The sequence below is a fragment of the Vibrio sp. D401a genome (assembly GCF_030248515.1).
In the GTDB taxonomy this organism is placed as follows: domain Bacteria; phylum Pseudomonadota; class Gammaproteobacteria; order Enterobacterales; family Vibrionaceae; genus Vibrio; species Vibrio rotiferianus.
In genome coordinates this window covers 115344-173014 of record NZ_JAHGAI010000046.1, presented here as the reverse complement: position 1 = coordinate 173014, position 57671 = coordinate 115344, and the positions used below count along the sequence as shown (strand labels likewise).

At 45.0% G+C, this 57671-nt stretch carries 53 protein-coding genes (2 of these 53 cut by a window edge); 21 read left to right on the top strand and 32 right to left on the bottom strand.

The genetic code is table 11. The features are described 5' to 3' along the window. On the top strand, positions 1–935 hold the 3' portion of the coding sequence (locus KIV41_RS20205) for a hypothetical protein (protein WP_285337563.1). The gene continues 532 nt to the left of window position 1, outside the view; the window shows 935 of its 1467 coding nt (coding positions 533–1467); the start codon falls outside the window, past its left edge; the stop codon is at positions 933–935. Continuing rightward, entirely contained in the window at positions 936–2519 is a 1584-nt protein-coding gene (locus tag KIV41_RS20200; RefSeq protein WP_045391071.1) for a diguanylate cyclase, read from the top strand. It abuts the gene before it with no gap. 96 nt (positions 2520–2615) lie between these two features. Here KIV41_RS20200 and KIV41_RS20195 read toward each other — a convergent pair whose 3' ends face one another. Further along, positions 2616–3506: a DMT family transporter gene (locus tag KIV41_RS20195; protein ID WP_285337562.1), complete on the bottom strand. Its 891-nt coding sequence runs from the start codon at positions 3504–3506 to the stop codon at positions 2616–2618. Between the two features lie 146 nt (positions 3507–3652). On the opposite strand from KIV41_RS20195, the gene KIV41_RS20190 reads away from it, so the two are divergent. The 5 genes from KIV41_RS20190 to KIV41_RS20170 all read left to right on the top strand — a co-directional run bounded on the left by KIV41_RS20190 (position 3653) and on the right by KIV41_RS20170 (position 8652). Then, positions 3653–4039, top strand: coding sequence for a DUF3302 domain-containing protein (locus KIV41_RS20190; protein WP_005432206.1), 387 nt, complete (start codon positions 3653–3655; stop codon positions 4037–4039). Then, entirely contained in the window at positions 4039–5169 is a 1131-nt protein-coding gene (locus KIV41_RS20185; protein WP_285337561.1) for an HlyD family secretion protein, read from the top strand. Before KIV41_RS20190 ends, KIV41_RS20185 begins: the two co-directional genes overlap by 1 nt. Positions 5170–5479: 310 nt before the next feature. Further along, complete coding sequence (locus KIV41_RS20180) at positions 5480–6028, top strand: ECF-type riboflavin transporter substrate-binding protein (protein WP_005432209.1); 549 nt, start codon at positions 5480–5482, stop codon at positions 6026–6028. Positions 6029–6034: 6 nt separating this feature from the next. Beyond that, on the top strand, positions 6035–7816 hold the full coding sequence (locus tag KIV41_RS20175; protein ID WP_285337560.1) for an ABC transporter ATP-binding protein: 1782 nt from the start codon (positions 6035–6037) through the stop codon (positions 7814–7816). Further along, on the top strand, positions 7813–8652 hold the full coding sequence (locus KIV41_RS20170) for an energy-coupling factor transporter transmembrane protein EcfT (protein WP_285337559.1): 840 nt from the start codon (positions 7813–7815) through the stop codon (positions 8650–8652). The genes KIV41_RS20175 and KIV41_RS20170 overlap by 4 nt, the downstream gene beginning before the upstream one ends. A 104-nt stretch (positions 8653–8756) precedes the next feature. Here the strand turns inward: KIV41_RS20170 and KIV41_RS20165 are convergent, their stop codons facing one another. The 3 genes from KIV41_RS20165 to napG all read right to left on the bottom strand — a co-directional run bounded on the left by KIV41_RS20165 (position 8757) and on the right by napG (position 11728). Next, on the bottom strand, positions 8757–9938 hold the full coding sequence (locus tag KIV41_RS20165) for an MFS transporter (RefSeq protein WP_285337558.1): 1182 nt from the start codon (positions 9936–9938) through the stop codon (positions 8757–8759). 165 nt (positions 9939–10103) lie between these two features. After that, positions 10104–10958, bottom strand: a complete 855-nt coding sequence (napH, locus tag KIV41_RS20160) for a quinol dehydrogenase ferredoxin subunit NapH (RefSeq protein WP_143693737.1) — start codon at positions 10956–10958, stop codon at positions 10104–10106. Continuing rightward, positions 10958–11728, bottom strand: a complete 771-nt coding sequence (napG, locus tag KIV41_RS20155; protein ID WP_010451011.1) for a ferredoxin-type protein NapG — start codon at positions 11726–11728, stop codon at positions 10958–10960. Before napG ends, napH begins: the two co-directional genes overlap by 1 nt. A 405-nt stretch (positions 11729–12133) precedes the next feature. On the opposite strand from napG, the gene KIV41_RS20150 reads away from it, so the two are divergent. Continuing rightward, positions 12134–12634, top strand: coding sequence for a GNAT family N-acetyltransferase (locus tag KIV41_RS20150; protein ID WP_071234176.1), 501 nt, complete (start codon positions 12134–12136; stop codon positions 12632–12634). Between the two features lie 59 nt (positions 12635–12693). Here the strand turns inward: KIV41_RS20150 and KIV41_RS20145 are convergent, their stop codons facing one another. Then, positions 12694–13677 carry a phosphotransferase gene (locus tag KIV41_RS20145; protein ID WP_285337575.1) on the bottom strand — a complete coding sequence of 328 codons (984 nt, stop codon included), beginning with the start codon at positions 13675–13677 and terminating at the stop codon, positions 12694–12696. Beyond that, positions 13677–13952, bottom strand: coding sequence for a GNAT family N-acetyltransferase (locus KIV41_RS20140; protein ID WP_038887457.1), 276 nt, complete (start codon positions 13950–13952; stop codon positions 13677–13679). The genes KIV41_RS20145 and KIV41_RS20140 overlap by 1 nt, the downstream gene beginning before the upstream one ends. Positions 13953–14079: 127 nt before the next feature. On the opposite strand from KIV41_RS20140, the gene KIV41_RS20135 reads away from it, so the two are divergent. Next, entirely contained in the window at positions 14080–14823 is a 744-nt protein-coding gene (locus KIV41_RS20135) for a flagellar brake protein (RefSeq protein WP_010451002.1), read from the top strand. A gap of 47 nt (positions 14824–14870) precedes the next feature. On the opposite strand, the gene KIV41_RS20130 is transcribed toward KIV41_RS20135, so the two are convergent. The 3 genes from KIV41_RS20130 to KIV41_RS20120 form a co-directional block, all read right to left on the bottom strand. After that, the gene (locus KIV41_RS20130; protein WP_138941680.1) at positions 14871–16499 is read right to left on the bottom strand and encodes a methyl-accepting chemotaxis protein; all 1629 of its coding nucleotides are present in this window, start codon (positions 16497–16499) and stop codon (positions 14871–14873) included. Between the two features lie 240 nt (positions 16500–16739). Then, positions 16740–18368, bottom strand: a complete 1629-nt coding sequence (locus KIV41_RS20125; protein ID WP_045391040.1) for a methyl-accepting chemotaxis protein — start codon at positions 18366–18368, stop codon at positions 16740–16742. Positions 18369–18593: 225 nt separating this feature from the next. After that, a complete protein-coding gene (locus tag KIV41_RS20120) occupies positions 18594–20954 on the bottom strand; it encodes a Lon protease family protein (RefSeq protein WP_010450984.1) in 2361 nt (786 codons plus the stop codon). A gap of 197 nt (positions 20955–21151) precedes the next feature. Between KIV41_RS20120 and KIV41_RS20115 the strand changes: the two genes are divergently transcribed. Continuing rightward, a complete protein-coding gene (locus KIV41_RS20115; protein WP_285337557.1) occupies positions 21152–21649 on the top strand; it encodes a hypothetical protein in 498 nt (165 codons plus the stop codon). A 79-nt stretch (positions 21650–21728) separates the two neighbouring features. Further along, entirely contained in the window at positions 21729–23360 is a 1632-nt protein-coding gene (locus tag KIV41_RS20110) for an ABC transporter ATP-binding protein (RefSeq protein WP_285337556.1), read from the top strand. A 245-nt stretch (positions 23361–23605) separates the two neighbouring features. Here KIV41_RS20110 and KIV41_RS20105 read toward each other — a convergent pair whose 3' ends face one another. After that, a complete protein-coding gene (locus KIV41_RS20105; protein WP_285337555.1) occupies positions 23606–25645 on the bottom strand; it encodes a prolyl oligopeptidase family protein in 2040 nt (679 codons plus the stop codon). Positions 25646–25783: 138 nt separating this feature from the next. Further along, positions 25784–26683 (bottom strand): LysR family transcriptional regulator, encoded by a 900-nt coding sequence (locus tag KIV41_RS20100; RefSeq protein WP_285337554.1) that lies wholly within the window; start codon positions 26681–26683, stop codon positions 25784–25786. A 156-nt stretch (positions 26684–26839) separates the two neighbouring features. On the opposite strand from KIV41_RS20100, the gene KIV41_RS20095 reads away from it, so the two are divergent. Both KIV41_RS20095 and lldD read left to right on the top strand, forming a co-directional pair. Further along, on the top strand, positions 26840–28531 hold the full coding sequence (locus KIV41_RS20095) for an L-lactate permease (protein WP_045457497.1): 1692 nt from the start codon (positions 26840–26842) through the stop codon (positions 28529–28531). A gap of 290 nt (positions 28532–28821) precedes the next feature. Beyond that, positions 28822–29961 carry an FMN-dependent L-lactate dehydrogenase LldD gene (gene lldD, locus KIV41_RS20090; RefSeq protein ID WP_045391029.1) on the top strand — a complete coding sequence of 380 codons (1140 nt, stop codon included), beginning with the start codon at positions 28822–28824 and terminating at the stop codon, positions 29959–29961. Positions 29962–30022: 61 nt separating this feature from the next. On the opposite strand, the gene KIV41_RS20085 is transcribed toward lldD, so the two are convergent. Beyond that, entirely contained in the window at positions 30023–31078 is a 1056-nt protein-coding gene (locus tag KIV41_RS20085; protein ID WP_138941674.1) for a glycosyltransferase family 9 protein, read from the bottom strand. A gap of 92 nt (positions 31079–31170) precedes the next feature. Next, positions 31171–31518, bottom strand: coding sequence for a helix-turn-helix transcriptional regulator (locus KIV41_RS20080; protein ID WP_010450966.1), 348 nt, complete (start codon positions 31516–31518; stop codon positions 31171–31173). A 349-nt stretch (positions 31519–31867) separates the two neighbouring features. On the opposite strand from KIV41_RS20080, the gene KIV41_RS20075 reads away from it, so the two are divergent. Further along, positions 31868–32971 (top strand): mechanosensitive ion channel family protein, encoded by a 1104-nt coding sequence (locus KIV41_RS20075; protein ID WP_285337553.1) that lies wholly within the window; start codon positions 31868–31870, stop codon positions 32969–32971. 64 nt (positions 32972–33035) lie between these two features. On the opposite strand, the gene KIV41_RS20070 is transcribed toward KIV41_RS20075, so the two are convergent. The 9 genes from KIV41_RS20070 to KIV41_RS20030 form a co-directional block, all read right to left on the bottom strand. Beyond that, entirely contained in the window at positions 33036–33755 is a 720-nt protein-coding gene (locus KIV41_RS20070; RefSeq protein ID WP_071234164.1) for a carbonic anhydrase, read from the bottom strand. A 221-nt stretch (positions 33756–33976) separates the two neighbouring features. Next, positions 33977–34249 (bottom strand): hypothetical protein, encoded by a 273-nt coding sequence (locus KIV41_RS20065; protein WP_038882899.1) that lies wholly within the window; start codon positions 34247–34249, stop codon positions 33977–33979. 136 nt (positions 34250–34385) lie between these two features. Further along, on the bottom strand, positions 34386–34904 hold the full coding sequence (hcp-2, locus tag KIV41_RS20060; RefSeq protein WP_010450959.1) for a type VI secretion system effector Hcp-2: 519 nt from the start codon (positions 34902–34904) through the stop codon (positions 34386–34388). Between the two features lie 341 nt (positions 34905–35245). Further along, a complete protein-coding gene (gene tdh, locus KIV41_RS20055) occupies positions 35246–36277 on the bottom strand; it encodes an L-threonine 3-dehydrogenase (protein ID WP_138955276.1) in 1032 nt (343 codons plus the stop codon). A 140-nt stretch (positions 36278–36417) separates the two neighbouring features. Beyond that, on the bottom strand, positions 36418–37611 hold the full coding sequence (locus KIV41_RS20050) for a glycine C-acetyltransferase (RefSeq protein ID WP_282066497.1): 1194 nt from the start codon (positions 37609–37611) through the stop codon (positions 36418–36420). Between the two features lie 294 nt (positions 37612–37905). Next, positions 37906–39285: a sensor histidine kinase KdpD gene (locus KIV41_RS20045; protein ID WP_045391011.1), complete on the bottom strand. Its 1380-nt coding sequence runs from the start codon at positions 39283–39285 to the stop codon at positions 37906–37908. 40 nt (positions 39286–39325) lie between these two features. Continuing rightward, positions 39326–40057 carry a response regulator transcription factor gene (locus KIV41_RS20040; protein ID WP_285337552.1) on the bottom strand — a complete coding sequence of 244 codons (732 nt, stop codon included), beginning with the start codon at positions 40055–40057 and terminating at the stop codon, positions 39326–39328. A 146-nt stretch (positions 40058–40203) separates the two neighbouring features. Then, complete coding sequence (locus tag KIV41_RS20035; protein WP_045391005.1) at positions 40204–40899, bottom strand: spondin domain-containing protein; 696 nt, start codon at positions 40897–40899, stop codon at positions 40204–40206. Between the two features lie 9 nt (positions 40900–40908). Next, a complete protein-coding gene (locus tag KIV41_RS20030) occupies positions 40909–41592 on the bottom strand; it encodes a spondin domain-containing protein (RefSeq protein ID WP_252043120.1) in 684 nt (227 codons plus the stop codon). Positions 41593–41879: 287 nt separating this feature from the next. On the opposite strand from KIV41_RS20030, the gene KIV41_RS20025 reads away from it, so the two are divergent. The 3 genes from KIV41_RS20025 (at position 41880) to KIV41_RS20015 (ending at position 43736) form a co-directional block, all read left to right on the top strand. After that, the gene (locus KIV41_RS20025) at positions 41880–42353 is read left to right on the top strand and encodes a hypothetical protein (RefSeq protein WP_252043121.1); all 474 of its coding nucleotides are present in this window, start codon (positions 41880–41882) and stop codon (positions 42351–42353) included. A 77-nt stretch (positions 42354–42430) separates the two neighbouring features. Then, on the top strand, positions 42431–43360 hold the full coding sequence (locus KIV41_RS20020; protein ID WP_252043122.1) for a LysR family transcriptional regulator: 930 nt from the start codon (positions 42431–42433) through the stop codon (positions 43358–43360). Continuing rightward, positions 43353–43736: a VOC family protein gene (locus KIV41_RS20015; RefSeq protein ID WP_045390993.1), complete on the top strand. Its 384-nt coding sequence runs from the start codon at positions 43353–43355 to the stop codon at positions 43734–43736. Before KIV41_RS20020 ends, KIV41_RS20015 begins: the two co-directional genes overlap by 8 nt. Here KIV41_RS20015 and KIV41_RS20010 read toward each other — a convergent pair. Together KIV41_RS20010 and KIV41_RS20005 are read right to left on the bottom strand one after the other, a co-directional pair. Continuing rightward, positions 43716–44081, bottom strand: a complete 366-nt coding sequence (locus tag KIV41_RS20010; protein WP_082038776.1) for a hypothetical protein — start codon at positions 44079–44081, stop codon at positions 43716–43718. The genes KIV41_RS20015 and KIV41_RS20010 overlap by 21 nt on opposite strands. A gap of 170 nt (positions 44082–44251) precedes the next feature. Beyond that, positions 44252–46270: an alkyl/aryl-sulfatase gene (locus KIV41_RS20005; RefSeq protein ID WP_252043123.1), complete on the bottom strand. Its 2019-nt coding sequence runs from the start codon at positions 46268–46270 to the stop codon at positions 44252–44254. Positions 46271–46390: 120 nt separating this feature from the next. On the opposite strand from KIV41_RS20005, the gene KIV41_RS20000 reads away from it, so the two are divergent. Beyond that, on the top strand, positions 46391–47296 hold the full coding sequence (locus tag KIV41_RS20000; protein ID WP_252043125.1) for a LysR family transcriptional regulator: 906 nt from the start codon (positions 46391–46393) through the stop codon (positions 47294–47296). A gap of 98 nt (positions 47297–47394) precedes the next feature. Here KIV41_RS20000 and KIV41_RS19995 read toward each other — a convergent pair whose 3' ends face one another. From KIV41_RS19995 to KIV41_RS19980, 4 genes are all read right to left on the bottom strand, one after another. Then, positions 47395–47784: a cytochrome b562 gene (locus KIV41_RS19995; RefSeq protein ID WP_285337551.1), complete on the bottom strand. Its 390-nt coding sequence runs from the start codon at positions 47782–47784 to the stop codon at positions 47395–47397. A gap of 100 nt (positions 47785–47884) precedes the next feature. Then, on the bottom strand, positions 47885–48637 hold the full coding sequence (locus KIV41_RS19990; protein WP_252043282.1) for a phosphatase: 753 nt from the start codon (positions 48635–48637) through the stop codon (positions 47885–47887). An 87-nt stretch (positions 48638–48724) separates the two neighbouring features. Beyond that, positions 48725–49165 carry an SRPBCC domain-containing protein gene (locus KIV41_RS19985; RefSeq protein WP_038882910.1) on the bottom strand — a complete coding sequence of 147 codons (441 nt, stop codon included), beginning with the start codon at positions 49163–49165 and terminating at the stop codon, positions 48725–48727. Between the two features lie 108 nt (positions 49166–49273). Further along, positions 49274–50197 carry a DMT family transporter gene (locus KIV41_RS19980; protein WP_252043126.1) on the bottom strand — a complete coding sequence of 308 codons (924 nt, stop codon included), beginning with the start codon at positions 50195–50197 and terminating at the stop codon, positions 49274–49276. A gap of 145 nt (positions 50198–50342) precedes the next feature. On the opposite strand from KIV41_RS19980, the gene KIV41_RS19975 reads away from it, so the two are divergent. The 3 genes from KIV41_RS19975 to KIV41_RS19965 all read left to right on the top strand — a co-directional run bounded on the left by KIV41_RS19975 (position 50343) and on the right by KIV41_RS19965 (position 54976). Next, complete coding sequence (locus tag KIV41_RS19975) at positions 50343–51239, top strand: LysR substrate-binding domain-containing protein (RefSeq protein WP_038882911.1); 897 nt, start codon at positions 50343–50345, stop codon at positions 51237–51239. Between the two features lie 367 nt (positions 51240–51606). After that, on the top strand, positions 51607–52662 hold the full coding sequence (locus tag KIV41_RS19970; RefSeq protein ID WP_285337550.1) for a trypsin-like serine protease: 1056 nt from the start codon (positions 51607–51609) through the stop codon (positions 52660–52662). Between the two features lie 115 nt (positions 52663–52777). Next, the gene (locus KIV41_RS19965; protein WP_252043128.1) at positions 52778–54976 is read left to right on the top strand and encodes an EAL domain-containing protein; all 2199 of its coding nucleotides are present in this window, start codon (positions 52778–52780) and stop codon (positions 54974–54976) included. 31 nt (positions 54977–55007) lie between these two features. On the opposite strand, the gene fliJ is transcribed toward KIV41_RS19965, so the two are convergent. The 4 genes in view from fliJ to KIV41_RS19945 are tightly spaced (at most 40 nt apart) and all read right to left on the bottom strand, a layout consistent with a single transcriptional unit that may run on beyond the window. Next, positions 55008–55448 carry a flagellar export protein FliJ gene (gene fliJ, locus KIV41_RS19960; protein WP_252043129.1) on the bottom strand — a complete coding sequence of 147 codons (441 nt, stop codon included), beginning with the start codon at positions 55446–55448 and terminating at the stop codon, positions 55008–55010. 10 nt (positions 55449–55458) lie between these two features. Further along, positions 55459–56793 carry a flagellar protein export ATPase FliI gene (fliI, locus tag KIV41_RS19955; RefSeq protein ID WP_373417617.1) on the bottom strand — a complete coding sequence of 445 codons (1335 nt, stop codon included), beginning with the start codon at positions 56791–56793 and terminating at the stop codon, positions 55459–55461. 4 nt (positions 56794–56797) lie between these two features. After that, positions 56798–57526: a flagellar assembly protein FliH gene (gene fliH, locus KIV41_RS19950; protein WP_033009374.1), complete on the bottom strand. Its 729-nt coding sequence runs from the start codon at positions 57524–57526 to the stop codon at positions 56798–56800. Between the two features lie 40 nt (positions 57527–57566). Then, a protein-coding gene (locus KIV41_RS19945) for a flagellar motor switch protein FliG (protein WP_010450918.1) crosses the window boundary here: on the bottom strand, positions 57567–57671 show its 3' end. It continues 915 nt past the right edge of the window; only the last 105 of its 1020 coding nucleotides appear in the window; its start codon lies off the right edge, out of view — the gene reads right to left on this strand; it ends in the stop codon at positions 57567–57569.

Here is a 57671-nt window from a genome sequence, read left to right as displayed (position 1 = left end):
ACCTTCTTAACCAATTTGTTGAGATGCTCACCGTTTTAGACGGGGCCTCTGAAGTCCTTAAAGATCACGACGACAAAACATGGCAGGCAGAGATATGGGACTTTAAAGGGCTAGCACTGTTAGGCCTAGAGAGACTCGATGCCGCAGAAGAAGCAACCCAACGCGCTCATACTCTCGCAATGGAGCATGATCTTGTCTGGATGAAAGCGCATTCTTGTATAAGCCAAGCGCGATTGCAGTTGCTACGCAAAAATACCTGTACTGCAAGCGAATTGCTTAAAGCTGCTGAGCAGTCAGCGCTCGCTTTTGATAACGGTGAGTTACTGAGCCAGATTTGTTTCCAACAGTCTCTTGTAGCAGAAGAACAAGGTGACCACCAAGCGGCATTTCTTGCATTCAAAAAATATCGCAAATACGCCTTAAAAATGCTTAAAGAACAAACTCACCGCCTCAGCATGGACAAAGCGCGCAGCTCAAAACGGCAATTGGAGCAACGGGCTCGCAAATTGATCAATCGAATTCAAGCTCAGTATGAATACAATCCTGAGAAGCAGTTTTCGAACGTGGTATCAGAGACTTACTGGTGGGAGAAGCTCGTTCTGTTTAAGACCGAGTTAGCACGTTCCAACCACGCCGTCATTATGATTGAACATGATGACCCCGTATACCTTGATATTTGCACCGAACTCGTTCATTCACTTACCACGACGAGCGACCTGATTTCTCGATTGAGCACCAATCGCTTAGCAATGTTAGTCGCGGACAAAGGTGATGCCGCTGAGCAAATATTCCATGTCATCCAATCAATGATAAAAATTTACCCTTGGGCAAGAAAAGGCCTAGCTGTAAAGCAACCAATTATGTATCTACAGGATATTCTTACTTTCCCGTTCACATTAGAACAACTTGAAGAAAATCGTGCAGAGGCATCATAGATGGAACAACTATTAAATAAAGTCACTGATGCTGGACTAGACCCAACTTCTGTCAATGGCGAAGAAGCTTTAATTCTCTGGTCTCACGTTCGTCAACACGTTGCATCAACAAATAGAGAAAAAGCTCACTGCTATATTATCAGTGCTGAATACCGAGCCGAAATAAAGCAAGTAACAGAGAGCATTCAGGAATTAAAACTTGCTTTAGACTTGTTGAGTCTGCCTGAAGATGCCGAAGACATCCTAACGATAAAATCCAGTTTGAGTAACAGAATGGTAGAAATCGGTGAGTATGCTCAAGCGCTCAATGAGTACACCACCACCACTACGATTGCGGTGGACTATGGATTTATTGATGAATACGTGAAAGCAGTCATCGGAATGGGCAACTTATGCGATGCGTATGGCGATCACAACCGAGCATTGCGGTACTACCAAAAGATCGACGCCATTGATCATGCTATTAGCAGTCGTTCATTGAGACTGAGATACAAGCTTTATATGCTCGCATGTTACATCAAGCTACGTAGGAGTAACGCAGCAGCCGAGCTTTTGGTTGAGTGTGAAGAGCTGAGTATTCTTGTTAGTGATAAAAACCTAACAGGACAAATTCGCTTGTATCAGGCCAAAATACACCGCTTGAACCAAGAATATGATAAAGCACTGCTCGCTCTCGCTAAAATCCAATACACTGTGGGCAACCTTCACACCCCATGGCTGTCTACAATGGTGAAAATGGAGGTCGCAAGTTGTTTGAGCCATTTTGGTCACAAACAACTTGCAAACATGTTGCTTTCATCGCTCGCTAAGCGTATTCCCACTCAATCGTCACCTATTTTGGCGAAGTATTTTTATAACGCTATGAGCAATGTGTGTGCATCTCAATCTTATTTCAAAGATGCCCTCACATATGAAAAAAAAGCATTCCAAATCGAATCCGATTTGGTCAAACATATTCCTATAAGTGAACTAGGCTCCGCACAACTAAGAAGGCTCTCACGTTTTGAGCTACAGCTTAAACTCATTTTATCTGAAATCGAGAACAAAGAGCTAAAAGAGACAACACAGCAACATAAAAATACCGTGGCTCAGCTTCAACAAGATGTGTTTACCGACCCACTCACATCACTACATAACCGTCGTTGGTTGGAGGTGAAGCTGAAGGATTTGTTGCTCCACGACACCCCTTTTGCACTTTTGGTTGTTGATATCGACCATTTTAAGTCGATCAATGACGAGCTAAGCCACTTAGTAGGCGACAAAGCGATTCAAAATGTATCAAAAGAACTAGCAAATTATTTCAAATTCCGGGGAGCCTCTTGTGTCCGATTCGGTGGTGAAGAGTTCTTGGTCATTCTTGAAAACCACGAACTCGAAATGGCTGAAATGCACGCCGAAAACTATCGAGAGCGTATTTATCAGTTTGGCTGGCACGAGATCTTGGGGGAACGGGGCTTAACTGTTTCTATTGGCATAACCACTCACCACGAAGGAGAGAATACTCAACGTACCTTCTACCGAGCGGATAAAGCACTCTACCGCGCCAAAGCGAATGGCCGAAACCAAGTGTGCACAGAGCTATAAGCCAAGTCCTCAGCGATAAAAATCTCTGAACAACAAAAACGCCCCAACCGTAACTGGGGCGTTTTTGCATCTTTCTTCAACTTACTAAAGAAAAGCTTAAAGGAAGAACAGCGAAATACCACCGAGCGCGACCAATGTTCCAATCACGCTCTTCGCTCCTACCTTTTCACCTTTCATAGCGTAAATCACCAAGATAAACAGCGGGCTAGTGGCGATTAAGGTTTGTGCTATCGCTGGGTTGGCGTATTTCAAAGCGATTTGTTGTAGCCAAAGCGCGAGGAAAGTACCGACGAAAATCGCTAATAACAGCCATCCCATTGCTTTATTGCCCATCTCTTGAATATGTTGCTTGATGCCTTTAAACGGTGCTGGCTCAACGACTTTAATCACCAAACAAACCGCAACCACACCAATGCTGAGTCTGATTAATGCCCCCAACAAAGGTGGAAGATCCCCTGCCACCAATGCATAGTGAGAAATCACCACACCCGTTGCTTGGCATACACTCGCCAACAGACCAAATCCGATACCACTCCAATTGGTCTCTTCACCTGTTGAAGAGGGCTGAAAGACAACAAAAGTGACTGCAGCGGTCGTCACTACCACACCAAGCCAACTTCGTAGCGTCAGCTCCGAGCCAAGAAACACCAACGCAAGCACGCCTGATAACGGTGGAGCAAGAGATTCCAACAATAACGTTTTATTTGGTCCGATACGTTTTAGCGCGGAAAAGTAAGCGCTATCACCAATGGCAATACCAATGACACCGGACACTGCTAATACAGCAAGGTGAATAGGTTCGATTTGGCTTGGCAGACCTTGGGGGAGAAAAGGAATCACGACCAACATCATCATCGAGGCGATCACCCCTTTGACAATGTTAAGTTGCATAGCAGAAAAACGATGGCTGAATTGACTGTATATCCAAGTCGCACATGCCCAAACAATTGCGGCGCTGATCGCTGCAATCTCACCAGAATATAGCACTGTTTACTCCTTCGTATTCCATGCCGTATCTCTCAATAACTGTGAATTGATCTATAAATAACTTGATTCACTTATTGTTCTATCAAATACTTAAACAGTTAATTTACGTAAGTTTTTCTATTTAGCAACAAGCACAGGGAAGTAAGATGTTTCTAGACTATTTTGCACTTGGGTTACTCATTTTCGTTGCTTTGGTTATCTTCTACGGAATTATCGTGATTCACGATATTCCTTATGAAATAGCAAAAGAGCGCGAGCACCCTCACCAAGATGCAATACACTACGCAGGCTGGGTTAGCCTTTTCACACTTCATGCACTTTGGCCATTCCTATGGATCTGGGCAACGTTGTGGCGCAAAGAGCGAGGCTGGGGCTTCAAGCAACTCGAACAAGAAACACATGATATCCATCATCGCCTTGAAGAGCTAATTGATGAAGTCAATGAATTGAAAAAAGAAGTCTCTACGCTGAAAGGCGAAAAGGCAGCATCGAGCACTCCAGCACAAAAAGAACAAGGTAAGGAGGAACAATAATGGATTTACTACTGGTTCTGACTTACGCCGCGCTATGTATCGCGATTTTCAAAATCTTTAATATCCCACTGAACAAGTGGACAGTGCCAACAGCCGTACTCGGTGGTGTAGTGTTGGTCGGTACACTTATCTTATTGATGAACTACAACCACCCGTTTACTCAAATTGGTAACCAAGTGTTCTCAACCACCCCTGTTGTTTCAGGCGTTCGTGGTCGAGTCATTGAAGTTCCGGTTCAACCAAACCAACCGCTACAAAAAGGTGATGTACTCTTCCGTATCGATCCGATTCCATTCCAAGCGGAAGTAGACAAGCTAAGAGCAAAAGTAAAAGAAGCAAGCCAAGGCGCACTTGGTCTTGAGTCTAGCGTTCAAGAAGCAGAAGCAGCGGTCATCAAAGCGCTTGCGGAACGTGATAAAGCACAACGCGAATTTGATCGTTACCAACGTGGTTTCGATCGTGGCGCCTTCACCGAGCAACAATTAGATACTCGTCGCCAAGCGTTCAAGGCCGCACAAGCAGCACTAGAAGTGGCACAATCAAAGCAAGAACAGGCGCAAATCGCGCTCGATTCTGAAGTGGGTGGCGAAAATACTCAAGTGGCATCTTTACTCGCCGAGTTACGCCAAGCAGAGTTCAACCTAGAGCAAACCGTCGTAACCGCACCAACGGATGGCTATGTAACGCAACTGGCACTGCGTCCAGGTGTGATGGCGGTACCTTTACCGCTCGCACCAGTAATGACCTTCGTCCATACCGAAGACAAGCTTTATACGGCAGCGTTTCGTCAGAACTCATTGCAACGTCTAGAGCCTGGGTTTGAAGCAGAGTTTATGTTCCGTGCATTACCGGGACAAGTGTTCAAAGGTAAGGTCATCGAAGTGCTACCAGCCATCGCGGAAAGCCAGTTCCAAGCACGTGGTGCACTACTGGGTACCGATGCGCTTCGCACCAGTGGTCGCGTGTTCGTTACTTTGCAAATCACTGATGACCTGACTGAGTATCACCTACCACTCGGTACGGCGGTTGAGGTCGCGGTTTATTCAGATAGCTTTACCCACGTTTCTATCATGCGAAAAGTGCTTATCCGCATGAAGAGCTGGCAAAACTACCTATACCTAGACCATTAATTTAATGACGAAAAACGCATCAAAAAGTGTAATCAGGGGCTGACAGTCAGCCCCTGTTTTCATTCTAGCCATCCAGACAGATAGCATTCCCACTTTTATCAATATTCTGTATAATGCGCGCCTTATTTTTGATGCTTGCTGAAAAACTAAGCCAGTCAATGGGATGCGTGAATCCAATCACACATTTCTTGAAGAAAAACAGAGCAAACAATAAGCAGCTTGGTTGTTTCCTAACTTTGTTACACAATCAGCGCTATAAAACAAAGCAAGTGAACGTTCTTTAAAATCGACAATTGAACTGAGGTTATCTATGAATCTTTCTGCTAAAACCGTAGTGGTTATTGCAATCGGTGCTGCGCTATACGGCATCGGCGGTTTGCCAATGTTTGGCATTCCTGTGTTTGCAAACACGACGCTGAAACCAGCAATGGCGGTATTGGCATTGTTCTCAGTGTTATTCGGCCCTCTTGTAGGCTTCTTGGTTGGCTTCATTGGCCACTGGGTTACTGACCTATTTGCAGGCTGGGGCGTATGGCTAACTTGGGTACTTGGTTCAGGTATTGTCGGTTTAATTATCGGTCTTTTCCCTTCTCTAACACGCAACCGCTTAGAGAAAGGTGACTTCAATATGAAAGATTTCGCGTTGTTCGTGGTGCTTGCTCTATTGGGTAACGTATTTGGTTACGGCTGCTCAGCCTTCCTAGACACCATCTTGTATGCAGAACCGTTCACTAAGGTATTTACACAGCTGTCGATCATCGCACTGGGTAACACCATTCTTATTGCTATTGTTGGCTTCTTCATTCTTAAGTCTGTCGCAAAACGTAACAAGCAAAGCCGCAACTTAACAGAGGCTTAATGTCGAATGACAATCGAATTTTCTAACTTCTCTTTTAGATATGAGTCGCTGGACAAACCGACGCTAAAAAATATCAATCTAAGGATAGAGAAAGGAGAGAAAATCGTCATTATCGGTCCAAGTGGTAGTGGTAAATCTACCCTTGGCCAATGTCTTAACGGACTGATCCCACACGCTATCAAAGGGGAAACCAGTGGCCAGCTGACCATCAATGGTCAAGATACTGCCCCTTTTGACATGCACCAATTCACCGAACAAGTTGGTACCGTATTGCAAGATACGGACAGCCAATTTGTTGGGCTGAGCATTGGTGAAGACATCGCATTCGCGCTGGAAAACCAATTGATGTCTAACATCGACATGTACCCATTGGTCAAAGCAACGGCCAAAATGGTCGATTTAGAACAGATGTTAGATCGCTCCCCTCACGATTTATCAGGCGGTCAGAAACAGCGAGTTTCTTTGGCGGGTATTTTAGTCGATGACGTCGACATCTTGTTGTTTGACGAACCACTTGCAGCCCTTGACCCAAAGACAGGCAAAAAGACCATCGAGATTATCGATGAGCTGCACCGTGAAACTGGCAAAACCATCATCATTATCGAGCACCGTCTTGAGGACGTACTGCATCGCTCTGTTGACCGTATCATTCTGATGGAAAGTGGTGAAATCATCGCAGATACCACACCAGATGAGATCTTAGCGTCCCCGCTTCTCGAGGAATACGGTATCCGTGAGCCTCTTTACCTTTCTGCTTTGAAAGAAGCAGGCTGCGCGATTGAAGGCGATGCAAAACCAGCGAGCTTAAGCACATTGCCATTGGCGCAATACCAATCCTCCGTCAGCGCATGGTTTGAAGCCTCAAAAGCAACCAACGTTGAAAAGCAAGCCGAGACTCTTCTGGCTGTTCGTAATCTTACCTATTCATACGATGGTGAGAAAAATGCACTTGAAGACGTTAGCTTCGATGTAAAACGCGGCGAATTCGTTTCGGTTTTGGGTAAAAACGGCTCTGGTAAATCCACCATCACTAAGCTTGTGATGGGCGTGATTGAACCAGACCAAGGTTCGATGATCTTGAACGGCCAAGACTTAAACGAGCTAACCATTTTCGAGCGCAGCCAAAAGGTTGGCGTGGTAATGCAAAACCCAAATCATATGATTTCGCATCACATGATTTTCGACGAGGTGGCTTTCGGCCTGCGTAACCGTGGTGTTGAAGAGAAACAAGTCGAAGCGAAGGTATTGGAAGTCCTTGAGCTGTGTGGTTTGAGCAAGTACCGTCATTGGCCAATTGAGGCATTAAGCTACGGTCAGAAGAAACGTGTGACGATTGCATCGATTCTTGCCCTAGAGCCTGAGCTTTTGATTCTGGACGAGCCTACTGCTGGTCAAGATTATCGTAACTACACATCAATGCTGAGCTTTATCGAGAAGCTTAATCGTGAACTTGGCATTACGGTGATGATCATCTCTCATGACATGCACTTGGTCTTGGAGTACACCACTCGTTCCATCGTGATTGCTGATAGCAAGTTGATTGCCGACGCACCAATGACCGAAGTGTTTAGTTCCCCAGCACTGTTGGACCAAGCGAACTTGGCGACAACTAGCTTGTATGAACTGGCTACTGAGTTAGGCATTAAGAACACGAACGACTTTATGCAGCACTTTATTGACGTTGAAAAAGCGCGTCGAGAGCGTGAAAACAACGCCGATGTACAAACTTCAGAAGCTCAAGATTCACAAAATAATGATGCTAAAAACATTGAGAAAGTAGTGGCATGAAAGACAACAAGATGAAGTTTGGTATCAACTACATCGATACCCAATCGCCACTGCACAAACTCAATGGCATTACCAAATTTTTGATGTTCATTGCGTGGGTAACGGTGGTACTTACGACCTTTGATTTGCGCATCATTGCTCTACTGATCGTTGTAGGTCTTGGTTTGTTAAAAATGACCAAGGTACCTTTCCATGTGTACAAGCCTTTACTGATCGGTACAGGCAGTGTTTTGTTGATTAATGCGCTGTTTATGTTTGCATTAGCGCCGCAGCAAGGCAGTGAATACATGGGGTCAACAACGGTATTGTTATCTTTACCGGGTAATTACTCACTCACCCAAGAGACCTTGTTTTATCTGGTCACCGTGACACTGAAATATTTCAGCATGTTCCCAATTGCCTTGGTGTTTGTATTTACTACGCATCCTACTGAGTTTGCAGCAAGTTTGAACCGCATGGGTGTGCCTTACAAAGTCGCTTATGCCGTCAGTTTGACCTTGCGTTACTTGCCAGAAGTGAAGAAAGACTTCGTGAACATCATGCACGCTCAACAAGCTCGTGGTGTTGAACTGAGTAAGAAAGCGCCGTTGTTTACCCGTATGAAGAACGTTTCTAAGATCTTAGGCCCTTTGATTTTCTCTAGCCTAGATCGCGCAGACCAAATCTCTAACGCGATGACATTGCGTGGTTTTGGTCGTCATTCTTCTCGTACTTGGTACAGCCTAAAGCCGCTGACCAAAGCCGATATGGTATGTATGGCTGGCATCGTCGTGATTGTTGCCGCAGCGATTAGCAAACGCGTTATAGACACTCAACTGTTTTGGTATCCGTTCTAAACGAACCAGTCTCACGTTAAAAACCGAATACAAAAATGGGATGCCTCTGCATCCCATTTTTATAACCAGCTTTCGCGTTAAGTCATTGATTAGTAAGCACTAACTTAGTTCCATCTCAACACACGTGTTTCGTTACCCTCTCCCGGTTTAGCTGGGATATTTAAGGACAGTAACAAGCTCACTGCGGCCATAGCGGCACCAATGTAAAACACGCTTGAAGGCGAAACCAACCAAATCACACCAAAGGTTACCGGAATCACGACCGCAGCAATGTGGTTGATGGTAAACGCCACACCAGCCGTTGATGCCATATCTGCCGGATCGGCAATCTTCTGGAAGTAAGTTTTGATTGCGAGTGCCAGCGCAAAGAACAAATGGTCAATCACGTACAATGCTGCCGCCCACTCAGCAGTTTGCACTAAACCGTAGCCGACGAAGACAAAAATCAGTCCCACATATTCAAACATCAATGCTTTGCGCTCACCAACGGCTCCGATAAAACGACCAATACGTTTAGCAAATAGGAAGTTGAACAAGTAGTTGATTAAGAAAAGCAGTGTGATGTCCGCAGCCGAATAGCCAAACTTCTCCACCATCAAGAAACCGGCGAAGACCGTGAAGATTTGACGGCGAGCACCGCTCATAAAGGTCAATGCATAGTAAAGCCAATAGCGCTTACGCAGCACCAACTTTTTGTTTTGTGGTACTTCCGTTTTGAATTCAGGGAACGCAAACGCCATCACCATAATCAGGATAAAGCCCGTACCGCCTGCCAATAAATAGACCGTCTTAAAATCCAACTTCAGCTGTTCTAGCAGTACCCAAATCGCACCATAGGTAATTAAAGATGCCAACGCCCCAACCGAGATAAACTTACCCAACATCTCTGGCGCTTCTTCTTTAGAAAGCCATTGCAAAGACAAAGATTGCTTTAACGTTTCGAAATAGTGGAAGCCAGTCGACATCAACAAGGTAGTAAAAAGAAGTCCAAACAAAGATGGGAAATAACCTGTGATTGCCGTACCCAGTGTCAGCATTGCAAGTGAGACCAACATAAATCGCTGCTCTCTAATAAATAACAATACAAACACTACTGTAAACGCCAGAAACCCAGGAATCTCACGAACACTTTGCAGCAGCCCGATATCTGCGCCATCAAAGTTGGCTTTTTCAATAACAAAGTTATTGAGCAACGCCATCCAAGTAGAGAAAGCAATCGGAACAATAATGGATATCAGTAGAAGAAAGTTTTGCGGCGTTCTCCAGTTTTTCGTTGGCGTGTTCATGGCGAGTCCTTAGAATATGAAGTCGCCATCATACTGCCAAATGTAACAAATTCGCAATATCATTATTACCTCTGCTAAAGAGCAAAAGTACGCAACAGTTTTGTAGCGTACTTCTTTAATCAGCAAAGCAGAAGAAGCTGAGTGCTATCTAGAAAAACCAATGCCTTAATCGATATTTTTCACATTCAATCGGTTGTGGAATTCAAATACTTTTTCAGGGCAAACATCTATGCAACGACCGCAACTTATACAAGTTTGGTCCATTACACGTCGATCCCCCTCTTTGAGTGGTTGACGCAAAATGTCTGGCTCAGGGCAAACGTAATAACAGTCCATACATTTAGTGCAGTCTTCTCGTCGAACAGCGGTGACACGCAATAAACTCTTGCTGCCAATGACACCATAGGTTGCACCTAATGGGCACAGGTGACCGCACCAGCCATGCTCTACCAACAATAAGTCCAATACAAATACGAGCAATATCAGTACCCAGCCCGCCCCCATTCCAAATACTAAACCACGGTGAAGAGCAGCAACAGGATCTAACCATGTCCACAGGACCGATCCAGAAATCGCACTACCTAGCATCAAGGCAGGGATCAACCAATAACGGATATTTGGCGACCAACGGTAGCTCGCTTTAAGGTTGAGTTTTCTCCTTAACCAAGCCGCTAAATCAGTCACCATATTCAATGGACACACCCAAGCACAGAAGGCTCGAGGAGCAAGAATTGCGTAAAACACCAACACAATCGCAACACCTAGCAAAGCGTTAAACTCAGGAACATGTCCTGTGGCCAGCGATTGAAGGACAATCAAAGGATCACTCAGCGGCACCGTATTAAGCAACATACTGGAAGACAAATTCCCTTGAAGAATGCCCCATGTCGGCCCGGCCATAAACAACACAATGATCATCAGCTGGCATAAACGACGCAGAATCAGGAAGCGATGCGCTCGCCACCAGCCCAATTTCTCGATAGCTTCTTTGCCTGCATCTTGCGCTAAGTTCTTGGCCATCATTGACCTCCTTTAAGCGACTCAAGCGCTCCACTTGGAACAGGGGTCTCTTCTGGCAACACGTTCTCTAACGGCTTATCGATTTCTTGCCAGCCAAAGTTGTAATGGCTACCGACTTTACCTTTTGCTAAATCAGTCGGCACCACTTTGATGGCAGCGACATCCAATACACAAGCTTGCTCGCACTTACCACAGCCAGTACACACTTCGGAGTTTACTGTCGGGATCAGTTTCGCGTGATAACCCGTACGGTCATTTCTAATGTTTTCTAATGTAATCGCTTCATCGATTAACGGACAAACACGGTAACAGACATCACAACGCAAACCTTGCCAGTTAAGGCACGTCTCATGGTCGATGAGAACAGCCGTTCCCATTCGCGCATCGTCGATGTCGGTCAAATCATGATCCAACGCGCCACTAGGACACGCCACGACACAAGGAATGTCTTCGCACATTTCGCATGGGATATCGCGAGCGGTAAAGTAAGGTGAACCTGTAGCAACTGGGGAAAGCAAACTGGCAAGTTTTAAGGTGTCGTAAGGACATGCCTGGACACACAAGCCACATCGAATACAGGCTGACTCGAAGTCACCTTCTGGTAACGCGCCTGGCGGACGAATGGGTACACCTTTGGTTTCGCGGGCTTGGCTCTGCAATGACTGCAATCCAAGAACACACGCTGCTGCACCCACACCAGCCGCAGTTCGGGCAGTGTCACGCAAGAATCGACGTCGACCTTGCGAGACTTTTGACTGAGAGGATTTCATTATAGTTTTCCTCAAACACGCTCTAATTGCTCTTAAATAAGTTAAGCATAAATAGCGCTAAAAAGGCGTACTCCCCATACCTCATAAGGGGTAACTCCAACCTGTCTTGATTAAAATCAACTCGTTGCAGATACCAACTTCACACTTTAATAAAAATGGCCTTATTTCTAAAAATCAAAATTCACCATTATTCTCCATAAAGGTGAAGTTCTTTAGTACAAAAATTCAACGAAAAATCACTCTCATTCGTATTTTCAATGATAATTCACTATAAAAAGTGAAAGTTAGAGATTCATAACATACTAATTTAAAAGCCATTTGAAGAGTAAAGGCAAAAAAATGCTGTTCAAAGTAACTTTCTCTGGTTAGATTGAAGTTAATTCCAATAAACCTAAGGAGAGAAGCATGGAAATTATCGTCCGTCCAACCACTGTTGAAGACGCCGCTGCGCTAGTCGAAATTTATTCGCAACCAAAAGCACAACGTGAAACCCTGCAACTCCCTAAGCCATCTCTCGCAATGTGGGTCGATCGATTATCAAACATACCTGCTGGCGTGTATAGCTATGTCGCAGAAATCGATGGCAAGGTAGTGGGTAATATTGGGTTTCATCATTCACAGCGCCCGAGAACATCTCACACTGCTTCATTTGGCATTGGTGTACATGACAACTTCCACGGCTTAGGCGTTGGAAGTGCGCTGATCAGCACGGTGACAGAACTCGCCGATAACTGGTTGAATGTAAGGCGTATACATCTTGAAGTGAATTCAGATAACGAGGCTGCAATAGGCTTGTATAAGAAACACGGCTTTGAGATTGAAGGTGAGCTTATCGATGCCTCTTTCCGAGACGGTGAGTTTATTAACACCTACAGTATGGCCCGCATCAGAAAACCGAAAAACTAACCGCTATCCACAAGAACAAACCTCCCGCTTATTCGCTATTGAAATCCAGCGGGAGTCTTTTATTGCTTCAAGTCTAAATAGTCTAACGCTCGCTTCGTTAACGATTCGGTATAAGGGTTTATTTTCCAGTGGCCAGGACTCCAACCTTTCACAAAGCGCTGAAAATCCGCCCATGCAACAGCAAACAACGGGCGCCATTCTTGCTCAACGGCTTCACCATCGAGTTGTGGTTGATAGTGATTCAGCGCATTCGTTAGTGCGGCAAAATAGGTATCCAGTACCCAAGATTCCATCTCCGCACACTCGCTCGGCTCTACTGCGCTACTCATAAACAAAGCAACGTCTTTCATTGCACAGCCATGACCCACGTACTGAAAATCTACCGCAGCGACCGCCGAACCGTCATCGTTAAAACAAAAGTTTGCCAGTTTTGCATCACCATGTACCAAGGTTTGAAACTGAGCTTGACGCAAAATGCGATCAATTAACTCAGCATATCGCTTAAGCCTATCATCTTGCAGTACTGCGAGTTCATCTGGTCGTGTATCCAAATGCCAATACGTACCCGTTTGCCATAACGTATCATGACGGCGACCAACATAGCGAGCGTGAAAGTTCGCCAGCCATTCTAAGCAGGCTTGCATCTGGATTTTGCTTGCTTTCTTAACTACGTTTGGAAAACCCACTTGAGAGAGGTCCTCCATTACAATCAACCACTCAGCTTCGTTTTGAAAACATTTAAGCCCTCGAGGGATCCGACAGCGCTCATCTACTGCTTGGCTAAAATCTTGATACCAACTGACTTCAACTTGGTAAGAATGCAACTTACGTTGATGTGACCGATCGGTGTTCCAACCTCGAGGATGCTCTGATGGTTTAGGAAGCTGGACATGTTTGACTACGACAGTTTGCTGAGGAAAAGTCAGTTTAACTAACTCACCGTAGCCACCCCATAGCGATTGGATCACAGTGACATGTTCAAGCTGGCCTAGCTCTAATTCGTTACCGATGTTTTGATAGAGAGGATTGATCACTAACTCCATTAAGCCAGTAAGTGTGCCCATTGAGGATGCGTTGCCATGTATTTAATCACATAAGGACAAACAGGCACAACGCGATAACCTAATTCTTCTATTTTCGGCAATATCGCTTCCATCATTACGTTGCCATAACCTTGTCCTCGCAGTACTTCAGGTACCAAGGTAGACGTAATATGCATCTCTTTAGCCTTAAGCTCATAAACCACTTTCGCTTTATGGTCTTTCACCAAATCAACCCAAAAGATGGAATTTTCAGTGTCATGTGTCACTTTATGCATCTTTTACCCCCTATTTTTGGCAAACGTTTTATTGATTCAAACTATATCACTGCATAGAATTATTGCTACGTTTCGGCTTTGTAGCAAAACTTGCCGAAGCGCGTTACACCTAGGGACGAATATAATAATGAGAAATACGACGGCTAGTGGAAGGGACAATCGATCAGCCCTTCATGAAAAGTCTGTACAACAGCGACAGGCAAGTACATTAAATAGTACCGATGCTATGGGGATGGTAGAACATGGTAGTGAAGTGACATTAAACGTCACCACACCAGTAGGAACTAAGTTTATTACTACTAGCCTTTTTATTGGTTGTCATTCCAACAATAGTGCATTGATAGAAATCCCCAATATCTCTGATGACGACCTTAAGTTCTATTTTCAAGAAGGTTTCTGGGTTAACGTGAAAGCACTATCGCATCGAGGCGAAGGTGCGATTATTCCTTTTAGAGCCCAAATAAAGCACCGTCTTGAAGAGCCATTTCCAGTATTAGTATTGACCTTGCCAAACACGATGCAGGTGTATCAACTTCGCAAAGAAGTCCGTTATGAAGTAAACCTGCAAGCCAAAGTGCATCTTAATGACTATAAAACTGATTGTGAAATACGAGACCTTTCCAAGAGCGGTTGCCGTTTTATAACCTCGCCTATGAGCAGGCAAATACAAGTTGGTGAAATGGTTTCTCTTAATATCGTTCTGGGTGAGCGAGGTCCGATGCTCGCGCCTTTGAAAGGAAAAGTGTGTAATTTACAAAAATCTACTCATTATGCTCGTTATGGCGTTCAATTTGACGACTTTGGTAAAGCCAACGCCAAAAATCTGCTGGGGCAACTGAAGTTTAACGGCACAAAACTTATGCTCAAATAGTGTCAAACTACCAATAAAAAATAAGGCGCCAATAGCGCCTTATTTTTTTATATTTTAAAGAAACTCAATTGCTCTTTTTGCTTCTCTGCCAAAAGGGAAAGCTCACTACTCGCGGCCGCACTTTGGCTGATTCCTGCCACATTTTGGTTGACCAGCTCAGACATGTTCACCACGTTTCGGTTAATGTCTTGAGTGACTTGTGACTGTTGCTCAGCAGCCGTTGCGACTTGAGTATTCGAGTCATTAATATCTGCTACTGATTCCGTAATACCGACAAGTGCATGATTTGCTTGTTGAGCAAGCTCATTGTTTTTTGAAAGCATGTCTAGACTCACTTGCATACTTTCATTCGCCAAACCAGACTGCGCTTGAAGCTCTTCAATGATAGATTGAATCTCTTCCGTTGATTTCTGAGTGCGCGCAGCAAGCATACGCACTTCATCCGCCACAACAGCAAATCCACGTCCAGATTCCCCTGCGCGTGCAGCTTCAATCGCCGCATTTAATGCTAGTAGGTTGGTCTGCTCAGAAACGCCTCGGATTACCTCAACCACATTGCTGATTTGCTCAGATTGCGATTGTAGACGCTGCACAACTTGGGCTGCATCTGTTAGCGCTTGTGACATGTGCTCACTGGCTTGCGCACTTTCTTTAAACACAGCAAGGCCTGACTTTGCTAACCCATCAGCTTCACGAGCTGTTGAATCAGCGGATGTTGCATTGCTACTAACATTATCTGCTGTGCTAGCCAATTCATTAACAGCCGACGCGACTTGCTCTATCTCGATTAATTCTTGCTGCGCATTGGCTTCTGCTTGAGTCATCACCGCTGCCAGCTCAGTAGAGGCCGATGCAACTTCTTCACTAATCCGCATAAGCTGGTCAACAGTGCTACGCAATTGTTCCGCAGTTTGGTTGACATCTTTACTCAACATTGCCAACTCATTTTTACCATCAGACTCTGCTCGAGCATTCAGATTCCCTTGAGCTAACTCACGCATAACTCGTTGTAAGCTGACGATCGGTGTGACAATTTTTCCTGACAAAGCCCAAGCGCATAACAGCGAGAATGCGAATACTGACAACACAATCATTGTCGCATTACTCTGTACGCGTTGGCTCTCGGCTTCTGTCTGCTTCATACTTGCAGCAGCAACTTCATTGACTCGTTTTGAGAGGGCATTCATTACTGCCACCATGTCATTGCCTGCTCGACGATAATTAGTGATTACAGCTTCTCGCTCAGCATTGGATAACAACCCTTGTTCAAAGCGCGACACCGTATCGATCACGTCGTGTGCATGCTTAATGTAAGCGTCCACTTTGTCCTTCATTACCATCGCTTGCTGGCGGTACGCTGGATTGGATGCAATTTGATTCAGCTCTTGATGGATGTCTTTAGATATAGATTTGAGCTCAGATACAAATGCCGATCTACGTTCTGGGATATACATGGCATAGATGCCACTAATTCGGAGGGGGTAAACCTGATTATCTATCGTTGCCAAAAGATCTTTGTAATGAATCACGGACTCGCTATTTTGAGTACTCTTCTCTAATTCAGCTTGTAAATCATTACGAGCAATACCTAGCGCAACCATTACTGCCAATGCGGTTGCCAAAACTGGCAGCAATACTTGCATTCTAACTGACAAGTTTTTTAATAAAGCCTGCATTTTCGCCTCAATATTAATGCATATTGTTTTATAAAAAGGGCAGGCATCGTATAGAAATGTACGTCAAGCGACTATCAAAATCCCACTATCGTCACGACAACAAAATTCTCTCACTAGCAAGAAGAAAGAAAATGGCTATGCCCAAATAACATTGAGGTGCTGGAGTATATTTTCCTAGGTTCAAAAAAAATCCCCAAGCCAATGCTCGGGGATTTTTATTATTGCTATCAACAATCGCTATTACAGTTTGAAGAAACTTAGTTGCTCTTTCTGCTTCTCAGCTAAGTGAGAGAGCTCTGTACTTGCACTCGCGCTCTGGCTAATACCAGCAACGTTTTGGTTTACTAGCTCCGACATATTCACCACATTACGGTTAATGTCTTGTGTTACTTGAGACTGTTCTTCAGCCGCTGTCGCTACTTGAGTGTTTGAGTCATTAATGTTTGCTACCGACTCAGTAATACCGACAAGTGCATCATTCGCTTGTTGCGTCAGCTCATTGTTTCGAGCCAGCATTTCTAGACTAACTTGCATGCTGTCATTCGCCAGACCCGACTGTGCTTGAAGCTCTTCGATAATCGATGAAATTTCTTGAGTTGAATCCTGAGTACGAGCTGCAAGCATACGCACTTCATCCGCAACAACAGCAAAGCCGCGACCTGATTCGCCAGCACGTGCTGCTTCAATCGCCGCGTTTAGTGCTAGCAGGTTCGTTTGCTCAGAAACGCCACGAATCACTTCTATCACATCGTTGATTTGCACTGACTGGTCTTTCAGGCGCATTACAACTTGTGCAGCGTCGTTTAGTGCTTGCGACATTTGCTCACTTGCTTGCGCGCTTTCTTGGAAGATTGCTAAGCCAGATTGTGCTAGGCCATCCGCTTCACGTGCTGTCGCGTCTGCTGAAGTCGCATTATCGCTTACGTTGTTTGCTGTGCTTGCCAACTCGTTAACAGCTGAAGCAACCTGCTCGATTTCTGCTAGTTCTTGTTGAGCATTCGCTTCAGCTTGAGTCATAACTGCCGCTAGTTCTGTTGAAGCAGACGCAACCTCTTCACTAATGCGAGTCAAGTGGTCAACCGTATCGTGCAGTTGAGAAGCTGTCTGGTTTACGTCTTTGCTCAACTGAGAAATCTCGTTATCACCGTCAACATCTGCACGCACTGAAAGGTCACCGCCTGCCAGCTTACGCATCACTTCTTGCAGTTTTTGAATTGGTGTAACGATCATTCCTGACAAGAACCAGGCACCGACAAGCGAGAATACAAATACTGATAGAACAGTGATCATCGCATTGTTTTGAACGCGAATGTTCTCACGGTTGCTACTTGCTGTCGCTTCAGTAGCAATTTCGTTAACGCGTTGAGATAACGCATTGATGGTTGATACCATCTCGTTACCTACGCGGCGGTATTGAGAGATAAAGTTACGGTATTCGCTATCCGATACTTGGCCGCGATCATGGCGATTAAAGAACTCTACAGCACGAGTTGAGTAATCAACGTAAGCTTCAATCCCTTTACGAACCTGAACGGCTTCTTTACGGAACGTCTCACGGGCTTCGATCTTGTCTAGATCAGACTCAATCTCTTTCATGCCTGCTTTTAACTCATTTAAGAAGCCATCTCGACGAGATACGTCATAGATCGCGTAAACGGCACTGATGCGCAATGGGTAAACTTGGTCATCAATATGAGCAAGAGTATCTTTATAAAAGACAAGAGAATCTGAGTTTGAAGCGACAACTTCTTGCTCAGCTTGAAGGTTATTTTTTGTGATCCACAGTGCAATAAACAATGCGAATGCGGTAAAGAGTACAGGGACAAGTACCTGCGTTCGTACTGACAGATTTTTCAATGAAAACTGCATGATTAGCCTCGGATAGATTAGTCTTTGCTTCCATGCCTGTGGGATTATTCCCACATGAATAAACAACGCGCCAATATTAGAGGTAGATCACAATTTTGTCTAGGTAAAAGGCACATAATTTCATAAAGTTAGCGACAATATCCCGACACTCCGTCGGAATATTGTCGTTATTTTTATTTATGAAGAATTATGTCTTTATCTCAAAAGATATAGGAATTAATGCAGCTATTTTCGTAGAGAGTTCAGTTTCGCTTGAGCCAAACCGAATATCGTATCAATTGGATATGACCCTTCATCTGTTGGCTCACCAGCGGCTTTCCCTGTAAATAGCTCGATCGCTTCAGTGACGTGATCAATCGCCCAGATGTGGAAGTCTCCCTTCTCTACTGCTTTCACAATGTCAGAACGAAGCATCAAGTTGTGCACATTCGAGCGTGGGATGATCACCCCTTGCCCAGCATGACGACCTTTGATTTCACACACATCATAGAAGCCTTCGATCTTCTCATTGACCCCACCGATAGGCTGCGCTTCTCCGAACTGGTTCATCGAACCTGTGATAGCGATGTCCTGACGGTTTGGTTGCTTCGAGAACGCCGATACCACAGCGCAGAACTCAGCCATGCTTGCACTATCACCATCAACGCCACCATATGATTGCTCAAAGGTAATTGTCGTTGTCAGTGGAACACGTGCCGTCTTCCCAAACACAGACGACAAATAAGCAGATAGGATCATGACCCCTTTCGAGTGAATGCTGCCACCCAAATCCACACTACGCTCAATATCAATCACATCACCGTCACCGTAACAGGTTGTCGCTGTGATTCGATTTGGCGCACCAAACATGTGATCGCTGGTACTCAACACCGATAGAGCGTTCACTTGCCCGATGGCAGAGCCATCAGTGTGAATCAAGGTCGTTCCATTAACGAAGGTTTCCATCACGCTATCTTGCAAGCGGCTCACTCGCATTTCCTGATTGCTCAGCGCTTCTTCCACGTGTCCAATGCGAATCATGTTGGAGTTCGCTTGGCGAGCGACGTAGTTCGATTCTCGCAATAAGTTGGCGATATTCGCAGAGTGAAGTGAAAGCTTGGTTTGGTCACCAGACAAGCGTGAGCTGTACTCGATAATACGTGCGATGGCTTTCTTATCGCAATGGAGCATGTTGTTATCGTTTACCACACTAGAAATAAAACGAGCATATTGCAGCTCTGAATCCGGTGTGCGTTTCATCTCGTCTTCGAAGTCAGCGGTAACTCGGAATAGCTCACCAAACTCCGGATCATAGTGCTGCAGCAATTGATAAGTACGATAATCACCGAACAAAATGATCTTGATATCCAGAGGAATTGGTTCTGGATCTAACGACACTGCACCCGTTAGTGTAACTTCCTTCTCTAGCGAGGTGAAACTTAGCTGGCGAGAGCGAATTGCTCGTTTTAATCCATCCCACACATAAGGCTGCTCAAGCACCTTCTGTGCATCCATCAGTAGCACACCACCGTTTGCCTTATGCAGGCTTCCAGCTCGAATCAAAGAAAAATCGGTAAACACTGTACCTTTAAAGGTCGCAGTTTCAATTGAACCAAACAATGAATGGTAGTTAGGGTTTTCTTCAACAACGATTGGAAATTCAGTGTTGTTACGGCTGACCAGTACGTTCACTTTATAGCGACGTGGTAGTTTTTTATCCAACGACGCCGTTGCGATTTCACCTTGCTCACCACTCTGTTCAAGGAAAATGTCGGCGTTTTCAACAATATCTTTTTGCAGATCGGTTAAGTAAGTTTTGATTTCCGAATAATCAGCGTAATCGACTTTCAACTGTTTGATAAAGTGAGTGATCACGTCTAATGTCACGTCATCGTTCAGCTTCTTGATTTTTTCGCTAAACGTCTCTTCCCACTCAGTCAGTTCACGTATCATATTACGCAAACTCACTTCTAGCTCATCAATGCTGCTGCTAAAGTACTCTTGTTCTTTTTTACTGAGCTCGTCGAACGATTCTTCGGTATGTAACTCTTCACCGTTCATCGCAACAAACTGATAGTCACCCTGAGTAGTGATAGTTAAGCTAATGCCTTTTTCTTTTGCTTCTTTACTGATGCTATCGAGCTCAAGTTGCTGTTTATTAGCCAACTGGTTCTTCAGGCGATCGGCACGGCTGTAGTACATCTCATTGTCAAATGCGAGGGGCAACGCGTTAAGTAATTTGCCCATCAACTTTTCAATGTCCGCTTTCAGCTTATTACCAATACCGCATGGCAATTTGAGCACCTTCGGTATGCGAGTGTCTTCAAAGTTCGCGACATAGCACCAATCAAACAGCGCTGCGTCATCATGCTGATGACGATTTAGATAACGCAAAATCATCGTGCGCTTACCTAGGCCATTCTGACCGATGGCGTAAATATTGTACCCTTTCTCCTTGATTGACATAGCAAACTCAACCGCTTTTTGTGCGCGTTCTTGGCCTACGATCTCATCAATTGGAGGTAATTCCTTGGTCGACTTACATGGCATATTTTCCAAATCAGCTGCTGAATACAGCTGTTTAGGTTCCAATCTTTGTACTGCCATACTTGCCTCCTTTTTCTTATTGTCTTTACCTCAGTGTAGAGATAATTTGTTTAAATTTAAGTGATTTATCTTCCACCGCAGTTCAATTGGACATTTTACGAACAGTTATACGCTTTTAAAATGAAAACAAGTCGCACTTGCAATTGATAATTAATTTCATTTAATATCTACTCAAATCGAATTTTGTGGAGACGAAGATGAATATTGAGCAATGCTGGATGCGCTACTTAAAAGCAGAGCAGCTAATGGAGCAAGGCCACTGGCCAGAAGCTCATCGCTTGTACGAAGATGTGCTCAGTCATTTACCAAGTCATATTCATTCTGCACTCGAAAACGAACAAACCAAGCCGTGTCAGTTCGTATGCTTAATTAGTGGATTGCGCGACGCCAGCGTTGCGCAATCAGAAATACTCAACAAACTGGGACTTCAACAAGAAGCATTTTCAGCACTTAACCAATCTTATGCGTTGTTCCAGTTCTTGCAGCTAGAAAGCCATGACCTAATCAGTAGAGTCAGCCAATTGCTTAGCAAGCAGAGTGAAGATTTGTTAGCTCATATGGCTGCGTTTTGCTCTGCACAACGCAACGCGCAATGGATGATTGAACTTGATAATGTGACTCGCGCCCATGAGCAGTTCTTGTACTTGCAAGCCATGACTGCAGCAGAATCAGGCGTGACTTCACTATACAATTAAGCATCTCGGCATAGGAATCTGCCGCGACAAAATTCGACAGCAATAAAAGTAATTACAACTCGATACACAAGGAAACGTGATGTCCACACAAACCATTCTTTCGGTGAGCAACCTGTCTGTCAGCTTTACGACAAACGATGGTATCGTCGATGCAGTAAAGAATGTTAGCTTTGATCTACAAGCTGGTGAAACACTGTCTATCGTAGGCGAGTCTGGTTCAGGCAAGTCGGTTTCAACCAATGCGTTGATGAAGCTGCTACCAGATAACTCTATTTTGCACTCCAACTCCTCTATCATTTTTGAAGGTGAATCGATTCTGGATAAATCTGAGCGCCAGATGCAAAGCATTCGTGGCGATCGCATTGGCATGATTTTCCAAGAGCCAATGACGTCTCTTAATCCATACATGCGCGTTGGAATTCAGGTAGCTGAGGCGATCATATGCCATCGCTCAGTGACTAAAAAACAAGCTAAAGCTAGAGTGCTCGAACTGTTTGATTTGGTGCATCTACCAAATCCCCAACAAGCGTACGATAAGTATCCACACGAATTCTCAGGCGGTCAGCTGCAACGCATCATGATTGCGATGGCATTGATTAACGAACCAGATATTCTGATCGCCGATGAGCCAACTACGGCGCTCGACGTGACCGTTCAAGCAGAAGTGCTTTACCTGATCAAAGAGATCCAAGCCAAAATGGGCATGGCAATTCTCTTCATAACTCATGATTTAGGTGTCGTGAAGCACTTTGCTGACCGAGTATTAGTGATGTGTAAAGGTGAAGTGGTAGAAGAAGGCATCACAGAAACGCTCTTCTCTGACCCTCAGCATGATTACACCAAGATGCTGATTAACTCGATTCCGAAAGGCAATAAAGACCCTATCGAAGAAGGCGCAACTGAGCTACTCAGAGCAGACGACATTCGTGTTAAGTTTCTTGTAAAACCTCACTTTATTGCGAGCAAAAATGAATACTTTGAAGCAGTGAAAGGGATCTCCTTAGAGTTAAAACAAGGTGAAACGCTTGGTATCGTTGGTGAGTCTGGTTCAGGCAAATCAACGCTTGGTCGTGCATTGATCGGATTGTTGCCGTCAACTGGTAAAATCCAGTTCAAAGGGCAAGACCTAGCGCTTCTGACTGATAAAGAACGCTTTGCACTGAAAAAAGATGTACAAATGGTCTTCCAAGATCCATATGGTTCACTTTCTCCACGTATGACAGTTGGTGAGATCATCACAGAGGGGCTCACTGTACATCAACCTCAAATGAGCAAAGCGGAACGAATGCAAAAAGCTCGAGATGTACTTCGTGAAGTGCGTCTCGACCCTGCATCCATTAATCGCTACCCGCATGAGTTTTCTGGTGGTCAGCGTCAGCGTATCGCCATAGCGCGCGCGTTGATCCTAGAGCCTTCTTTCATTCTGCTTGATGAACCAACATCGGCACTGGACCGCTCTGTTCAGTTAACGGTGATTGATTTGCTAAAAGATCTACAGAAGAAGCACAACATCGGCTACCTGTTTATCAGTCATGATCTTTCTGTAGTAAAAGCGCTCTCTGACCGTGTACTCGTGATGCAAAAAGGAGAAGTGATGGAGCAAGGCACTGCAGAAGAAATCTTCCATAATCCGAAGAGTGATTACACAAGAAAGCTGATTGATGCCTCATTTGATCTTGAAAACAATGAAAATCAACATGATGCTGCTTAAATTCATCACTGTTTCATATACATAAACTAGAGTTATATTGTGACGACAAGTCGTCACAGTCCCGAAAATGGTATAGCTGCCATTCGGTTTGGCCGCCGAGACTGGTTGGTTCAAAGTTAGGCTTAGTCACCCTAACAATCAAATTGAGTTCCCCCAACCATGAAAAATGCCGCGATAGAAGTCGCGGCATTTTTTATTGTCAGTCTGGTGCATTAAATTTGATGGTTTGCACCAGTAAACGTCCATTAAATATCGAGCTTTTCAATTCCCATATTGAGCAATGCAAACGCGTAAACATCGGTAGTAAGGTCGATTTGTTTGCTCAATGGCATACCCGCACCATGACCTGCGTTCACATCAATACGAATCAGCACCGGATTGTCTCCCTGATGCTTGTCTTGCAGCTCTGCGATAAACTTGTATGAGTGAGCAGGGACAACACGGTCATCGTGGTCTGCGGTCGTTACAAGCGTTGCTGGGTATGAAACGCCCTCTTTCACGTTGTGCACTGGTGAATAGCCTAGGATGTATTTAAACATCGCCTCACTTTGCTCAGAGGTACCAAAATCGTACTTCCACCCCTCACCAGAAGTAAAAGTATGGTAGCGAAGCATATCCAATACACCAACCGCAGGAATCGCCACTTTAAACAGCTCTGGTCGTTGAGTCATACATGCACCGACCAACAAACCGCCATTTGAGCCGCCACGAATCGCAAGACGCTCTGAGCTAGTGTAGTCGTGCTCAATCAAGTATTCCGCCGCGGCAATAAAGTCATCAAATACGTTTTGCTTTTGTTGTTGAGTACCCGCATTGTGCCAAGCTTTACCATACTCACCACCGCCACGCATATTAGCGACTGCGTAGATGCCTCCAAGTTCTAACCAGTTTGCGACATTTCCTGAGAACATAGGAGTCAAACTAATATTAAAGCCACCATAGCCATAAAGCATGGTTGGCGCGCTGCCATCAAGTTTGGTGCCTTTTTTATATGAGATGATCATCGGCACCTTTGTTCCGTCTTTCGAGGTGTAGAACACTTGTTGAGATTCGTATTCTTTACGGTCGAACGGTGCTTTCGATTCTTTATAAAGTACTGACTCACCGCTTTCTACATCAAAAGAAAAGATGGTTGGTGGTGTCACGTAGTTAGTAAAGGTGTAATAAAGCGTCTTATCTTCTGCTTTGCCCTGCAAGCCATATACGGTGCCTTGGTCAGGTAGATTAACTTCACGTACTAACTCACCTTGATAAGTAAACTGCTGAACTTTAGACAAAACGTCGACCATGTAAGTCGCAAACAAGTAACCACCACCTTTGCTAATATCCAGTGGCTGTTCCTGCTCGGCAATGATCTCTTCCCATTGTTGAGTTTGGGTGTGGTAACCAACCACCTTACCGTTAGGCGCATCTAAGTTGGTGTAGAAAATCAGGGTATCATCTTGGTTATCAATCAAATACGTATCACCATCGGTTGTATCTCGAAGCGTGATAACTGCCTGTTCTTCCGAAGTGAGATCCACATAAAACAGTCGGTTTCCTGATGTAGATTCCGCACCTGTGATAATCAAGAAACGATCGTCTTTGGTGGTCACTCCCCCTACATAACGATGCTTTTGTGACTCCAACGCGCCAAAGACCACTTTGTCTTGAGATTGTGGTGTACCTAACTCATGGTAGTAAAGCTTGTGCTGCTCAGTACGAGCCGAAAGCTCGCTGCCCTTTGGTTTGTCATAGCTAGCGTAGTAAAAGCCTTTGTTACCAAGCCAAGAAATAGTGGTGAACTTAGCATCGACAATTTCAGGTTCAAGCTGCTCTTTAGTTTCTACATCAATGACGAAGATCTTACGCCAATCGCTGCCACCTTCAGAAATGGAATACGCCACAAGTGTGTCGTCTTTAGAGAACTTCACTTCTCCAAGCGATGTCGTTCCTTCTTCTGAAAAGGTATTTGGATCTAGGAAGATCTCCGCCTCTTCATCCCCTTTGCGACGGTATAAAACGCTCTGGTTCTGTAAACCATCATTTTTATAGAAGTAAGTGTATTCACCATGAACAAAAGGTTGAGAGTACTTTTCGTAGTTCTGACTGTTCGCTACTAAATCGCGAATTTGTTGGCGGAAAGGGATTTGACCTAAGTAATCAAAGGTCACTGAGTTTTGCCCTGAAACCCACTCTGCGGTTTCTTGGCTGAGATCGTCTTCTAGCCAGCGATATGGGTCTGCAATGTCGTGACCAAAATAAGTGTCGACGACTGAATCTTTACGAGTTTTTGGGTAATGCATAACGTCCGTGTTACTCCGTTTGAAGTTGAGTATTTTGTTTTATTATTTTGTTGAGACTTATTCTCAATCATCTACCTTAGGGCTCAGGTATAGAATTTCAACCAATAGATTGAAACATTTCTTATATTTATGAACCAACTAAAAGTAATGCGAGATAGTGAGATATCGCTCTCGAATGTGTTCTATCAAAAGCTTTACTTTGTTCGGCGGTTGACGAGTAAAAGGATAAACCGCGTAGATGCCGAGCTTTTTGCCGACCAACTCAGGGAAAATGTCCACCAGCTCACCACTGCGAATATCGTGGTAAACCAAACAACGCGGTACGTAAGCGATACCATGCCCACCCAAGGCTGCTTTTCGCAATGCCGTTGCGTTATCTGTAGAGAAACAACCGGAGACTTTTACAATATAGTCGCCATCTTTACCTTTGAACTGCCAGTCGGTTGCCCCTGTGGTTTGGTAAGCGTATTGCAAGCAGTTGTGCGTCGTCAGGTCGATCGGTTTAATGGGCTTGCCATGTTTAGCAATATAGGAAGGAGAAGCACATACCACCCACTGAGAGTCCAGAATATGCCTCGCTATCAGGCTCGAATCTTCTAGATAGCCGGTACGAATCACCAAGTCAAATCCACCAGCGACCAAGTCAACAAAGCGGTTATCAAGCGACATATCTACTGTTAAACCAGGATGCATATTACAAAACTCTGCAACCGCGTCCGCCAAGATCAAATCACCTGAGATAGTCGGCACCGACATTTTAATATGACCACTGACATTCTCACCAAAGCCTGAAACTGCATCCATAGCCTCCTGAGTGGCTTGCTTCACATTTTTAGCACTGTGTAACAAAACCTTTCCCGCTTCGGTCAGGGTCAATTTACGCGTAGTTCTATATAATAGCTGAGCGCCAATTTCTTCTTCCAGTCGAGCAATCCTCTTGCTAACTACCGAATTTGTAAGGTTATTTTCTTCAGCCACCTTACTAAAGCTGCCCATTTCAACTACCTGAGAGAACAGGATTAGGTCATCTGCACGCATCGATTATGTCACTTTTGGAATAAATTAATTTCATTATTTCCCTATATCTATAAAAAATAAAGGGGTAAATTCACGCCAAATTAACAAAACCATTACAACAAAAATCATCTCTACAGCATAAAGCCGTTCGAGAAGTCAGCGTACGAGGATGTACCAATGAGTGAAACCCTACTTGCCCTTGTGGCGTTTTCGCCAATTGTTGTCGCCGCCATTTTATTGGTTGGTCTCAACTGGCCTGCTAAAAAAGCCATGCCTGTTGCGTTCGGTTTAACCGTCGCTATCGCCCTAATGTTTTGGGATATGTCAGCTACTCGCGTACTGGCATCTGTCTTCCAAGGATTAGGTATTACTGTCTCAGTTCTTTGGATCGTGTTTGGTGCCATCTTCTTGCTCAACACTTTAAAACACACTGGCGCGATCACCACTATCCGCAATGGATTTACTGATATTTCAGCCGACCGTCGCGTGCAAGCCATCATCATCGCTTGGTGTTTTGGTTCATTCATTGAAGGCGCGTCTGGTTTCGGTACGCCTGCGGCCATCGCAGCCCCACTATTGGTCGCGATTGGCTTCCCTGCTCTTGCCGCGGTACTGATGGGCATGATGATCCAATCTACGCCAGTATCATTTGGTGCGGTTGGTACGCCAATCATCGTAGGTGTGAACAAAGGCCTAGATACACACAACATCGGTGAAGCGTTGGTTGCTCATGGCTCAACATGGGATGCCTACCTGCAACAAATCACCTCAAGCGTTGCAATGATTCACGCAACGGTTGGTACTCTAATTCCTGTACTTATGGCAATGATGCTGACTCGCTTCTTTGGTAAGAACAAAAGCTGGAGCGAAGGTCTAGATATTCTGCCATTTGCACTATTCGCAGGCATTGCCTTCACCGTTCCTTACGCACTTACTGGCGTATTCCTAGGAGCTGAGTTCCCATCATTAATCGGTGGTCTAGTTGGTCTGGCAATTGTAGTCACAGCTGCGAAAAAAGGCTTCCTAGTACCAAAAACTAAATGGGACTTCGAGAGCGAAGATAAATGGCCAGCAGAATGGTTGGGCTCCCTCAAGATCAATCTTGATGACAACCCAGGCAAACCAATGAGCTTAACTAAAGCTTGGGCACCTTACGTGATGCTAGCTGTTATCCTAGTAGCAAGTCGCGTAAGCCCAGAGTTTAAAGGCCTACTTAAGAGCGTAAGCCTATCGTTTAGCAACATTCTTGGCGAGACAGGTATCAGCACGGCAATTCAACCTCTATACCTTCCGGGTGGCATCCTAGTCTTCGTTGCACTGCTTGCCGTTCTTCTGCAAGGCGGTGGTGCGAAATCACTAGGTAAAGCGTTTGGCGAGTCGAGCAAGACGTTAATCGGCGCAGGTTTCGTACTCGTGTTCACCATCCCTATGGTTCGTATCTTTATTAACTCAGGTGTCAACGGTGCAGAGCTAGCAAGTATGCCTGTCACGACGGCTAACTTCGCGGCAGAACTCGTTGGCTCAGCATTCCCGGCGTTGAGTGCGACTGTTGGTGCCCTTGGTGCATTCATCGCTGGCTCTAATACTGTGTCAAACATGATGTTCAGCCAATTCCAGTTCGAAGTGGCACAGACACTCACCATCTCAAGTGCTGTTGTTGTTGCATTGCAAGCGGTGGGTGCTGCTGCGGGCAACATGATTGCTATCCACAACGTGGTGGCCGCATCCGCAACGGTTGGCCTATTAGGACGCGAAGGTGCAACGCTGCGTAAGACGGTTATCCCAACGTTCTACTACCTAGTAGTAACAGGCATCATCGGTCTGATTCTGATTTACGGATTCCAAATCACCGACGCTTTAATGAAGTAAGACTAAATGCAGGATTTCCCCGCCCTGCTCTTTCTCTGGCACAGCGGTCAGCACTACTACCCCGACTTTTGGTGTGGCTTGCTGCATCAATCCCCCCGACCGGTGTGCCAGCCTTTTTTCAGTGCAGATAATTGATTGTTCTGTGTATGGAACAGCCCCAGCTCAATCACTTATCTATACTCTAATTCTGACGTCGACTGCCGAAAGGATGGCAGTCAGTGAAACACTGACAGAGCATGTGCTCATTGACTCAGGACGCAATCTTAGAATAACAGCCAGGACACACTATTATGATTATCTCTGCTTCTACAGATTATCGCGCTGCTGCGAAAGCCAAATTGCCTCCATTCCTTTTCCATTACATTGATGGCGGCTCATACGATGAGCGCACGCTAAAACGCAACACCGATGACTTAGGTGATGTTGCGCTGCGCCAACGTGTTCTGCGTGATATGAGCGACTTAAGCCTAGAAACAGAAATCTTCGGTGAGAAACTAGCGATGCCAATCGCTCTAGCACCTGTTGGCTTAACAGGTATGTATGCACGCCGTGGCGAAGTACAAGCTGCGAAAGCTGCGGAAAAGAAAGGCATTCCTTTCACCATGTCGACCGTATCTGTATGTCCAATTGAAGAAGTGGCACCGGCGATCGAACGTCCAATGTGGTTCCAGCTGTATGTCCTGAAAGACCGCGGCTTTATGAAGAACGTTCTTGAGCGTGCGAAAGCCGCTGGTGTGACAACGCTGGTCTTCACCGTAGATATGCCAGTTCCAGGTGCTCGTTACCGTGACATGCACTCTGGTATGAGTGGTCCAAATGCAGCGATGCGCCGTGTATTCCAAGCCATGCGTCACCCAAGCTGGGCACTGGATGTAGGCGTGCTGGGTAAACCTCACGACTTAGGTAATATCTCAACTTACCGCGGCGAACCAACGAAACTGGAAGATTACATTGGCTGGCTCGGTGACAACTTTGATCCTTCAATCTCTTGGAAAGATCTAGAGTGGATTCGCGACTTTTGGGACGGGCCGATGGTCATCAAAGGTATTCTAGATGAAGAAGACGCAAAAGATGCGGTTCGCTTCGGCGCTGATGGGATTGTTGTATCGAACCACGGTGGTCGCCAGCTTGATGGTGTTCTATCGACGGCGAAAGCGTTGCCTAGCATCGCCGATGCAGTAAAAGGTGATCTGAAGATTTTCGTCGATTCAGGTATTCGTACAGGTCTGGATGTGGTTCGTATGCTAGCGCTTGGTGCTGACTGCACGCTGCTTGGTCGCTCTTTTGTTTACGCTCTAGCAGCTCAAGGTGGTGCTGGCGTGGAAAACTTGCTCGACCTATATGATAAAGAGATGCGTGTAGCGATGACGCTCACCGGAGCGAAAACCATTTCAGACTTGTCACGCGACTCCTTGGTTAAGATGCCATAAACTGACCTCTCACATCCAGAGTAACACCTCTTGTTACTCTGGATATTCCTATTGATTGCATTTAAGCCATTCTCGCTACTGGTTCAAATTGCACCTTACTCGGCTCAACGTGCAATTTAATCGGATAGCAATCACGTCCCATCAACCCAAATCGTTGTGGACATGTCTCGGTGTAAAAGCCGTAACAAGTCGCGCCTGCCGCATCAGCGAGATGAAGTGGGCCAGTATCGCAGCATAGAAATCCATCAAGATACCGCAGCGTCGCACCCAATACTCTTAAGCTCTTGCAATCAAGAATGTCAGTATCAGGAAACAACGGAGCCCTAACATCCGGACTCAACACCTCAACCCAATGAATGTCTTGATCATGTTGACGTTCAAACTCTCTCAATATGGCTTTCCATTCTTCATCAGTAAGCTGCTTCTTACCTCTTGCTCCCCGGAAAAACGCAAAACTGAGCTTGTTATCTTGTGATAGTCGATGAGCCTGTTTAATACCATCAACAAGCTCTTCGGTCGTAAACAGAATCTCGTGATCGAGTTGCTTCGGAAGCTCGTGTCCCAATCCTTGCAAAATGGACAATGGTTTATAAGCTCCATGATAAAAGTCAGACTGTGTAACCGAGGAGTGCTCAAATACCGTTTCTGTTTTCTTGTTCTTAAAAGACACCTTATTTTGAGACGGAATTAACGCAGAGACAAAAATATCACAAGCACCCGGCGAGGGAGCAAGCAATAAATCATAGCTATTTTTCGTCAGTTCTTTAATCGATGCGGACGATTGACCAATCGTTTTAAGAGACAAATGAGAGTAATAAATATGATTGATATTCAGGTTCTGAAAAACTTCACCTTGCCAGGGGAAAGAGAGGACAAGATCAACACGAGCCTTAGGGTAGAGACGAAGAACCTGATGGACGAACGGCAGTAAAAAATACATATTACCAATACGCCCATTATTGCGCACAATTACAATACGCTTCACCTTCTCATTGGGAAGAAGGTGCTCTACAAATTTAGAACGATTATTCAATCGCCGCGCAATTGCAGGCTCTAGTCGGTGAGTTAATCGTCTACGCTTTTTATCTAAGTTTCGGAAAAAAGTTTTCACAGCCATCAATCATTCAAATAAGAAATATGGCTGATAGGTATATCAACACCTCCGTGAATATTTTGTCTTTGACAAAATTTACACAGGTGCCTCTTTGATTAATTCAATCGATGTTCGTACTCGATCACTACCTGATTCCCTTCAATAAAGACATTTTTAATATCTCCATCTACAGAAATACGGTTTTGTAAGTAAACCGAACAAGAAGATGACACATCGCGATCGGTAAGAGATGGTATAACTTGAGCTGGACGCACATGAAGCTGTTCACATAGCTTATTCACAAACCCTAGCGTCAATGGAGCATTGCCTCGCAACAACGCAGAAAACTCATGTAAGTTTAAGCCAAGGCGCTTTGCCATCTCCATCTGAGTAAGGTGCATTTTTGCCTTTTGTGACATCCAAATGTCGTAGAGCGCATTTCTGTCTAGCTCCGTAAATTCCATGGTTTATCTCCGCATTTCAAAGTAACGGTAAAGTCTCATATTTAGCTGTGATAAATGTTAGCGATGAGTCAAAGAACCTACAATTGATGGTTCGAATGATAGCGCTTATCTTTCAATCTACGAGTTTAATCACACCCCGCAGCACCTAATACACAGAAATTACATTTCACCATACGTTTCATTGCCTTGTATTTACATTTCAATCACTAACGTCCAAATAAACATTATCTCAGTATTTGTGTGAATAGAGAGCTCGAATACGCATCGTGCTAGCAACATCATTTCTCTAGGGCGAATTGATAATTTCTGCTACCTTTCCCCCATTGTTCTATAAAAAGAAACTTTACTTATGCCACAGTGGTTTACAGAACTTCAAACTTACGTCATGGCTAACCATCAAGACTGGAGTAGCAGCGTTTTATTTATCACCATTGCCAGCTTCTTTGCATGGATTGCTTGGCGCGTATTGCACTCGCGCCTCGCGATACTGGTCGAGAAAACCCCATTCCATTGGGACGATCTCTTATTAGAAGCCTTAAAAACGCCCGTCAGTACGCTAATTTGGTGCTGGCCAGCAACCGTATCAATAGGCATCGTTCTACAAAGTGAGCTAGGAAACGAGTTCAACTGGCTGAGCACGCTCAAACTCATCTTAGTGATCAGCATTCTAGTTTGGATCGTAATGCGTCTTATCACTAACGTGGAAGACTATGTGCTTGAGCAGAAAACTCGCGATGAAACTACAGTGCAAGCGATCGCTAAAGTCGCACGCCTATTTTTCATTGTGATTGGTGTCCTCACCGTCATGCAAGCGTTTGGATTAAGTCTTTCTGGCTTACTGACGTTTGGTGGTGTAGGTGGCTTGATAGTCGGTTTAGCAGCCAAGGATCTTCTGTCTAACTTCTTTGGTGGCTTGATGATTTACTTCGATCGCCCATTCATAGTAGGCGACTGGATCCGTTCTCCTGACCGCCAAATTGAAGGTACTGTTGAGCGTATTGGTTGGCGTATGACCAGCATTCGTACCTTTGATAAACGTCCTTTGTACGTACCTAATTCTGTATTTAGTAACATCGTAGTAGAAAACCCATCACGCATGCTTAATCGACGTATCTTTGAAACGATTGGCCTGCGTTACGACGATGCAGACAAAGTTCCTGCGATCATTAACGACGTGCGTGAAATGCTGAAAAATCACAAAGATATCGACACACGCCAGACGTTGATCGTCAACTTTGACGCGTTTGGTGCGTCGTCACTGAACTTCTTTATCTATACCTTCACAAAAACGGTCAATTGGGTGCGCTATCACGAGGTGAAGCAAGACGTCCTTTTACAGGTAATGGCTATCATTAAGCAGCACGAAGCTGATATTGCTTTCCCTACGCAAACACTCAAGCTTGACCCAGTTCAAATGGCGAAAACCCAAGCGCAAGACGATTGTGGTTTCTAAGTTCAACATACCAAGCACAAAGCCCGCTTAATCGGCGGGCTTTTTGGGCGGGTCACTTCTACCATTATTGTTGCGCTAGGATCATTCGAGCGTTAAGCGGTTGGATTGGACGGTTGTTTTGCCCCATTGCTTTCGCAAACTCTTTCACCTGTTCTGGGGAGAGGGTTTGTGTTTCTTTAATCACCAACCAACGCACACCTTCAGAACACGGCGGTGTGGTTAGAGAGCCATTAAAGCGGTAGTAGTCTTTATCACTTGGGATAAGCGCGTCAGCATCCAATGGGACTTTGATGGCTACGTCTTGATCTTTAGTTGGAATATTAGCGAGTAGCTTAGCTAGATCTGGGTTCGCGTCACCCAACTTGAAGAACACCGCGACAACGGCCAGATGACCAACTTTATCAACATGCACAAAATGTGCTTCTAGTGGGTATTCTTTACCATCTACATGGTTTTCAGATGGTGTATGGAAGTGGAACTGTTTTAACGTAAACTCTTTGCCACTAATGGTGAGTGTATTTTTGCCCTCTAGACTGGTCTGTAAAGTGTGACCGTTATTCAGCAGTGAAATCGCCTTACCTTCGTAATCGAAATCCAGTTTCTCTAGCTTGGCTTCAGTCGCTGATTCAATATTGATTGGACTTTGGTTTTGGCCTTTTGCACATTCAGAAGCGAACTCACCCCAATTTTCCGGGCCGTGCTCACCCTCATAGCCCCAGTTTGCTGCATTTGCAGTACTCGCCATAACCAAAGCTAAACCTAACGTTGTTAGTGTTGTTTTCATCGTATTTCCTTATTTTTCGACGCTGCTCTTTTGTACAGCTGAATGCATACTAATCTCTACTCAGATTAGGAAAACAGATGAAAACTATGATTGCGAGCTAAGTTTGGAACCCGTCGCTCTAGTCGCGAAATTGAGATGATAGTCAACATTGAATTGTGTCCACCAATAGTGCATAAAAAAGCCGAGCTATTATACTCGGCTCTATCGAACTAGATAACTAGTTAGGCTTCAGCTTCAACTTCTTTCTGAGCATTGTTCGCTTTGATGACTTTAACCAACCAAAGCAACATCAGCACAGAAGCAGCACCACCAATAACCAACGAACCAGTGGTCCCCAAAGTTTCAGCTATTTTGTAGACAAGTGTCCAGAAACCCGCTCGACGACCTTCAAATTCAGTATGTATTCCTTGCGCAGCTTCAGCAGCAGCGTTGTACATGATGAAAGTTAAAACAGGCATTACTACAGTGCCCACTAGTGGGTATTTAATATTCACGATTATTTTTCCCTAAAATTACATAAAATCTTTATAAACAAGATAAGTACTCACAAAGAGGCTTACGAAAGAACAAACGAACCAATTCACTCAGTTCATGACCTCTAAGTTACGATCTATAAGTCCAAAAACAGCTCTACGCTTCGATAGGTTTACGCCAATCATCAGAGCCCGATGTTCCTGCGTTTACGTGATCCCATGTAATCTTGCGGTAAGATAAAGAAACCGTTACGTTTTGAGTGAAGTCTGCTTTTGCAGGATCTTGACAGTGTGGCATCTCACAATGGATGTCCACGATAGAGGCATTTTCAAGTTTCGTCGTAAAGAAGTTCTCTTGCTTACCTTCAATAGAGGTACGGTACCACTTAAGCTCCACAGTGGTCATTTTTTCACCTGAAGCTAATGCGTTGTACAGCAGTGGAACCGCTTTGTTTAGAGCTACTGTAAATTTGAATGGTTTGTGGACGCGCTGACCTGAAGGTTGACCTGACTGAGGGTCTGTCGGAACCGTCACATTATGATCAAACTGCTGGACTAGCATCTCATCCTCATGACCTTCCACAAATGAATCACCGATAGAATCCGCAGTACAAGCACCTGCAGTGATAAGTCCCTGAGTTTGACCTTCAATAGAGATATAACATGGAGTTGGCATCGCTTAATCCTTATAAAATAAAAATAATCACGTTTGGTGATGACTCCTACCTTATAGACAAGGTTTGTACCAACTTCTAAAACCCGAAATATCAGAAGCTTATAGTGACAATAATAATACCTTGTGCATAATTTTGTTTTTCATAAGCAATTTATTGCTCGACTAGGCAAATTCCTGCAAACCCCGCCGATAAATTTTCTTCAGTGAGAAAGGGGGTCTCTCTTGAATAAATCTCTTCGTGAGTTTTCTAGTACTTAAATAAACAAAAACGCCTCAAGGATCACTTGAAGCGTTTTTATTAATTCGAATTTGAAAGCGTTTCACATTGCTTTATCGCGACCTTACTCCCAATCAAGAATAACCTTACCTGACATACCGCTGCGCATTACGTCGAAGCCTTCTTGGAAGTCATCAATCTTGTAGTGGTGCGTGATGATTGGCGATAGGTCCAGACCAGATTGGATCAATGAAGCCATCTTGTACCATGTTTCGAACATTTCACGGCCATAGATACCTTTGATCACCAAGCCTTTGAAAATAACTTGGTTCCAGTCGATACCCATGTCTGATGGTGGAATGCCTAGCAGTGCAATACGACCACCGTGGTTCATTGTGGTTAGCATGGAGTTGAATGCTGCAGGGTTACCAGACATTTCTAGACCTACGTCGAAGCCTTCAGTCATACCTAGCTCAGACATGACGTCTTCTAGCTTCTCTTCAGCAACGTTTACTGCGCGTGTTACGCCCATCTTACGAGCAAGTTCTAGACGGTATTCGTTCACGTCTGTGATCACTACGTGGCGAGCTCCAACGTGTTTCGCTACTGCAGCAGCCATGATACCGATTGGGCCAGCACCTGTGATCAACACGTCTTCGCCTACTAGGTCGAAAGAAAGTGCGGTGTGTACTGCGTTACCAAACGGGTCAAAGATAGACGCTAGATCGTCAGAGATACCTTCAGGGATCTTGAACGCATTGAACGCTGGGATCACTAGGTATTCTGCGAATGCACCTTCACGGTTAACGCCCACACCAATCGTGTTACGACATAGGTGAGTACGGCCACCACGACAGTTACGACAGTGACCACACGTGATGTGACCTTCGCCAGATACGCGGTCACCGATTTCAAAGCCACGAACTTCCTGACCAATTTCAACCACTTCACCCACGTACTCGTGACCGACAACCATAGGCACTGGAATTGTCTTTTGTGACCATTCGTCCCAATTGTAGATGTGTACGTCTGTACCACAGATAGCGGTTTTCTTAATTTTGATCAGAATGTCGTTATGGCCAACTTCAGGTTTATCAACCTCAGTCATCCAGATGCCTTCTTCAGGCTTTAGCTTTGATAATGCTTTAATTTTCATAGTATTCACCAAATATTGCCCCGCTCTATGCGTGACAAAAAATTCTTTCATCTAATGCGTTTAAAGAAGAAATAAAGGCTTTGCCCATGAGCCGACTCAGAAGAGTTGGGAAAGCCTTTGTTATCTTTTAGTCTCTTAACTTAGATGATGCCCATGTCTTTACCAACTTGGATAAACGCGTCGATTGCACGGTCTAGTTGCTCACGAGAATGCGCCGCAGACATTTGAGTACGGATACGCGCTTGACCTTTTGGTACTACAGGGAATGAGAAGCCGATTACGTAGATGCCTTTCTCTAGAGCGCGCTCTGCGAATTCTGCTGCTACTTTTGCGTCGCCAAGCATGATTGGAATGATTGCGTGGTCAGCACCACCCATTGTAAAACCTGCATCTTCCATACGAGTACGGAAGTGTGCTGCGTTTTCCCATAGACGGTCACGTAGGTCGCCGCTCTCTTCTAGCAGGTCTAGAACGCGGATAGAAGCGTTTACGATTGCTGGTGCAACAGAGTTAGAGAATAGGTATGGACGAGAACGTTGACGTAACCAGTCAATCACTTCCGCTTTACCAGACGTGTAACCACCTGAAGCGCCGCCCATTGCTTTACCTAGCGTACCAGTGATGATATCGATACGGTCAACTACGTTATGGTGCTCGTGCGTACCTGCACCTGTTTTACCCATGAAGCCAACAGCGTGAGAGTCATCAACCATAGTCAGTGCGCCGTACTTCTCTGCTAAGTCACAGATAGCTGGAAGGTTTGCCACTACGCCGTCCATTGAGAACACGCCGTCAGTTACGATAAGAATGTGGCGAGCACCCGCTTCTTTCGCTGCGATCAGTTGTTGCTCTAGCTCTTCCATGTTGTTGTTTGAGTAGCGGAAACGCATTGCTTTACATAGGCGAACACCATCGATGATTGACGCGTGGTTTAGTGCGTCAGAGATGATTGCGTCTTCTTTACCTAGAATCGTTTCAAATAGGCCCGCGTTTGCGTCGAAACATGATGTGTAAAGAATCGTGTCTTCTTTACCTAGGAACTTAGAAAGCTTCTGCTCAAGCTCTTTGTGGATGTCTTGAGTACCACAGATGAAACGTACTGAAGCCATACCAAAACCGTGCTCATCCATGCCTGCTTTACCCGCTTCGATAAGTGCTGGGTGGTTAGCAAGACCAAGGTAGTTGTTCGCACAGAAGTTTAGTACTTCTTCACCAGTAGAGATTTTAACAGCCGCTTGCTGTTGAGACGTGATGATGCGCTCTGCTTTGTAAAGGCCTTCCGCCTTCACTTCTTCAATTTGCTGTTCAATCTGTTGGTAAAATGCAGAAGACATTCGCAATTCCTTCCTGTTTATTTTGTCGAGTTTTCACTCGATTAGAATTAGGTTGAACCTTTATGTGACGGGGGTCACAGGCAATTACTTCACAATTAATTGTAGTGTAATTCAAGGAAGGAAAAACGATTATCCCTCAAGGTGGAAAAGCATTAATGAATCTCAGGCATGAATCTTTCGTGAACTTAGTTACCTAATGTAATCATGATGTTAGATACAATATCTCTCCTTGCCATATGAGAAAAGCTCTGTTGAACTCAAAAATATAGAGCTAAAAGCTTGAGCCTTCTCACATCAATTGGATATTGCTCGAAGGGCGAATTTTTGCTGGTACTGAGATGGTGTGCTGCTGGTCTCTAGATAACTGTGATGTAGCATGAGTATCGACTGTACAATCTTAGTCCCAATACCTAACGAGCCTCCCTGTGCTTCTTCTTCAATATGGTTAATAAAAGCAAAATGAATTCTTGATTTATCGTCACTCAAATGAGCATGACAATGTACTTCAGAACGGATTGGACTGTGGCGCAGTGCATTTTCAAGCAAGTTAAGCACCAAGCGCTCTAAAAGACCTTTGTCACCCACGGTTTGAATGTCGCTATCGACGTCTATTTTCAGCAGCACTTCTTTGCGAGAAAACTGGCTCTGCATCGTTTCAGCACATTCTGCCATCAACGCGCCCAGGTCCACAGGGCGATACTCGTAGTTTGGCATTGGAGCTTCTTTGCGCGCGGCGTCTAATAAAGAATGCAATTGAGTTGAGAGCTTCTCACAATTTCGGAAAGCAACGTCAATCAAAGGATCGGGTTCCGGATGTTGCAAACGCCACGTTTCCAAATAGCCAAGCACGCTCGATAACGGCGTTTTTAAATCATGACTTAGCTGCAATAAGCTTTGGCGACGATGAGACGATTGATACTCCAACTGCAAAAACTGCTGCTGGATATGCTTCGCCATCATCTGATAAGAGTGTGCAATCGGCACGAGCTCCGGCACTTGGTGAGTAAAATCGGGTTGCAGGCGGAAATCATGTTCAGCTTGCTGTTGAAGTTGCTTGGTCACACGCTCAATCGGGTTCAATAGACTACGTTTGACCAGCACATAAGCCCCAAGAGCAAAGCCTAAAATGGACACTAAGACCAATCCTGCCAGCGCGATGTAAGGGGTATCGACTTGAGCATTGGCAATCGCATCATGTCGGGTACTGCCAATCACCACATAAAGATAACCGACTGTAGAGCCTAATTCTTCTATCGCAGCGACAGAAAAGACTTTGTGCTCACCACGATTGCGTGGGTCTTCACCCAAAATAGGAAAGGGTTGATCATTTAAGAATTGCTTAATGGGATTGAGATCCACCTTACCCATGATCTCTGCACCTTCTGGCGCTGCATGGGTAGTGATGTTGCCTTGGCTATCAAGAAAATATATTTCGAAATCCGGACCAATCAACATAAGGGTATGAAAGATGGATTTGAGCGCTTTCGGGTTGTAATCCGTGCCTATCATCAACGGATTATCATCACGCATGTGGCTTGCCAACTCTTTGTGCAGACTCTGCTTAGTGCGTAATTCAATGGTCTCTTTTTGCCAATTGTACGTTAATGCAATAACAGCTGCAGCTAGACAAAACCATAGGCTAGTGAACACTACTAAGCGAGATTTGAAGCTCATCCTAGCGCCTCCTTAAACAGTCATTACTTGGGTAATAAAACTACTGTCGTGGTTGAAACTTGTACCCCACGCCCCATACCGTCTGGATAAAATGATGATCAGAGTCAGACAAAGACAACTTGCTGCGTAGGCGATTGATGGTGCTACATACCGTATGGTGATAACCGGAATGACTAGTATTCCACACATGGTCGAGCAATTCATCTTTACTGTAGACTCTACCCGGTCGCGTCGCGAGGAATTGCAGCAAGGTAAACTCTGTCGCGGTAAGAGTGACATCCTTGTCATTTAAGGATACCTGATGCAATTCTGGAACAATTCTTAGCGGACCAAAGTCCATGCTGTCTTCAAGTTCGCTTCTTTCAACTTGTACTTCTGCGGTTTGACTAACCCGTCGCAATACATTGCGTACTCGAGCTTGAAATTCTAATACGCTAAACGGCTTGGTAATGTAGTCATCCACACCCGCCTCCAAGCCATCCACTTTATCCATCTCACCATCTCTGGCGGTCAGCATGAGCACAGGGCTCCAATCTTGGTGCTGACGTAAATAATGGCAGATATCTAAGCCGTCACCGTCTGGCAAACCTCGGTCAAGAATGAGTAAATCAAAAGAGTGTTGTTGGTATTGTGTTTTGGCTTCGGCGACATTCGCTACCCGCAACACTTGGTGTCCTTGAAACTTGAGATGCATTTGAACCAGTTCTGCCAAATCATCATCGTCTTCTACCAGCAAAATGTTCGCGACTAAATTGATTGCCTGTTGTTCCATGGTCCTTTCCTTGCCTTCGAGTATCCTCACTTTGCACATGACCGGAACAAATTAGAAATTCTTTCAAAAAAGGTTCCGATGACGCCATGAGAGTTAAAGCGCTCGGCTACAAGCGCTTTGGAAAGGAGACGCCATCGGAGCCTGTATTACTCGACTCGGGTGATAGTGAGCTTCGCTCCAGGGTTCAGGAAGCGATGGTTCGCAGAAAGCGCAGAATTGGTTAAACCATCATCTTTACTTACCACTCCAGCGTGAAACGCCACTACATCATTTGTGTCATTACGAGCGGCATTAAAACCTTCCCCACCGCCTGCTGGTCCCGGAATAGTGGCTGCAAGTTCATCGTTCAATTCCGTACCGGAATCCCAGACGTTCATACTCATTTCGTAGCTTTCACCCACGGCCAATGATTTAAGCGATAGACCCGTTTCCCCGACAAATGCATCGTTGGTGTTCACAAGCATGGAAGCGACTGAAACATAGCCCGCTTTGTGTGGGTCAACCGTAAAGGTTACTGAATCACTTCCACCAGGAAGCACTAAACCGTTCCCTGACAACGCTTGGTAGACATAGTCATTGGAATCCTTTAGCGCTAGCAACTCGGCGTTACTACCACCTTCGGCAAGGTGCTCAAGTTCAACAGATGCAGCTTGGCCAATTTCAAACAATTGGTAGTCACCACTGTGAGTGATTACCGCAAGCGGAGACATTGGTTGATTCGCGGTCAAGTTTGCAACGTTAATCGTGTAACGGTATGACTTCACCACATCGTTATCATCATCGCTTGGACAACCGGCGAGTAAGCCGACTGAAGCTGCTACGAGTAAGATTCTGTATTTCATACATCCCCCTTACTTCACAACAATTGTGATGGTTGCAACTGGGTTCAACCAACGATGGCTGCTGCTGTCTAGGTCACTGATGCCGCCAGTTGGATCGCTATCACCAAGGTTACCCGGATGCACGTGCACTTTGTCATTAGTCACTGCAGCTTCAACGCCTGTGCCGCCAGTACCAAAGGTAATGAAAGGTGGGTTAGGCATGCTAGCTTTTAGTTCATCATTAGCTTCTGTACCTGCATCATAACTTCTTAGCGTTGCTCGGTATGTGCCAGCTTCCGTTGGGATTTTCCAGCTATCTAGCCCCACGAAACCATCATTGGTTGGCAGAAGCATCGCACTAAGAGACAAGTATCCATGATTACCACTGTTCATCGTAAAGGTGGTTGCGACACCCGGATTCAAAATACCACCAGCAGGATTCTCAACCACCGCACCACCAGCGTTACCAATCACACTAGCAAGACCAGAGATATCACCGCCTTCTGCCATTGCTTCTAGTTCTGGCGTTGCTGCTTGACCCGTTCTGAACATTTGAAGATCAGAACCATGTGCGGCAACAATAAGAGGCGTAAAGTAGATGCCTTTGGTTGCGTTTGTCACGGTGATTTCCAATTCCGCTGCATTCACTGATGCAGAGCCTAGTGCCATAGCGACTGAAGTCATGACGAGTCCGAGTTGGGTACGTTTTTTCATTGTGATTCCATCCTTTAATGAGGGTTGAACTACTCAAGTCCATGTTTACGGCTTTACTTCTTTGTTTGTAACTTGAGTAGGTTAAGCATTACGTTTCGAACGTTTTGCGTTCTTGCCTCTAAGAATGACGAGCAAATCTATCAGCAACTTCATCGAATTCTCATAAAATTCTCACAAGTTCTGTTCGTTTTTTCAGCAGCGTTTTTTTTGCTCTTAATCAGCTATTTACACTTCGTGCGCTCCCCTCCTACAATGCGGTATTCCCTGTTTAAATCACGATTCTCAGCATGATTCATAACGTACTGGCAGCTTACTATGGCGAAATCTACGGCATCGCTTTTTTCAACCACTACTTGAGCCATTACACCCAAAGTGAACAACAAACGCTGTGGCAAACCTTGATTAAAGTGGAAGAGCTCACCGCAGAAAAGCTCAAACCTGTACAGCTGACAAATGGCATGGATATCGAAAGTCGACACCAAGAGATGTTGGATAAAGGCTTGGCAGATGCAACCAAGTGGATTGGTTTACCATGGCAAGAGTTGGTGGCGACTCTTCTGAAATGGGTGGAGCCTTATGAGATCAAGTATCGAGAGTGGCATGAAGAAGTGAAAGCTTCACAGCAGTATTCAACCGCTGAGCGAGAAGCTATAGTGTTGATTGCAGACCACGAAACGGCCATTTATCACTGTTGGCAGCAATACCATACTGGTGAATCTGGCTTGCCTGCACTCAAAGCATTTTTGGAAAAATATCGTTAAAGCGAGATGGTGACACTTGAACCTCGTGAAACCGTACCAGACAATATCGTTATTCCGCTGCGCAGAACTGAACAATTATGGTTAATCCAAAACTCATTGCCCTACTTCCTGATCTTGCTTCGTTTATCTTAGTGGTAAACGAAGGCAGTTTTACCGCTGCAGCCAAACAACTCGGCGTGACGCCATCGGCTTTAAGTAAGTTGATCACACGATTAGAGCAAGCCCTCTCGGTGAAACTGTTTGAGCGCACGACTCGTAAGTTGATCATCACTCAAGCTGGGCAAAAGGTTTACGACCAAAGCATCGCAATGGTGAATGCCGCGCAGCAAGCCGTTGAGCTATCTGCGGAAGATCATGCCGAACCCACGGGGGCACTCACAGTGGCTGCGCCCGAAGCGTTTCTTAATTCGGTGCTTCAACCGTTTGTGTTGCCATTCCTAAAACGTTATCCAAATATACAGCTTAAGCTGCGTGCAGCAGACGGTGAGATCGATCTGTTCCGCCAAGGTATTGATGTCGCCTTTAAGCTCACCGACAAACCCGATGAGAATCTGGTCCTCAAAGAGATCAGCAAGACCAACCTTGTTTTGTGTGCCTCTCCAGATTACCTAGCCAAACACGGTATGCCTGAGCACCCAACCGAGCTTGAGCAGCACGACTGTATTTACCTTGCCGAGAACGACAAAGACAACATCTGGTCGTTCTTTAAAGAGGAAGCGTTCCACTCAATTGCAGTAAGTGGACGCTACGCCGTCAACCATTCTCAAATGCGCTTGAACGGGGTTAAGTCTGGCTTGGGAATTGGGATCTTCCATGACTTCGTAATCAAAGACGCGTTAGAGCAAGGGGAAGTGGTGGAAGTATTGCCGGATTGGATGATCAAGAGTAACTACCACGGCGCTATCGCGATGCAGTATGCACAAACCAAATACATGCCTGCTCGTCTGCGCGTGTTTATTGACTTCGTTAAGGAGCATTTAGTCTCCGATGAGGCTAACCATGTTTAATGCCATTCATCACGTCGCGATCATTTGCAGCGATTACCCAAGGTCAAAACGCTTTTACACTGAAGTGTTGGGATTAAAAGTCATTGCTGAAAACTATCGTGAAGCCAGAGACTCGTACAAGCTTGACCTCGCTTTACCTGACGGCAGCCAAGTTGAACTGTTTAGCTTTCCGGGCGCACCGAATAGACCAAGCTTTCCCGAAGCACAAGGGTTGAGACATCTCGCGTTTTTGGTTGATGATGTTGATCAAGTAAAAGCCTACCTCGAATCGAATGACGTTGAAGTTGAGCCGATTCGCATTGACGAGTTCACAGGCAAAGCATTTACCTTCTTCCAAGATCCAGATGGATTACCTTTAGAGGTTTATCAGAACTAACTTCGGTGGCGCACGTGGAACTGGCATTTCAAATCGCACACTTAGAGCCAAATAAGCGTAGCTGTCGGAAATAACCGAGCTCAGTCGTGAAAGTATCAGTGCAGTTGGAAGTGTATCGTGATGAAAAGTCGAGAAATGGCTAAAAGGACAAGGCTTGCCTTTGTGGCTGACAGAGTTGTCGCCCTTTTCTATCTGAACCAATTCCAAACCGTTAAGTGTACATAGCGTCGCCCACACGCCCATGCTGTTACCATGAGCATTGATAACAGGCATCAGCGTTACGAGTACCCAACTTAAGGCACTAGTAACTAGCATTGAGCGATAAAAAGGAATTAATCTACGCATAACGGTGACTTAACAAATTTCACACAGCGTAACCAATTCTGATTGTTAGCTCAAAAAGAGGATCAATAAGTGAACGCTACTTCACAGGTTTTCATGCAAGTAATTATGGAATAGAAACCAAAAAGCCTCAGTGGAAAACACCGAGGCTTTGTTAGTCTAAGATCAATTACTTAATTCGCAGGCATTGGTAGGATTTCAAACATCCCATCAAAGTCATCTAATGTGCTCACGAGTTGAGTAACTAGTTTGGCATTGCCTGTTAACTTCGCCTCACCAGACTTCAATAGGTCATCAAGCGTTGCTTGCCCGAGTACCATCGCCGTCATATCCGCTTTGCTGATTTGCAACGTGACATCTGTAGTTGGCAGTTCATCTACTTGGATGTTCGCCATATTAGAATTAGAAACTTCGCCAAAGTAAGACTCATTTAAGTCTGGGTGGTGAATACCAAAGCTAAAGTCTAATTCCGCCTGCTCTGCTTTTTCCGCATTTAGTCGAACCGCAAGGAAATCCAAGAACATGCCCGTTGGGGTATTTGCGATAACATCTGGAGATGCGAGTTTAATCGATGGCTGAATGTCTCCAGTACGAAGCTCGACCGCCCCTTGCAGGTAAGAGTTACGCCAAGCCATGGTTTCAGACTGGTAGCCTTGCTGCTCGAAGCTATCCGCTAATGCAAAACGGTAGTCGATATTGCTTGGGTCACACTGAACCAGATCATTGAACAGTTGTGATGCCTCTTGGTACTCGCCTTTTTTAAAGTGCGTTTGCCCTGCTTTGAATAAGGTATCCGCACCTGCTGCATCTACGTAAACACACGACTTCGCTTTGGTTTGCAGTGGGTTGGTGTTTACTGGGTTCATGTCATGGTAACCAAGGTACAAGTTCACTACTGCGCGAGCATTGTGGCTGTAGGAGCCGTGATAGCCATTGGTGTGCCAAGTGTCTTTTTGAGATTGTGGGACGATTTTTTCAATCTCACGCCCAACATCATGAATAGTGACACCATGGTTTGCTAAACGCATCGCTTGGTTGTGGATAAATCCATAGTTGTCACGTTGTAGCGTCATGTAATCCGAAATTTCGTTGGTTTCTGTCTTGGCATCATTCCACACTGGTGCAGAGTGAGCAGCATGAATGTTATCAACCAAGCCACTATCAACGTAACGCAACTTAAGCTCTGTCAGATACTTAGTCCAAGCCAACGCATCACGCACTTTTGCTCCACGGAAGGTATAGATATTGTGCATACCGTCATAGGTCAGTTCCGCGGTGTTCAGTGATCGATACTCTGGAATATAAAGGACGATTTCTGCTGGCGCTTCAGCCCCTGGCATATTGATCGCGTGGAACTCTAGTCCATCGATGGTGACGACTTTTTCACGCTCTTCAATTTCCTGTGTCGGAGCAACCAAGGTGACTTCACCTCGAGAAGTGCCGAGACCAAGTGCGTTATCGACGATGCCCTGAGTGTTGTTATCCAACGTGGTTCCGTATTGATAGTTTGCACGGCGCCCCATTGCAGCACCCGCAATCACGTTTTCATCCGCGAGTTCTTTGATAAAGTCATTGGGTGCATAGATTGGTGCACCTTCAACAAAGTCTCCCGACTCAAAAATACCGCGAGAACCACCAAAATGATCCGCATGCATGTGCGAGTAAATCATACCCGTAATTTTATGTTCGCCATTGATCTTTGGCAGATGCATTTTAGCAAATGCCCATGACGCGGCAGCCGCTTCTTTTGACAGCAAAGGATCGTGAATAACGTAACCATTGTCAGTGCGATAGATGGTCATGTTAGACAAGTCTGCACCACGGATCTGATATACCCCATCCGTTACTTGATACAAACCACCAGCGGCGTAGTTCAACATGCCTTGACGCCAAATCGATGGATTCACCGACGCTGGTAATTGCTCCACACTCATCTCTGACATGTATTCAAAGCGATTTTTCAGATCGCCTGCTTCGTGAGTGCCAAACTCGGCAATGAGCCCTTTCTTTGTACGTTCAAATGCACTGACGTCTTGCCAAGGTAGATCTTTCGCTAGCGTCGCATTTGCACGCTGAGTATGCTCCGTTGCAGGCTTACCTTGGTAAGTATCTAAGCTGGCGTAATCCGCTGTTGCAGAAAAAGAAACGAACAGTGCAAGTGAAATCGCTGAGGGTGCAAAACGGTTTGTCATAGTGAGCCTCGTGGTGTCTCGTTATTGGATATGCGTTCACTTTATTTCGTTGACACATCAAAATACATGCATGAAACTTTATTTAAAACATCACCATTTGTTATGTATTGAGAAAAGCTTGTGCAACCATCCAATATCGATCTTAATCTCCTTCGAGTGTTTATCGCGGTTTATCAACACCGTTCAATCACGGTTGCGGCGGATACCATGGGTTTAACCCAGCCAGGGGTCAGTGGCGTGTTGAAACGACTGCAAAAGCAGCTAGGCGTACAACTCTTCGTTCGCTCAGGGCGAGGCATAGAGCCTACGCATCAGGCTCACGAGTTAGCCCGTCAAGTTGAGCCAGCACTGAATCAAATCCGAAATGCATTGGAAGGAATAGAAAGCTTTTCCACTGAGAACTCCCGTCGTTTTGTGGTTTATACCTCCGAGCCAGTGATGTTAATGCTGCTTCCTAGGATTGAAGCAGATAACACGCTCGGTAACGTTGAGATAGAATTGCACCCGACGCTGTCCAGTGAAACAAAGCTGATCAATAACCTCAATCAACAGAAAGCAGACTTGGCGATCGATTTCGCTCATTACTCTGCTCCTTCCTTTTTCTCTGAATTCTTTTTAAATGATGAGATCTGTCTGATTGCCAGAAAAGGTCACCCAAGGATTCAGCAAAAGCTGTCACTTGAGCAGTTCTATCGCGAAAAGCACGTCACACTAAAACTTCGTCGCGAAGACGCCTATCTCGCGGACTTGTTTACCGAGGAGTCGATAGAAGAGCGTAAAGTCGCAGCAGAATGTGACTCTTTGGTGTCGCAGATGACGATGATCTCGAACAGTGATTGCTTAGCGGCAACCGTCAAAAGTATCGCCAATCAATTTGCCGAACGGCTGGACTTACAAGTGCTGGATGCGCCTTTCACCAATATCCCTATCAAATATCGACTGCTTTCACATAACCGAATGAAGCACAGCCCTGCAAATATTTGGCTGAGAGATAAGCTCAGGTCGTATTTCGCGGCAGAGTCTTAGAGATAGAGAATCAAATAGAGATAAAGAGTCAAAGGCAGAAAAAAGCCCGCCGAAGTGGCAGGCTGATATCGTATTCCTTCAAGTAACTCAGTGAGCGATTAGCCGAACAGCTTGCTCCAAATGCTTGGGTTACGCTTGTCGTGATACTCTTCACGTAGGCTATCGATTTCACGCAGTTGATCTTGCGCTTCTTGTAGCTTGCCCGCATCAAGATCTGCTTCAATCTTGTCTAGCGTTACCGTCAACTTATTGAAGCCTTCTAGATAGAGAGCGAACTTCTCTGGCGGGTAGTTACCGCGCTTAGATTGCTCGACGATCGCTTGTAAGCTATCAATGGCAGATTTCATGGTTTCTACATCAGACGCTTCTGCCGCCTGTTTGAAATCCATCTTCATCTGCTTCATGTTTTGTTTTAAATCGACGGCTTCTGCCATTGCGTATGTTGAGCCCAACGCAATAACACACCCCAATACTAAAGGACGTAACATCTTCACTTCTCCATTGAATACCGAATTCTGAGTCGGCTTTTTAATGCGAGCAGTGTAAAGCAATCCCTTAACACTTGCATAACCAAAAATGTAATCAAGTTTATGCGTTGCGAATCTCGTCATACTCTACAATTGGCTTGCGACCGCGCAGCTCTAGGAAGGATAAGAATTGTTGTGCTGAGTGAGTGATAACCTTGCTGCTGTCGATGCCGACTCTGTCCATTAAATCACCTACTAAGCTCAGGTTACCCACATCATGACAGAAGTGTGCGTCACTGCCGGTAGTAAAAAACACACCCAACTCTTTACCGATTTGCGCAATCTCGTGGCAACGGTCCACACTGCCAACACGGCTATTGCCTTTCAGTGTGGTGTTGTTGATTTCAATCGCGACGTTGTGCTCTTTCGCGCACTTCAAGACCGCTTCGAAGTCGAAGTCAAAGTTTGGGTTCCCCAGATGACCGAGGGCATCAACGCGACCATTTTTGATGATATTCAAAAGCGCTTCAGTGTGTGTAGCCTTATTAGCAGGGTGGAACACAGGCTCATGAAAGCTTGCGATAACCCAATCTAGATTGCGATCAACACTCGGTGGAATATCAATTTCACCTTCCGTATTAAGGATGTTAGATTCAACTCCACGGATGATAGCAACCCCTTCAAGAAAACGAGGCAGAATTTTCTGGTTAGAGAAAAACCAGTAATGAGGCGCACCCGGCATGGATTCAGCGTGATCGGTCGTACAGAACATATCAAGCCCGTTCTCTTGTGCCGACTTCGCGTTTTCAATCAACGTACTATAAGCGTGGCCGCTAGCGTACGTATGCGTGTGGGTATCAACCTTAAATTCCATCATCAACTCTCTTGGTGCGCAAATTGGAGGCTATTGTATACCCACAACTCACCTGTCGTCAGCCCAATCTTAGCTTGCAACCTCACCTTACTCTTCACTGATGGTTTTGATCAAAGGCAGAGCCTTCTCCCAGCCGTGGTTGAACATTGACACAAAATCACTGTGAGTGTGAATGGTTATACTCAACAACAAGCGATCATCCAACGTATCGATCTGATAGATCTCTCGCGATCCGATCCACTTGGACGCTAAGTCTCCATCCAATTGCTGCCGATTATCTGGGTTAAAAATGGCAACATGATGAAACTCCAGTTTTTGTAACGGCTGTACCGTGTCAATTATCGCTCTCGTTCCACCCATATCTGGATCAAAAAAAGTCATGTCACAACCTTCTTCCCATGCGCCATCAAATTGAGACTGAGGCGAAAAGGCTTGCGCCCATCGTTTGTATAGTTCGACATCGGTCAGCACGCTCCATACGCGCTGAGGTGTCGCAGTAATCTCGACGTGATAGTTTAAAGTCAGCATGTTTTCTCTCCCTGCATCTTTCTTGACGCTAGCTCATTCTGATTAAAAATCAAACAGGCACTGACGTTTACACTTCATTTGTCACAGCTTGCTAGGCTAAACCTATCCTTAAGGTGTTTTAGGTCGCAGTAAACCTATACGGCGTGCCGAGAACCTAATCCAGCAGGTATTCATTACCGTCGCTAGGACAATTAAACTGATGCCCATAACCTGACTATCACTCATTTGGTCTTCAAAGAACGCCCATTGCCATATTGCTGTAAACAGTAAGTTAGTGAATATAAGTGGAGCGAGCTGTGAACCACTACTTGCAAGTTGGTAAGCTTTAGAACGAAATACTTGCGTATTAATAATAAGTAACGACATCAGAAATACGAGCAACGTATTGGGCGTTTCAAAAGTGCTTATCGACATTGAGCTCATCAACATGCTGGCGTCGTTCACCACGACCAGTGGCAAGATAAACAGAGCTGCTGCGCCAAAGGTCCAAAAGTTGATTTCAAGCGGTGATAAGCCGCTCTTACTTGCTTTGTAGAGCGTCAGTTGAGAACCAGAGTTAAACAGCCCACCAGCTAATCCCAACAGCAAATCGATACGCCATGTAAACTCGCCATCCGAACCAGCCAATAAAATCACACCTGAAAACGCCATAACGAGCGCTACGATGGTCGACATTCGAATCTGACCACGCATAAACAGCTTCTCGACGATTGGCATAAACAGTGGCCCAGTCGCAAATAGCACGACACCTTCAACCAGAGTCAGCGTTTGCAGCGACGCGATAAAACACAACTGACACATTGCGATGAAAAGAGCACGAAGCAAAATCGGCTTAATGGTTCCTACAGTAGGCAAAGTAAGATTCTTAAAGCGCAATATGACCAACAAAATGAGAGCCGGAGTGAAGAAGCGGAGGAAACTGAACATGGTCACGGATAAATCGTTACTGAGCTGCTTTGCTAACAGTCCTGTAACAGATAAACTTAATGTCGACATTAACATGAAGGTGACAGGTTTATTTTCTTCTTTCATTAGATACTCCTTAATTCACGGAGTATTTTAAGAAAGTAAACAAATGAGAAATAGCGAGTAATTTTAAACTTACTTGTAAGAAAAACTTACAGATTTAAATTATCCAGATACGATCCACCCCATCAAAAGAGAGAGTAATAGCAGCATGCGCAAGTTAGTACCGCTAAAATCCATCTACGCATTTGTCGCCGTAGCGGAGACAGGTAGCATGACAGAAGCCGCCCATTTACTCTCGGTTAGCCATTCTGCGGTCAGCCAGGCCATCAAATCCTTAGAGAGTCAGGTCAACAAACCTCTGTTTGACCGCATCGGTCGCCAAGTCATACTCAACAATGACGGCAAGAAATACTATCGAAAAGTCTCACCAGCTCTTGAGCAAATCGTCGATGCGACAGAGGCTTTGATTCACGATCAAAACTCCATGCGAATTACGCTCAACATGGTTAATTCGCTCGCCTTGCATTGGTGGATACCTCGCATGTCGAGCTTACAAGATTACGCCCCCCAGTTGGATATTCGTTTGTCGAACCTAGTTGGGCAGTTTAGCTTGGAGCAAGAAGGGATTGATGTCGCTGTCGTACATGGCAGCCCAGAAGAGTGGCAAGATTACTACTGTGAAATGCTCAGCGAAGATGAGTTAGTGCTAGTGTGCAGCCCTGAACTGTTAGAGCAATCAGAAAGTCGTGACATCCGCCACCTTTTGTCGGCTTACCCTATCATCGAGGTGACGAATGATCGTCGCAAGCGTGATTGGCAAGTTTGGCAAGAGGAAACTGGACTTCAACGCCCAACTAACATCAAACCGATGACCTTTAATATGTCGATTCAAGCAGTTCAAGCCACGACAAGACGTTTAGGATTGCTAGTAACACACCGATTGTTTGTTAAAGACGACATCAAGTATGGACAATTAATTGAGCTAGGAGAGCCAGTCGTAAACCCTTATCAAAAATTCTATTTTGTCTGTCCTCCCCATAAACTTAAGCTAGAGTCGATGCATCAACTAAGAGCATGGCTAAAAAAAGAGCTTAACGCTCAGTGAGAACTGGTTAAAAGCTAAAAATAGAAAGAACATAACTTAACATCACTGCATATATACCCAAGTGACTTCAAGATGCAGGATTCAGAGCGTTGTCATTGACTCGAGTGCAAGGAAAACAACGCAGCGTAATAGCCAGCTCTTTCCAAGTTGTTTGACGCAGCAATCGGGGCAATGACACGCTCCCAAAGGGCCCTCTTTGCAAAGAGTAAGAGACTTGGCTTGTATACTTTGTTGTCGATTCTTGATTTAGACCCACTAGACCTTTAAATCGCCGCCGCGTCTACAAACCAAGTCATTCTCGCTGAACCTAGCATCTCGAGGTTACTTGGGTATACTAATTAATGAAGATAACAACAGGGGAACATGCATGAAGTTATCACCAGTTATCGTTGCAAATATCTCTTTACTGCTCGGGCTACAAGTCTTTGCCTCCGAGGTAACAGTCAAAACAGCAAACAACCAGCCAGGGCTGTCAACAGCCGTGATCAATGGAGAGAGGATCACTCCGAATCAAGCCCCTTTCTTCGCTCGACTCATACTTCACAGACAAGGTTCAAATACTTTTGCTGACGTTTGCGGTGGTACCATCGTCAATGACCGATACATTATGACTGCGGCACATTGCGTTGGCGAAGATGTCTTTTCTAACGGCTGGTCAGAAGATGACCTACGAGTCTTAGTCAAAAACCCCTCAGGCTCAGATGTGTATGTCCAAGAATTCAAAGATGTAAAAACAATAACGCAGCACCCAGACTACGATGAATCCGATTTATGGATTAATGATATTGCCATTCTCGAACTCAGTTACCCTATTACTGACAATGTTCAATCGATTACCTTGCCACAAGACTTCGGCGATTACAGTGCACAAAGCGTTTACCAAATCTTTGGCCTTGGTCAAACATCATCAAATGATACGTCTGGCGCAGATTACTTGCTCACAGCCGATGTTCGCCCATTGACAGACATCCAGTGCGCAAGCCTTGTCTCTGGATACCATAGCCAAGAAACCCTTTGCGCTAACGGCTTTCCAAACAAACCCTACACCGGTATTTGCCGTGGCGACTCTGGAGGGCCTCTGACTTACCTAGATAGCGATGGAAGTTATCAGCAAATTGGCATTGTTAGTTATGGTTCTTCTGTATGTGAATCTCCATCCATCCCGAGTGTGTTTACCGAGGTATTGAACTATACAACTTGGATTGAACGACTTACTAGTAGTGGAACAAAAACTGCCTATGATGCTTCAAAGGCTGCCTCTGAGGATTACTACAGCGAAGGTGACTCAGGATTTGAACCGCAAGATACGGTCGTGACAGAAACAGATTCAGTAGGAAGCAGTGGTGGTGGCCTCTCCCCATTTTTGTTTATTTTCCTGCTCCCTTTCAGCTACCTACGCCGACGTTGTGAACGTCTAATTTGATATTGATACTTTTCACAGAAAACGTGAAGTAACCCTATACATACTATGGATTTTCATTATTTGGAAATCACAAAACTTGCTATGATGCGTAGTAAATCGTTTGCAGAGTAATGAGATGAGCATCAATACTTCAAAATACGGAGTATTTTCTTACGTTATATTATCGCTTTCTATTGTGTCGATGATATTCGTCAGCTTTGGGTTATCTTCTCTTTTCGTTTTAGAACAAGACAATTTCCAAATCATCTCTATCGTTGGCGCTACGGCGTTAGTTAGCTTTCTTCGCTATAGGTCAAAAGCGATACCCAGCGTTGTGCTTGGGTTGTTCTTTTATTACTGGCTAACAGGGAGAGGAGTTCAATTCAGTGCAACTTATAGTCTGCTCCTTCCCATTGTTCCATTTGTAACCGCATGGTTGTTTCATACCTATAATGATAGAGCACTAGATAAACCCGCTTCCACTAAGCTAAGCGTGTTTTTCTTAACGGCCGGATGTTTTTACCCACTGGCTAATACAATGATGATGTTGATAGTTAGTGGTGTAATAGGAAGCAATTATTTTGACACCCACTTCCTCGTCTATGCAACATTAGGTGGATACCTGACACAGCTACTTGTCACGCCAACCCTATACGTTGCAACGTGTTTGCTAACTGGTACTGATCAACAACGCTTTATTGCCTTAGACCGAAGCTTACGTCACTCCAGCAACACGGATAAGCGCTATCTTTTTTGGCTATTTGGCAGTATCGGTTTGCTGAGTTTAGCAGCGTATGCACCGAGCTCCTTCCTACTCAATACGGTGAGTTTTTGCGTAATTCTTATTGTAATCTCCGGTTTGTCTCGCCATGGCATTATTCAGCCATTAGTAATTGGATCATTTGCAACATTACTCATCATCTACGACGCCATACATGCATTCAACGCTGGTCCGTACAATCAAGAAAAGTTGCTGGGATTAATGATCATTGTTTCCGTACTCGTTACCCTAGCCTACCTGCTTGCTGGCTATTCCATCAAATACTATGAAATGTCTCAAATGCAGATTCAAGCGGAGCGGATAGACCCCTATACTGAGTTATACAATATTGCTCAGCTAAAAGAAGACGTATTTACCCAGTCACAATCTGTCTTGATCTACTTAGATCTCACTTCAACTCTTTCAATGCTGACAGGGTTAGGACATGAAGGAAAATCTCAACTTATTAAGCAACTTAGTGATTATTTAAGTTCGAGAAATGAAGGGATTAACCGCTGCTACCGCCCCCCTTTTTCAACGGGAGTCATTAGTTTTACTGAAATGTCAGAGGGCATACATGGTGAGCTCTATGAAGTTTCTCGGCATCTGGAAAAATTCCAGTTTTATTGGCAAGGGACATCAGTATCTTTAGTTAACCCTGTCTTGCACTGCGCTCGTATCTATCCAACCATGGACATAGAAAAAGTTGCCTCGGTACTTTGCGACCAAAGAGCGGGATACGATGAAACCATACATTGGGTCACACTAACCTCTGCGCATTCAGATCGAGTCGACAAACTGAACTACATCCAACAAATATTCAAAAATGATCAATTCGAACTCTACTGTCAGCCATATAAGACTCTGTCACCTACAGCCAATACACCAACTAGCTTTGAGGTTTTATTGAGGGTAATAAACTCGGATGGTTCAATACTTGCTCCTGCCGATTTTTTTCCTTTGATTAACCAATTTGGCTTGGAAACTCAACTCGATCGATGGGTAATTGACCATACGTTTCTAATGCTTGATGCTCACGTAGAAGATTGGACCCAAATCGATTACTGCTCAATCAACTTAACCGCTAAAACACTTGGTGTACCAAACTTAGCCGAGCAAATAATCTCCAAGGCAGCGCAGTTGAAGATTCCTTTAGAGAAAGTCTGTTTCGAAATCATCGAATCATCAGCATTAAGCAATGAGCAACAAGCGATAGAAACACTAACGACACTGCGAGAGGTGGGCTGCAAAATTGCCATCGATGACTTCGGTACTGGATATGCAAGTTTTGAGTATTTAAGAAGACTGCCACTTGATGTACTAAAAATAGACGGAGCATTTGTTAAAAACCTACCTTACAATGAAACCGACCGATTGATCGTAAGCTCGATTTGCACTGTAGCGCGCGAGATGAAACTTCAGACAGTTGCAGAATTTGTCGAAAGTGAAGCCCACATTCAGATCTTATCTGAATTAGGAATCAACTATGCACAAGGTTATGGTATTGCGAAGCCAATGCCATTGGTTACTTGTTTAAAAGGTATGGCAAAAAAGGGAGTAAAGACCGTGGCGTAAAGACTCTTTCGTATGGCTCGATCTCACTAAACTAAAGTATCTTCCTCTTCAATCGTGAGTTAATAATATCCTCTATGAGCTTTTGTTCTTTCTTCGCTTTCTCATAGTTTTGTTTGGCTCGCCAGCGTTCCAGTACTTTCTCTAGCCCCTGAACGCGAGCGTGTTTGTGTTCCAATTGCTTTTGAACTGAGGTGCAACGGGCTTGCATTACTGCTTGCTCATGCTCGTGATGCTGCAACATTTTTTGCAGCATCTGATCAACTCGATTTAAGTTCATCAACGTCGCACTGTTCAATGTTGGCGCCATCAATGCCGATTGTCCCGCGTGATTTTTTAGCGCAGAAAGCTGCTGCAGTTGTGTTTGCAAATGAACATGCTGCTGACGCATCTGGTCAAGTTGCTGCCCAACGCGATCACGCTGCTTTTCTTCCATCAGTTGTAGTTTACCGACCGCTTTTAATTTTGCTTCCACAACTTAGCCCTCATTGTGCCTGAAACAATTGAGCAAGCTCGGTCAAGCTCGTTGGGTAATCAACGGATTCAGTGGCTGACTGTTGCAAATAGCTTCTCAATTGAGGATAAATAGCCACCGAGCGATCGAGCTCTGGATCTTGACCTGGCTGGTAACCACCTAAAGGCAGCAGTTCTTTGACTTGAAGGTAACTCGAGTAAAGTTGCCTAAACTGATTGGCAATTGTGCTATGAGCCTCTTGCGTACACGCAGTCATGCATCGACTAATTGATGCGTTGATATCAATCGCTGGATAGTGTCCTTGCTCGGCTAATTGACGTGACAACACCACATGACCATCAAGGATGGCTCGAGCAGAGTCGACCACGGGATCCTGTTGATCATCGCCTTCCGCCAATACCGTATAAATAGCCGTCAAACTACCGTGTGGGTTTTCACTGTTACCCGCTCTTTCAAGTAGTTGCGGGAGTACACTAAAAACAGAAGGTGGATAGCCACGTGAAGCTGGTGGTTCCCCCAAAGACAGTGCAATCTCACGTTGTGCCATGGCGTAGCGAGTCAAAGAATCCATTAACAACAGAACATCTTTACCTTGGTCACGAAAATACTCTGCCACACGATGACATAGTAAGGTGGCTCTTAATCTCATCAAAGGGGATTCATCCGCTGGAGCAGCAATAATGATCGCTTTCTGACGAGCTTCAGGTGTTAGGTTTCTTTCTACAAACTCTCTCACTTCTCGACCACGTTCACCAATCAAGCCAACAACAATGACATCAGCTTCTGTATTTTGGGTAATCATTCCCATTAAAACACTTTTACCGACACCACTTCCGGCCATTAAGCCGATACGTTGCCCCTTCCCAACAGTAAGCAAACCATTTATCGCCCTCACTCCAACATTTAGTGGTGTATCAACTGGACGGCGTTTCAGTGGGTTAATCTGCTTTGGTTCGAGAGAGACTCGCTCTCCTCCTTTCAGCACTGGACCATCATCAAGCGCTTCACCAAGGCCGTTAACCACTCGACCTAGCCAGTTACTGCTTAACTGTACGGTACTATCACCATCAAGCGGGATAACTTTTGCGCCTGCAAACAGACCACCTAAACGGCGAATCGGCATTAAATACGCAACGGTATGATCAAACCCGACAACTTGGGCTTCAATCATATCGCCTTCATCCGTCTCGACGAGGCAACGCTGCTCCAATTTGAATCGGCACCCTACGGCTTGCAGCATTAAACCATTCACTTTGACCAGTCGCCCAGTCACTCTCGCAACAGGGATAGAATCGAGTGACGCGATCGCATCACTCATGCGTTCGCTTAATAGGCCTCGTGGCATTGCATTACTCATCAATACCTTCAACTTGAGGCAGTGCCACCTCTTCTAAAAGGTGTTGCTTTACGTTGTCCATACAAGCTTCTAACCGAGAGTCACAACTTGCATCGGCCTCTGCATCATCAGTAACTAAATGGCATCCACCGGTCTGCAGTTCTGGGTTTGCGACAAGTTTCCAGCTCGCTGGTAGGTCAGCATTTATTTGAGTAATTCGTTCAAGATCTTGCGGGTTCAGGTGAACCGTCACTGTCTCATGCTTACCTGGCATAGCTCCTAGGGTTTCGTCGACCAGAGCTAGAATTTGCTGTGGCATCAACGTCAATTCTGCACGAATAACTTGCTGAGCTACTTTTTGTACCAATTCACAAATCATATGACGCTGCTGCTGCTCTTTTTCTGCTTGCCAACGTGCCAAAGCTTGGTATAGCTCATTGACTGGCTTTGCGGCTTCACTGAACATTTGCTTGCCAGATTGCTCCCCTGATACAAACCCTTTCTGAAAGCCCTCTTTTTGCCCTTCAAGTACGCCTTGTTGCTGGCCTTGTTCCACACCTTGACGAAAACCTTCGTCATGGCCTTGTTGTAAGCCTTGTTGAAAACCGGCCTCTAAACGCTGTTGAAGATCGACTTGGGTGTCTTGCCACTCATTGTCTAATCCCAAGTTTTCATCAATAAGATTTGGTTGAGCCAATGGTGGAAAGCGATGAACGCGATACGCAGAAGATGGTAAACGCATTTTTTTAGAAACGAGTACGTTGTTAAAATCAGCCATAGCTTTACTCCACTGTAGGCTCTTCGTACAAGATCAAATCAATCTCACCAGCTTCGCTCAGTTCACGGACCAACTCCATGATGTCTTGACGAGCGCGCTCGACACTACT

Excerpts from the sequence above, each read along its gene's own strand:
- KIV41_RS20200 (WP_045391071.1), top strand. The coding sequence starts at position 936 with ATGGAACAACTATTAAATAAAGTCACTGATGCTGGACTAGACCCAACT.
- KIV41_RS20190 (WP_005432206.1), top strand. The coding sequence starts at position 3,653 with ATGTTTCTAGACTATTTTGCACTTGGGTTACTCATTTTCGTTGCTTTG.
- KIV41_RS20185 (WP_285337561.1), top strand. The coding sequence starts at position 4,039 with ATGGATTTACTACTGGTTCTGACTTACGCCGCGCTATGTATCGCGATT.
- KIV41_RS20180 (WP_005432209.1), top strand. The coding sequence starts at position 5,480 with ATGAATCTTTCTGCTAAAACCGTAGTGGTTATTGCAATCGGTGCTGCG.
- KIV41_RS20175 (WP_285337560.1), top strand. The coding sequence starts at position 6,035 with ATGACAATCGAATTTTCTAACTTCTCTTTTAGATATGAGTCGCTGGAC.
- KIV41_RS20170 (WP_285337559.1), top strand. The coding sequence starts at position 7,813 with ATGAAAGACAACAAGATGAAGTTTGGTATCAACTACATCGATACCCAA.
- KIV41_RS20165 (WP_285337558.1), bottom strand. The coding sequence starts at position 9,938 with ATGAACACGCCAACGAAAAACTGGAGAACGCCGCAAAACTTTCTTCTA.
- napH (WP_143693737.1), bottom strand. The coding sequence starts at position 10,958 with ATGGCCAAGAACTTAGCGCAAGATGCAGGCAAAGAAGCTATCGAGAAA.
- napG (WP_010451011.1), bottom strand. The coding sequence starts at position 11,728 with ATGAAATCCTCTCAGTCAAAAGTCTCGCAAGGTCGACGTCGATTCTTG.
- KIV41_RS20150 (WP_071234176.1), top strand. The coding sequence starts at position 12,134 with ATGGAAATTATCGTCCGTCCAACCACTGTTGAAGACGCCGCTGCGCTA.
- KIV41_RS20145 (WP_285337575.1), bottom strand. The coding sequence starts at position 13,677 with ATGGAGTTAGTGATCAATCCTCTCTATCAAAACATCGGTAACGAATTA.
- KIV41_RS20140 (WP_038887457.1), bottom strand. The coding sequence starts at position 13,952 with ATGCATAAAGTGACACATGACACTGAAAATTCCATCTTTTGGGTTGAT.
- KIV41_RS20135 (WP_010451002.1), top strand. The coding sequence starts at position 14,080 with ATGAGAAATACGACGGCTAGTGGAAGGGACAATCGATCAGCCCTTCAT.
- KIV41_RS20130 (WP_138941680.1), bottom strand. The coding sequence starts at position 16,499 with ATGCAGGCTTTATTAAAAAACTTGTCAGTTAGAATGCAAGTATTGCTG.
- KIV41_RS20125 (WP_045391040.1), bottom strand. The coding sequence starts at position 18,368 with ATGCAGTTTTCATTGAAAAATCTGTCAGTACGAACGCAGGTACTTGTC.
- KIV41_RS20120 (WP_010450984.1), bottom strand. The coding sequence starts at position 20,954 with ATGGCAGTACAAAGATTGGAACCTAAACAGCTGTATTCAGCAGCTGAT.
- KIV41_RS20115 (WP_285337557.1), top strand. The coding sequence starts at position 21,152 with ATGAATATTGAGCAATGCTGGATGCGCTACTTAAAAGCAGAGCAGCTA.
- KIV41_RS20110 (WP_285337556.1), top strand. The coding sequence starts at position 21,729 with ATGTCCACACAAACCATTCTTTCGGTGAGCAACCTGTCTGTCAGCTTT.
- KIV41_RS20105 (WP_285337555.1), bottom strand. The coding sequence starts at position 25,645 with ATGCATTACCCAAAAACTCGTAAAGATTCAGTCGTCGACACTTATTTT.
- KIV41_RS20100 (WP_285337554.1), bottom strand. The coding sequence starts at position 26,683 with ATGCGTGCAGATGACCTAATCCTGTTCTCTCAGGTAGTTGAAATGGGC.
- KIV41_RS20095 (WP_045457497.1), top strand. The coding sequence starts at position 26,840 with ATGAGTGAAACCCTACTTGCCCTTGTGGCGTTTTCGCCAATTGTTGTC.
- lldD (WP_045391029.1), top strand. The coding sequence starts at position 28,822 with ATGATTATCTCTGCTTCTACAGATTATCGCGCTGCTGCGAAAGCCAAA.
- KIV41_RS20085 (WP_138941674.1), bottom strand. The coding sequence starts at position 31,078 with ATGGCTGTGAAAACTTTTTTCCGAAACTTAGATAAAAAGCGTAGACGA.
- KIV41_RS20080 (WP_010450966.1), bottom strand. The coding sequence starts at position 31,518 with ATGGAATTTACGGAGCTAGACAGAAATGCGCTCTACGACATTTGGATG.
- KIV41_RS20075 (WP_285337553.1), top strand. The coding sequence starts at position 31,868 with ATGCCACAGTGGTTTACAGAACTTCAAACTTACGTCATGGCTAACCAT.
- KIV41_RS20070 (WP_071234164.1), bottom strand. The coding sequence starts at position 33,755 with ATGAAAACAACACTAACAACGTTAGGTTTAGCTTTGGTTATGGCGAGT.
- hcp-2 (WP_010450959.1), bottom strand. The coding sequence starts at position 34,904 with ATGCCAACTCCATGTTATATCTCTATTGAAGGTCAAACTCAGGGACTT.
- tdh (WP_138955276.1), bottom strand. The coding sequence starts at position 36,277 with ATGAAAATTAAAGCATTATCAAAGCTAAAGCCTGAAGAAGGCATCTGG.
- KIV41_RS20050 (WP_282066497.1), bottom strand. The coding sequence starts at position 37,611 with ATGTCTTCTGCATTTTACCAACAGATTGAACAGCAAATTGAAGAAGTG.
- KIV41_RS20045 (WP_045391011.1), bottom strand. The coding sequence starts at position 39,285 with ATGAGCTTCAAATCTCGCTTAGTAGTGTTCACTAGCCTATGGTTTTGT.
- KIV41_RS20040 (WP_285337552.1), bottom strand. The coding sequence starts at position 40,057 with ATGGAACAACAGGCAATCAATTTAGTCGCGAACATTTTGCTGGTAGAA.
- KIV41_RS20035 (WP_045391005.1), bottom strand. The coding sequence starts at position 40,899 with ATGAAATACAGAATCTTACTCGTAGCAGCTTCAGTCGGCTTACTCGCC.
- KIV41_RS20030 (WP_252043120.1), bottom strand. The coding sequence starts at position 41,592 with ATGAAAAAACGTACCCAACTCGGACTCGTCATGACTTCAGTCGCTATG.
- KIV41_RS20025 (WP_252043121.1), top strand. The coding sequence starts at position 41,880 with ATGATTCATAACGTACTGGCAGCTTACTATGGCGAAATCTACGGCATC.
- KIV41_RS20020 (WP_252043122.1), top strand. The coding sequence starts at position 42,431 with ATGGTTAATCCAAAACTCATTGCCCTACTTCCTGATCTTGCTTCGTTT.
- KIV41_RS20015 (WP_045390993.1), top strand. The coding sequence starts at position 43,353 with ATGTTTAATGCCATTCATCACGTCGCGATCATTTGCAGCGATTACCCA.
- KIV41_RS20010 (WP_082038776.1), bottom strand. The coding sequence starts at position 44,081 with ATGCGTAGATTAATTCCTTTTTATCGCTCAATGCTAGTTACTAGTGCC.
- KIV41_RS20005 (WP_252043123.1), bottom strand. The coding sequence starts at position 46,270 with ATGACAAACCGTTTTGCACCCTCAGCGATTTCACTTGCACTGTTCGTT.
- KIV41_RS19995 (WP_285337551.1), bottom strand. The coding sequence starts at position 47,784 with ATGTTACGTCCTTTAGTATTGGGGTGTGTTATTGCGTTGGGCTCAACA.
- KIV41_RS19990 (WP_252043282.1), bottom strand. The coding sequence starts at position 48,637 with ATGGAATTTAAGGTTGATACCCACACGCATACGTACGCTAGCGGCCAC.
- KIV41_RS19985 (WP_038882910.1), bottom strand. The coding sequence starts at position 49,165 with ATGCTGACTTTAAACTATCACGTCGAGATTACTGCGACACCTCAGCGC.
- KIV41_RS19980 (WP_252043126.1), bottom strand. The coding sequence starts at position 50,197 with ATGAAAGAAGAAAATAAACCTGTCACCTTCATGTTAATGTCGACATTA.
- KIV41_RS19975 (WP_038882911.1), top strand. The coding sequence starts at position 50,343 with ATGCGCAAGTTAGTACCGCTAAAATCCATCTACGCATTTGTCGCCGTA.
- KIV41_RS19970 (WP_285337550.1), top strand. The coding sequence starts at position 51,607 with ATGAAGTTATCACCAGTTATCGTTGCAAATATCTCTTTACTGCTCGGG.
- KIV41_RS19965 (WP_252043128.1), top strand. The coding sequence starts at position 52,778 with ATGAGCATCAATACTTCAAAATACGGAGTATTTTCTTACGTTATATTA.
- fliI (WP_373417617.1), bottom strand. The coding sequence starts at position 56,793 with ATGCCACGAGGCCTATTAAGCGAACGCATGAGTGATGCGATCGCGTCA.
- fliH (WP_033009374.1), bottom strand. The coding sequence starts at position 57,526 with ATGCGTTTACCATCTTCTGCGTATCGCGTTCATCGCTTTCCACCATTG.